General features: G+C 74.9%; 62 protein-coding genes, 1 tRNA gene and 3 pseudogenes (1 of these 66 running past the window's edge). 32 read left to right on the forward strand and 34 right to left on the reverse strand.

Going from position 1 to position 54,002, the window contains the following annotated elements:
• A partial coding sequence (locus tag PGN05_RS19820) for an ATP-dependent helicase C-terminal domain-containing protein (protein WP_419754292.1) occupies positions 1-1,036 on the forward strand: 1,036 nt, incomplete at its 5' end.
• Between the two features lie 14 nt (positions 1,037-1,050).
• On the forward strand, positions 1,051-1,257 hold the full coding sequence (locus tag PGN05_RS19825; protein ID WP_419754293.1) for a hypothetical protein: 207 nt from the start codon (positions 1,051-1,053) through the stop codon (positions 1,255-1,257).
• Here PGN05_RS19825 and PGN05_RS19830 read toward each other — a convergent pair.
• Positions 1,161-1,445: pseudogene (locus PGN05_RS19830) on the reverse strand (FtsX-like permease family protein); the annotation flags it as partial. The gene PGN05_RS19825 and the pseudogene PGN05_RS19830 overlap by 97 nt on opposite strands.
• On the opposite strand from PGN05_RS19830, the gene PGN05_RS19835 reads away from it, so the two are divergent.
• Entirely contained in the window at positions 1,345-2,016 is a 672-nt protein-coding gene (locus tag PGN05_RS19835; RefSeq protein ID WP_419754294.1) for a hypothetical protein, read from the forward strand. The pseudogene PGN05_RS19830 and the gene PGN05_RS19835 overlap by 101 nt on opposite strands.
• 467 nt (positions 2,017-2,483) lie before the next feature.
• Here the strand turns inward: PGN05_RS19835 and PGN05_RS19840 are convergent.
• The 5 genes and pseudogenes from PGN05_RS19840 to PGN05_RS19860 form a co-directional block, all read right to left on the reverse strand.
• Positions 2,484-2,822 (reverse strand): annotated as a pseudogene (locus PGN05_RS19840) (ABC transporter permease); the annotation flags it as partial.
• 724 nt (positions 2,823-3,546) lie between these two features.
• Complete coding sequence (locus PGN05_RS19845; protein WP_419754295.1) at positions 3,547-4,299, reverse strand: ABC transporter ATP-binding protein; 753 nt, start codon at positions 4,297-4,299, stop codon at positions 3,547-3,549.
• Positions 4,300-4,564: 265 nt separating this feature from the next.
• A complete protein-coding gene (locus PGN05_RS19850; protein WP_419754296.1) occupies positions 4,565-5,299 on the reverse strand; it encodes a response regulator in 735 nt (244 codons plus the stop codon).
• A complete protein-coding gene (locus PGN05_RS19855; RefSeq protein WP_419754297.1) occupies positions 5,296-6,483 on the reverse strand; it encodes a sensor histidine kinase in 1,188 nt (395 codons plus the stop codon). The genes PGN05_RS19850 and PGN05_RS19855 overlap by 4 nt, the downstream gene beginning before the upstream one ends.
• An 87-nt stretch (positions 6,484-6,570) precedes the next feature.
• Positions 6,571-7,080, reverse strand: a complete 510-nt coding sequence (locus PGN05_RS19860; protein WP_419754298.1) for a MarR family winged helix-turn-helix transcriptional regulator — start codon at positions 7,078-7,080, stop codon at positions 6,571-6,573.
• Between the two features lie 87 nt (positions 7,081-7,167).
• Here PGN05_RS19860 and PGN05_RS19865 point away from each other — a divergent pair, with 87 nt between their 5' ends.
• From PGN05_RS19865 to PGN05_RS19890, 6 genes are all read left to right on the forward strand, one after another.
• The gene (locus tag PGN05_RS19865) at positions 7,168-7,728 is read left to right on the forward strand and encodes a YceI family protein (protein WP_419754299.1); all 561 of its coding nucleotides are present in this window, start codon (positions 7,168-7,170) and stop codon (positions 7,726-7,728) included.
• A gap of 114 nt (positions 7,729-7,842) precedes the next feature.
• Positions 7,843-9,195 (forward strand): DUF4232 domain-containing protein, encoded by a 1,353-nt coding sequence (locus tag PGN05_RS19870; protein ID WP_419754300.1) that lies wholly within the window; start codon positions 7,843-7,845, stop codon positions 9,193-9,195.
• 31 nt (positions 9,196-9,226) lie between these two features.
• Positions 9,227-9,580, forward strand: coding sequence for a hypothetical protein (locus tag PGN05_RS19875; RefSeq protein WP_419754301.1), 354 nt, complete (start codon positions 9,227-9,229; stop codon positions 9,578-9,580).
• A gap of 97 nt (positions 9,581-9,677) precedes the next feature.
• Positions 9,678-11,567 carry a translational GTPase TypA gene (gene typA / locus PGN05_RS19880; protein ID WP_419754302.1) on the forward strand — a complete coding sequence of 630 codons (1,890 nt, stop codon included), beginning with the start codon at positions 9,678-9,680 and terminating at the stop codon, positions 11,565-11,567.
• Positions 11,568-11,830: 263 nt separating this feature from the next.
• A complete protein-coding gene (locus PGN05_RS19885) occupies positions 11,831-13,057 on the forward strand; it encodes an aldose epimerase family protein (RefSeq protein ID WP_419754303.1) in 1,227 nt (408 codons plus the stop codon).
• 177 nt (positions 13,058-13,234) lie between these two features.
• Positions 13,235-13,732, forward strand: coding sequence for a DUF5994 family protein (locus tag PGN05_RS19890; RefSeq protein WP_419754304.1), 498 nt, complete (start codon positions 13,235-13,237; stop codon positions 13,730-13,732).
• 105 nt (positions 13,733-13,837) lie between these two features.
• Here PGN05_RS19890 and PGN05_RS19895 read toward each other — a convergent pair whose 3' ends face one another.
• The 5 genes from PGN05_RS19895 to PGN05_RS19915 all read right to left on the reverse strand — a co-directional run bounded on the left by PGN05_RS19895 (position 13,838) and on the right by PGN05_RS19915 (position 18,714).
• Entirely contained in the window at positions 13,838-14,776 is a 939-nt protein-coding gene (locus PGN05_RS19895) for a sulfite exporter TauE/SafE family protein (protein ID WP_419754305.1), read from the reverse strand.
• A gap of 240 nt (positions 14,777-15,016) precedes the next feature.
• On the reverse strand, positions 15,017-16,432 hold the full coding sequence (locus tag PGN05_RS19900) for a DHA2 family efflux MFS transporter permease subunit (protein ID WP_419754306.1): 1,416 nt from the start codon (positions 16,430-16,432) through the stop codon (positions 15,017-15,019).
• Positions 16,433-16,435: 3 nt separating this feature from the next.
• A complete protein-coding gene (locus PGN05_RS19905; protein WP_419754307.1) occupies positions 16,436-17,437 on the reverse strand; it encodes an anion permease in 1,002 nt (333 codons plus the stop codon).
• Between the two features lie 6 nt (positions 17,438-17,443).
• Positions 17,444-18,061, reverse strand: a complete 618-nt coding sequence (locus tag PGN05_RS19910) for a DUF47 domain-containing protein (protein WP_419754308.1) — start codon at positions 18,059-18,061, stop codon at positions 17,444-17,446.
• Between the two features lie 104 nt (positions 18,062-18,165).
• Positions 18,166-18,714, reverse strand: coding sequence for a sigma-70 family RNA polymerase sigma factor (locus tag PGN05_RS19915; protein ID WP_419754309.1), 549 nt, complete (start codon positions 18,712-18,714; stop codon positions 18,166-18,168).
• Positions 18,715-18,819: 105 nt separating this feature from the next.
• On the opposite strand from PGN05_RS19915, the gene PGN05_RS19920 reads away from it, so the two are divergent.
• From PGN05_RS19920 to PGN05_RS19940, 5 genes are read left to right on the forward strand one after another with little or no spacing between them, the layout of a single operon-like run.
• Positions 18,820-19,464 (forward strand): zf-HC2 domain-containing protein, encoded by a 645-nt coding sequence (locus tag PGN05_RS19920; RefSeq protein ID WP_419754310.1) that lies wholly within the window; start codon positions 18,820-18,822, stop codon positions 19,462-19,464.
• Complete coding sequence (locus PGN05_RS19925) at positions 19,461-21,263, forward strand: copper resistance protein CopC (RefSeq protein ID WP_419754311.1); 1,803 nt, start codon at positions 19,461-19,463, stop codon at positions 21,261-21,263. Before PGN05_RS19920 ends, PGN05_RS19925 begins: the two co-directional genes overlap by 4 nt.
• A 32-nt stretch (positions 21,264-21,295) precedes the next feature.
• The gene (locus tag PGN05_RS19930; RefSeq protein ID WP_419754312.1) at positions 21,296-22,078 is read left to right on the forward strand and encodes a YcnI family protein; all 783 of its coding nucleotides are present in this window, start codon (positions 21,296-21,298) and stop codon (positions 22,076-22,078) included.
• On the forward strand, positions 22,075-22,731 hold the full coding sequence (locus PGN05_RS19935; RefSeq protein ID WP_419754313.1) for an SCO family protein: 657 nt from the start codon (positions 22,075-22,077) through the stop codon (positions 22,729-22,731). Before PGN05_RS19930 ends, PGN05_RS19935 begins: the two co-directional genes overlap by 4 nt.
• Complete coding sequence (locus PGN05_RS19940; protein ID WP_419754314.1) at positions 22,728-23,804, forward strand: hypothetical protein; 1,077 nt, start codon at positions 22,728-22,730, stop codon at positions 23,802-23,804. Before PGN05_RS19935 ends, PGN05_RS19940 begins: the two co-directional genes overlap by 4 nt.
• Positions 23,805-23,849: 45 nt before the next feature.
• Here PGN05_RS19940 and PGN05_RS19945 read toward each other — a convergent pair whose 3' ends face one another.
• The 4 genes from PGN05_RS19945 to PGN05_RS19960 are packed head-to-tail and all read right to left on the reverse strand — an operon-like array spanning position 23,850 to position 28,189.
• Entirely contained in the window at positions 23,850-24,659 is an 810-nt protein-coding gene (locus PGN05_RS19945; RefSeq protein ID WP_419754315.1) for an NTP transferase domain-containing protein, read from the reverse strand.
• Positions 24,649-25,773 (reverse strand): CDP-glycerol glycerophosphotransferase family protein, encoded by a 1,125-nt coding sequence (locus tag PGN05_RS19950; protein WP_419754316.1) that lies wholly within the window; start codon positions 25,771-25,773, stop codon positions 24,649-24,651. The genes PGN05_RS19945 and PGN05_RS19950 overlap by 11 nt, the downstream gene beginning before the upstream one ends.
• The gene (locus PGN05_RS19955; RefSeq protein WP_419754317.1) at positions 25,770-26,552 is read right to left on the reverse strand and encodes an HAD family hydrolase; all 783 of its coding nucleotides are present in this window, start codon (positions 26,550-26,552) and stop codon (positions 25,770-25,772) included. The genes PGN05_RS19950 and PGN05_RS19955 overlap by 4 nt, the downstream gene beginning before the upstream one ends.
• 29 nt (positions 26,553-26,581) lie before the next feature.
• Entirely contained in the window at positions 26,582-28,189 is a 1,608-nt protein-coding gene (locus PGN05_RS19960; RefSeq protein WP_419754318.1) for a mannitol dehydrogenase family protein, read from the reverse strand.
• Positions 28,190-28,767: 578 nt separating this feature from the next.
• On the opposite strand from PGN05_RS19960, the gene PGN05_RS19965 reads away from it, so the two are divergent.
• From PGN05_RS19965 to PGN05_RS20005, 9 genes are all read left to right on the forward strand, one after another.
• A complete protein-coding gene (locus PGN05_RS19965) occupies positions 28,768-29,427 on the forward strand; it encodes a M23 family metallopeptidase (RefSeq protein WP_419754319.1) in 660 nt (219 codons plus the stop codon).
• A 22-nt stretch (positions 29,428-29,449) separates the two neighbouring features.
• The gene (locus PGN05_RS19970; RefSeq protein WP_419754320.1) at positions 29,450-29,863 is read left to right on the forward strand and encodes a helix-turn-helix domain-containing protein; all 414 of its coding nucleotides are present in this window, start codon (positions 29,450-29,452) and stop codon (positions 29,861-29,863) included.
• Between the two features lie 20 nt (positions 29,864-29,883).
• Complete coding sequence (locus PGN05_RS19975; RefSeq protein ID WP_419754321.1) at positions 29,884-30,297, forward strand: VOC family protein; 414 nt, start codon at positions 29,884-29,886, stop codon at positions 30,295-30,297.
• 87 nt (positions 30,298-30,384) lie between these two features.
• Positions 30,385-30,457 (forward strand) — tRNA-Ala (locus tag PGN05_RS19980).
• Positions 30,458-30,534: 77 nt separating this feature from the next.
• Complete coding sequence (locus PGN05_RS19985; protein ID WP_419754322.1) at positions 30,535-30,987, forward strand: hypothetical protein; 453 nt, start codon at positions 30,535-30,537, stop codon at positions 30,985-30,987.
• Between the two features lie 159 nt (positions 30,988-31,146).
• Complete coding sequence (locus tag PGN05_RS19990; RefSeq protein ID WP_419754323.1) at positions 31,147-31,446, forward strand: ArsR/SmtB family transcription factor; 300 nt, start codon at positions 31,147-31,149, stop codon at positions 31,444-31,446.
• On the forward strand, positions 31,443-31,952 hold the full coding sequence (locus tag PGN05_RS19995) for an SRPBCC domain-containing protein (RefSeq protein WP_419754324.1): 510 nt from the start codon (positions 31,443-31,445) through the stop codon (positions 31,950-31,952). The genes PGN05_RS19990 and PGN05_RS19995 overlap by 4 nt, the downstream gene beginning before the upstream one ends.
• A 109-nt stretch (positions 31,953-32,061) precedes the next feature.
• Positions 32,062-32,472, forward strand: coding sequence for a YciI family protein (locus PGN05_RS20000; protein WP_419754325.1), 411 nt, complete (start codon positions 32,062-32,064; stop codon positions 32,470-32,472).
• Positions 32,473-32,481: 9 nt separating this feature from the next.
• Positions 32,482-33,690 carry an RNA polymerase sigma factor gene (locus tag PGN05_RS20005; protein ID WP_419754326.1) on the forward strand — a complete coding sequence of 403 codons (1,209 nt, stop codon included), beginning with the start codon at positions 32,482-32,484 and terminating at the stop codon, positions 33,688-33,690.
• Positions 33,691-33,696: 6 nt separating this feature from the next.
• Here PGN05_RS20005 and PGN05_RS20010 read toward each other — a convergent pair whose 3' ends face one another.
• The gene (locus tag PGN05_RS20010; protein ID WP_419754327.1) at positions 33,697-34,053 is read right to left on the reverse strand and encodes a hypothetical protein; all 357 of its coding nucleotides are present in this window, start codon (positions 34,051-34,053) and stop codon (positions 33,697-33,699) included.
• A 381-nt stretch (positions 34,054-34,434) separates the two neighbouring features.
• On the opposite strand from PGN05_RS20010, the gene PGN05_RS20015 reads away from it, so the two are divergent.
• Together PGN05_RS20015 and PGN05_RS20020 are read left to right on the forward strand one after the other, a co-directional pair.
• Positions 34,435-35,049 (forward strand): hypothetical protein, encoded by a 615-nt coding sequence (locus PGN05_RS20015; protein ID WP_419754328.1) that lies wholly within the window; start codon positions 34,435-34,437, stop codon positions 35,047-35,049.
• Complete coding sequence (locus PGN05_RS20020; RefSeq protein WP_419754329.1) at positions 35,030-35,284, forward strand: hypothetical protein; 255 nt, start codon at positions 35,030-35,032, stop codon at positions 35,282-35,284. The genes PGN05_RS20015 and PGN05_RS20020 overlap by 20 nt, the downstream gene beginning before the upstream one ends.
• 57 nt (positions 35,285-35,341) lie before the next feature.
• Here the strand turns inward: PGN05_RS20020 and PGN05_RS20025 are convergent, their stop codons facing one another.
• Entirely contained in the window at positions 35,342-35,563 is a 222-nt protein-coding gene (locus PGN05_RS20025) for a flagellar FlbD family protein (RefSeq protein ID WP_419754330.1), read from the reverse strand.
• 169 nt (positions 35,564-35,732) lie between these two features.
• Here PGN05_RS20025 and PGN05_RS20030 point away from each other — a divergent pair, with 169 nt between their 5' ends.
• From PGN05_RS20030 to PGN05_RS20040, 3 genes are all read left to right on the forward strand, one after another.
• Positions 35,733-36,515: an isocitrate lyase/PEP mutase family protein gene (locus PGN05_RS20030; protein ID WP_419754331.1), complete on the forward strand. Its 783-nt coding sequence runs from the start codon at positions 35,733-35,735 to the stop codon at positions 36,513-36,515.
• Between the two features lie 4 nt (positions 36,516-36,519).
• The gene (locus PGN05_RS20035) at positions 36,520-37,044 is read left to right on the forward strand and encodes a class I SAM-dependent methyltransferase (RefSeq protein ID WP_419754332.1); all 525 of its coding nucleotides are present in this window, start codon (positions 36,520-36,522) and stop codon (positions 37,042-37,044) included.
• 133 nt (positions 37,045-37,177) lie between these two features.
• Positions 37,178-37,876 (forward strand): response regulator, encoded by a 699-nt coding sequence (locus tag PGN05_RS20040; RefSeq protein ID WP_419754333.1) that lies wholly within the window; start codon positions 37,178-37,180, stop codon positions 37,874-37,876.
• Positions 37,877-37,939: 63 nt separating this feature from the next.
• Here PGN05_RS20040 and PGN05_RS20045 read toward each other — a convergent pair whose 3' ends face one another.
• The 11 genes from PGN05_RS20045 to PGN05_RS20095 form a co-directional block, all read right to left on the reverse strand.
• On the reverse strand, positions 37,940-38,539 hold the full coding sequence (locus tag PGN05_RS20045) for a hypothetical protein (RefSeq protein WP_419754334.1): 600 nt from the start codon (positions 38,537-38,539) through the stop codon (positions 37,940-37,942).
• A gap of 172 nt (positions 38,540-38,711) precedes the next feature.
• Complete coding sequence (locus PGN05_RS20050) at positions 38,712-39,335, reverse strand: signal peptidase I (RefSeq protein WP_419754335.1); 624 nt, start codon at positions 39,333-39,335, stop codon at positions 38,712-38,714.
• 38 nt (positions 39,336-39,373) lie between these two features.
• A complete protein-coding gene (locus PGN05_RS20055; RefSeq protein ID WP_419754336.1) occupies positions 39,374-39,982 on the reverse strand; it encodes a TasA family protein in 609 nt (202 codons plus the stop codon).
• A gap of 155 nt (positions 39,983-40,137) precedes the next feature.
• A complete protein-coding gene (locus PGN05_RS20060) occupies positions 40,138-40,908 on the reverse strand; it encodes a response regulator (RefSeq protein WP_419754337.1) in 771 nt (256 codons plus the stop codon).
• Positions 40,905-41,540, reverse strand: coding sequence for a signal peptidase I (locus tag PGN05_RS20065; protein WP_419754338.1), 636 nt, complete (start codon positions 41,538-41,540; stop codon positions 40,905-40,907). Before PGN05_RS20065 ends, PGN05_RS20060 begins: the two co-directional genes overlap by 4 nt.
• Positions 41,541-41,578: 38 nt before the next feature.
• Entirely contained in the window at positions 41,579-42,187 is a 609-nt protein-coding gene (locus PGN05_RS20070) for a TasA family protein (protein ID WP_419754336.1), read from the reverse strand.
• A 155-nt stretch (positions 42,188-42,342) separates the two neighbouring features.
• Positions 42,343-43,587, reverse strand: a complete 1,245-nt coding sequence (locus PGN05_RS20075; RefSeq protein ID WP_419754339.1) for a sensor histidine kinase — start codon at positions 43,585-43,587, stop codon at positions 42,343-42,345.
• A complete protein-coding gene (locus PGN05_RS20080; protein WP_419754340.1) occupies positions 43,584-43,973 on the reverse strand; it encodes a response regulator transcription factor in 390 nt (129 codons plus the stop codon). Before PGN05_RS20080 ends, PGN05_RS20075 begins: the two co-directional genes overlap by 4 nt.
• Before the next feature lie 209 nt (positions 43,974-44,182).
• The gene (locus PGN05_RS20085; RefSeq protein ID WP_419754341.1) at positions 44,183-44,881 is read right to left on the reverse strand and encodes a DUF3618 domain-containing protein; all 699 of its coding nucleotides are present in this window, start codon (positions 44,879-44,881) and stop codon (positions 44,183-44,185) included.
• Positions 44,882-44,915: 34 nt separating this feature from the next.
• A complete protein-coding gene (locus PGN05_RS20090) occupies positions 44,916-45,446 on the reverse strand; it encodes a phage holin family protein (protein ID WP_419754342.1) in 531 nt (176 codons plus the stop codon).
• 3 nt (positions 45,447-45,449) lie between these two features.
• Complete coding sequence (locus PGN05_RS20095) at positions 45,450-46,310, reverse strand: hypothetical protein (RefSeq protein ID WP_419754343.1); 861 nt, start codon at positions 46,308-46,310, stop codon at positions 45,450-45,452.
• A 307-nt stretch (positions 46,311-46,617) separates the two neighbouring features.
• Between PGN05_RS20095 and PGN05_RS20100 the strand changes: the two genes are divergently transcribed.
• A complete protein-coding gene (locus PGN05_RS20100) occupies positions 46,618-47,463 on the forward strand; it encodes a siderophore-interacting protein (protein ID WP_419754344.1) in 846 nt (281 codons plus the stop codon).
• A 102-nt stretch (positions 47,464-47,565) separates the two neighbouring features.
• Here the strand turns inward: PGN05_RS20100 and PGN05_RS20105 are convergent, their stop codons facing one another.
• The 3 genes from PGN05_RS20105 to PGN05_RS20115 are packed head-to-tail and all read right to left on the reverse strand — an operon-like array spanning position 47,566 to position 50,005.
• Entirely contained in the window at positions 47,566-48,483 is a 918-nt protein-coding gene (locus PGN05_RS20105; RefSeq protein ID WP_419754345.1) for a neutral zinc metallopeptidase, read from the reverse strand.
• Positions 48,480-49,136: an SIMPL domain-containing protein gene (locus PGN05_RS20110; RefSeq protein ID WP_419754346.1), complete on the reverse strand. Its 657-nt coding sequence runs from the start codon at positions 49,134-49,136 to the stop codon at positions 48,480-48,482. The genes PGN05_RS20105 and PGN05_RS20110 overlap by 4 nt, the downstream gene beginning before the upstream one ends.
• A complete protein-coding gene (locus tag PGN05_RS20115) occupies positions 49,133-50,005 on the reverse strand; it encodes a formate/nitrite transporter family protein (RefSeq protein ID WP_419754347.1) in 873 nt (290 codons plus the stop codon). Before PGN05_RS20115 ends, PGN05_RS20110 begins: the two co-directional genes overlap by 4 nt.
• 140 nt (positions 50,006-50,145) lie before the next feature.
• Between PGN05_RS20115 and PGN05_RS20120 the strand changes: the two genes are divergently transcribed.
• Genes PGN05_RS20120 through PGN05_RS20130 form a run of 3 tightly spaced genes read left to right on the forward strand, consistent with a single transcriptional unit; the run spans position 50,146 to position 52,247 of the window.
• Positions 50,146-50,541 (forward strand): hypothetical protein, encoded by a 396-nt coding sequence (locus PGN05_RS20120; RefSeq protein ID WP_419754348.1) that lies wholly within the window; start codon positions 50,146-50,148, stop codon positions 50,539-50,541.
• Positions 50,538-51,782: a glutathionylspermidine synthase family protein gene (locus PGN05_RS20125; RefSeq protein WP_419754349.1), complete on the forward strand. Its 1,245-nt coding sequence runs from the start codon at positions 50,538-50,540 to the stop codon at positions 51,780-51,782. Before PGN05_RS20120 ends, PGN05_RS20125 begins: the two co-directional genes overlap by 4 nt.
• An 18-nt stretch (positions 51,783-51,800) precedes the next feature.
• Entirely contained in the window at positions 51,801-52,247 is a 447-nt protein-coding gene (locus PGN05_RS20130) for a nitroreductase family deazaflavin-dependent oxidoreductase (RefSeq protein WP_419754350.1), read from the forward strand.
• Between the two features lie 19 nt (positions 52,248-52,266).
• Here the strand turns inward: PGN05_RS20130 and PGN05_RS20135 are convergent.
• The 3 genes and pseudogenes from PGN05_RS20135 to PGN05_RS20145 form a co-directional block, all read right to left on the reverse strand.
• Positions 52,267-52,548: pseudogene (locus PGN05_RS20135) on the reverse strand (DUF222 domain-containing protein); the annotation flags it as partial.
• Between the two features lie 10 nt (positions 52,549-52,558).
• Positions 52,559-53,530, reverse strand: coding sequence for an aldo/keto reductase (locus PGN05_RS20140; protein ID WP_419754351.1), 972 nt, complete (start codon positions 53,528-53,530; stop codon positions 52,559-52,561).
• Positions 53,531-53,577: 47 nt separating this feature from the next.
• Positions 53,578-54,002 carry the final stretch of a winged helix DNA-binding domain-containing protein gene (locus tag PGN05_RS20145; RefSeq protein ID WP_419754352.1) on the reverse strand. 637 nt of this gene lie beyond the right edge of the window, so 425 of the gene's 1,062 nt are visible here — the last part of the coding sequence; its start codon lies off the right edge, out of view — the gene reads right to left on this strand; it ends in the stop codon at positions 53,578-53,580.

A 54,002-nucleotide genomic window follows, 5' to 3' on the forward strand; every position in this document is an offset into this window, starting at 1 on the left:
GGCGGCCGCGCGCTGGCGCGAGGAGGCGGCCCGGCTGGCCCGCGCCGTGCCGCGCGCCGCCGACCCCGGCCCGCCCGACGACGTCGCCGCCGGCCTGGTCGTCGCCCTGGCCCACCCCGAGTGGCTGGCCCGCCGCCGTCCCGGCACCGAGCGCACCTACCTGCTGGCGGCCGGCACCGGCGCGGAACTGCCGCCGGGCACCGCGCTGGGCGGTGCGGCGTGGCTGGCGGTGGCCGCCGCGGACCGGCAGCCGGGCCGGCGCGACGCGCGGGTGCGCGCGGCGGTGGCGGTCGACGAGGCCACCGCCCGGGAGGTCGGTGCCGTGGCCGAGGGGCCGGAGGTGGCCTGGCGGGACGGCGACGTGGTCGCGGCCCGCGTCGAGCGGCTGGGCGCGATCGTGCTCGCCGAGCGCCCGCTGCCGGACCCCGATCCCAGCGCGGTCGCCGCCGCCGTCGGCGAGGGGCTGCGCCGCGAGGGGCTCGCGCTGCTGCGCTGGACGCCGGCCGCGACGGCGCTGCGCGAACGGCTGGCCGCCGCGCACGCCGGTCTCGGGGAGCCCTGGCCCGCGGTGGACGACGACGCGCTGCGCACCGCGCTCGCCGCCACCCCGGCTCTCTCCGCCGCCCGCAGCCGCGCCGACCTGACCCGGATCGACGTCGTCGCGGCGCTGCGGGCGCTCGTGCCGTGGCAGCTGGCCGGGCGGCTCGACGAGCTGGTGCCCGAGCGGGTGGAGGTCCCGACCGGCTCGCGGGTGAGGGTGGACTACACCGACCCGGCGGTGCCGACGCTCTCGGTGCGGGTGCAGGAGGTGTTCGGCTGGGCGGCCGCGCCGGTGGTGGCCGGTCGCCCGCTGCGGCTGCAGCTGCTCTCCCCGGCGAACCGGGTGGTGGCGACCACCGCTGACCTGGCCGGGTTCTGGACCACCGGCTACCCCGCCGTCCGCGCCGAGCTGCGCGGGCGGTACCCGCGGCACCCCTGGCCGGAGGACCCCGCCACCGCCGCGCCCACCCGCCGGGCCGCTCCCCGCACCCGCTGAGTGGAGTCGCAGGGGTGCGGTTCCCGCACTCCAGCGACCCCGCTCCGCCGGCGAGCGCGGCGGCGGGGGAGGTGCGGACGGCGCGGCGCGCGGGCAGCACCGAGGCCAGCAGCCCCGCCACGGTCGCGACCGCGACGATCGCGGCCACCTGCAGCCACGGCACGTCCACCACGACCTCGCCGGCCATCCCGAACACCGAGGCGGTCCCGGTGACGCCGTAGACCCCGCCGAGGACGACGCCCAGCACCGCGGCCACGCCGGAGACGAGCACCGCCTCCCACGCCAGCAGCCCGCGCAGCTGCCGCCGGGTGAGACCCATCGCGCGCAGCAGCCCGTTCTCCTGCCGCCGCTCCACCACCGAGAGCGCCAGCGTGTTGCCGACGCCGATCAGCGCGATGACCACGGCCACGCCGAGCAGGCCGGTGACCACCAGCAGCAGCACGTCGAGCACCTCGTTCATCTGCTGGCGGAGGTCGACCACCCCGGTGACCTGCGCGTCGGCGACCGCGGTGCCCACCGAGTCGGTCACCGCGTCGACCACCGCGGCCTCGTCGGCGCCGTCGGCCACCCGCAGCCACAGCTGCCCGATCGCGGCGTCCGGGACCAGCCGCGCGAGGTCCCCGGCGTCCACCAGCAGCGGCGAGTCGGCGCCGGCCACCTGCGCCCGCAGCGGGAGCGTCCCGCCGCCGGCGGTGAGGTCCACCGGCGACCCGTCGGTCACCGCCCACGACTCGGCCAGCGCCTCGGGGACGACGACCTCGCCCGGGTCCGGCAGCGGGGTGTCGGCGGTCGAGCGCAGCACCGGGACGGCGCCGGCCGCGTCCACGCCGTACACCGACCAGTCCCCGCCGTCCGGGCCGGTGACCGTGGCGCTGCGCAGCGCGGTGCCGAGGGTGACGCCGTCGACGCCCTCGAGCCGGTCCAGCAGCGTCCCCGGCAGCTCCCCGGAGAGCCCCTCGACGACGACGTCGGCGGGGTAGGCGGCGGCGAGGCTCGCGTCGGCGCTCGCCCGGGTCGAGGCGGTGCCCACGACCATCGCGGTGGTGAGGGTGACGCCGATGAGCAGGGCGGTCGCCGTCGCCGCCGTCCGCCGCGGGTTGCGGGTGGCGTTGCCCGCCGCCAGCCGCGCCGGGACGCCGCCGACCCGGGTGACCAGGCCGCCGGCCGCGCGCACCACCGGCGGCACGCCCCGCTGGGCCAGCAGCACGACGCCGAGGAAGCTGGCCACGCCGCCGGGCAGCGCGACGAACACGCTGGACACGACGACGCCCAGGGCCAGCAGCGCGGCCCCGGGCAGCAGCAGCACCAGGCCCAGCGCCAGCCGCAGCACCCCCGGCCGCGAGCGCAGCGGCGCCGCGTCCACGGGCCGCATCGCCGCCAGCGGCGCCACCCGGGTGGCGGCCCGGGCGGGGGCCAGCGCCGCCAGGAGGGTGGTGAGGACGCCGACGGCGAGGCCCGCGACGACGGCGGTCCACGGCACGGACAGCCCCGACAGCGGCACCGGGGACTCGACGCTCCGGGCCAGCGCGGACACGGCGCCGGCCAGCCCGATGCCCGCGCCCACCCCGAGCAGGGAGGCGGCCAGGCCGGTCAGCGCCGCCTCGCCGAGCACGCTGCGGCGCACCTGGGCGCCGGTGGCCCCGACGCAGCGCAGCAGCGCCAGGTCGCGGGTCCGCTGGGCGAGCAGGACGGCGAAGGTGTTGGCGATGACCAGCCCGGCGACGACCACCGCGACGGTGCCGAAGACCAGGAGGACGGCGGCCAGCGCGGTGGCGTTGCCGAGCATGCTCGCCGCCCGGACCTCCGCCTGCTCGGGGCCGGTGCGGACGGTCACCGCCTGCCCGTCGAGCGCGGCGGCGACGGCGGTGGCCAGCGCCGCCTCGTCGGTGCCCGGTCCGCCGGCCACCCGCAGCTCGGTGGGGTCGACCGCGCCCCACGCCCGCGCCTGGGCCGGGGTGGTCCAGGCCCGGCCGTAGAGCCCGGCCTCGGGGTCGCCGCCCAGGTCGACGACGGCGGTCACGGTGGCCGGCGCGGTCGTCTCCGTGCCGTCGGCGGCCGTGCTCACCACCCGCAGCTGGTCACCGACCCGGGCGCCGACCCGTTCGCTCACCGCGAGCTCGCCGTCCCGGTCTGGGAGGGAGCCGGCCGTCAGGCGCTGCCAGCGCAGCGCGGGGTCGTCCGCGACGGTGTCGACCACCACGAACTGCGGGCCGGCGCGGCCGGGCACCAGGGCCTGGACCGACGTCTGCCACCCAGGAGCGACGGCCTGCACGCCGTCGAGCGCGGCCAGCGCCGCCGCGTCGCCGGCCAGCGACCGCCCGTCGTCGGAGGTGACCACGACGTCGGTGCCCACGTACTGGGCGCCGGCGGCGGTGAGCACGGTGGTCCGGGTGGTCTCGTTGAGCACGAGCGTGGCGACGACGAACGCCACCGCCAGCACGATCGCCAGGCAGGAGGCGACCAGCCGCGCGGCGTGCGCGCGGACCGAGGCGAGGGTCACCGAGCGCACGTCAGGCCCCCAGGCCGCGGAGCGCGGAGACGACGGAGTCGGCGGTCGGCCGCTCGATCTCCCCGGCCAGGCGGCCGTCGGCGAGCAGCACCACGCGGTCGGCGTAGGCGGCGGCGATCGGGTCGTGGGTGACCATCACGACGGTCTGTCCCGTCTCCCGGACGCTGCTGCGCAGCAGGTCGAGCACCTCGGCGCCGGCGCGGGAGTCCAGGTTGCCGGTGGGCTCGTCGGCGAAGACGACGTCGGCGCGGGGGAGCAGTGCCCGGGCGACGGCGACCCGCTGCTGCTGGCCGCCGGACAGCTCCGACGGACGGTGCCGCAGCCGCTCGCGCAGCCCGAGCCGGGAGACGACCGCGTCGAACCAGGCCGGGTCGGGACGGCGGCCGGCCAGCTGCAGGGGCAGCAGGATGTTCTCGCGGGCGTCGAGCACGGGCAGCAGGTTGAACGCCTGGAACACGAAGCCGATCCGCTCGCGGCGCAGCCGGGTCAGCTGGTCGTCGCGCAGGCTGGTGATCTCGGTGTCGCCCAGCCACACCCGCCCGCTGGTGGCGGTGTCCAGGCCGGCGAGGCAGTGCATCAGGGTCGACTTGCCCGAGCCGGACGGGCCCATGATCGCGGTGAAGGCGCCGCGGTCGAAGTCGACGTCCACCCCGGCGAGGGCGTGCACGGCGGTCTCGCCGGAGCCGTGGGTCTTCGTCAGTCCGGCCGCGCGGACGGCGGCGGCCGAGGACGGGGGCTCTCCGGGGACGGTCATGACGGGGACGGGAGCGGACAAGGCACAACCTCCGGGCAGTGGTCGGGGAACGTCGACCACGCTGCCGGTCGGGAGCGGCCCTCCGCGTCGGAGCGCGGGGTGATCCCGGGGTCGGTCCCGGGTCCGACCCGCCGTCCGCCCCCGGTCGGACCGCGGGGTCCGTCGGTTCCCGCGAGAACCGACCACCGGGGTCCGTCGGTTAACGCGAAAACCGACCACCGGGGTCCGTCGGTTTCCGCGAAAACCGACACAGGGGGCCGGGTGGTCAGGAGGGGGCGTTGCGGAGGAGGTCGCTGGGCTGCACCAGGCCGGTGCGGTAGGCCAGGACGACGGCCTGCACCCGGTCGCGCGAGCCGGTCTTGGCCAGCACCCGCCCGACGTGGGTCTTCACCGTCGCCTCGCTGACGACGAACTGCGCGGCGATCTCGGTGTTCGTCGCCCCGTAGGCCATCTGCACCAGCACCTCCCGCTCCCGGGGGGTCAGGTCGGCGAGCCCGTCGGCGGCCGCTGTCGCCGGCAGCCCCCCGCGCAGCATCGGTGCGACGTGCTGCAGCAGCCGCCGGGTGGAGCTGGCGGCGATCACCGAGTCCCCGGCGTGCACGGTGCGGACCGCGGCCAGCATCTCCTCCGGCGGCGCGTCCTTGAGCAGGAAACCGCTGGCCCCCGCGCCGATGGCGGCCACGACGTACTCGTCGAGGTCGAAGGTGGTCAGCACCACCACCCGCGGCGGCGCCGGCAGCGCGGTCACCCGCCGGGTGGCCTCGATCCCGTCCATCCCCGGCATCCGGACGTCCATGAGCACGACGTCGGCCGGTGTGGACGCCACGAGCGCCACCGCGTCCGCTCCGGTGCCCGCCTCACCGACGACGGTCAGGTCGGGCTGGGAGTCGATGACCATGCGGAAGCCCGCCCGGACCATCTGCTGGTCGTCGACGAGGACGACGCGGATCGGCTCGGTCGTCGCCGCGGACCCGAGACCGCGCTCGCTCGCCGTCGTCATCGCGGCGCAGGGTAGGGGAGGACGGCGTGCACCCCGAAACCGCCGCCCGGGCGGGGGGCGGCGTCCAGGCGGCCGCCGTGCAGCCGGGCGCGCTCGTGCATGCCCAGCAGCCCCTGGCCGGCGCCGTCGCCCTCCACCATCGCCGCCGACGCCCCGCGGCCGTCGTCGAGCACCGACAGCTCCAGCGCGTCGGGCCGCCAGTGCAGCCGCACCCAGGCGCGGCCGGCGGGGCCGGCGTGCTTGAGCACGTTGGTCAGCGACTCCTGGACGATCCGGTAGGCGGCCAGCTGCGGGCCGGCCGGCAGGTCCCGGGCGGCGCCCTCCACCAGCAGGTCGACGTCCAGGCCGCTGGTCCGCACGTCGTCGACCAGGCCGGGGATCGCGGCGACGTCCGGCTGCGGGGCGTACTCCTCACCGCCGTCCTGCCGGAGCACCCCCAGCAGGCCGCGCATGTCGGCGAGCGCCTGGCGGCCGGTGGCGGCGATCGCCTCGAGCGCCTCGGTGGCGGCGGCGGGGTCGGCGCGCCCGGCGTAGCGGCCGCCGTCGGCCTGCGCGATCACCACCGAGAGGGAGTGGGCGACGACGTCGTGCATCTCCCGGGCGATGCGGGCACGCTCGGCGGTGGCGGCCAGCCGCATCTCCTGCTCGCGCTCGAGCTCCAGCAGCCGGGCGCGCTCCTGCAGGTCGGCCAGCCGGCGCACGCGGGCGCGGCGCAGGTCGCCCAGCGCCCAGGCGGCGACCACCGCGACGGCGATCGACGCGGTGCTGGGGAGCAGCGCGTCGCTGGCGCCGGAGGAGAAGTAGCGCAGCCCGGCGAGCAGCGCGCCCAGCAGCCCGAGCGCCAGCCCGGCGCGGCCGGCCCAGCGGGGGGCGTAGGCGGCGAGGGCGTGCACCATCACCAGCGCCGCGACGTTGGCCACCAAGAAGGTCTCGACGACCGCGAGCTCCAGCAGCCCGGCGGCCACGACCACCGCGGCCGCCCGCACCGGCCGCCGGCGACGCCAGGCCAGCGGGGCGGTGAGCAGCACGCCGATGACGAACGCCGTGGCCGCGCCCGGCCAGTAGGTCTCGAACGGGAGCAGGACGGTCAGCAGGAACAGGACCGCCGCGATCCCGGCGTCCACGCCCAGCGGGTGCTCGCGCAGCCGCGTCTCCAGGCGCACGAGGGGTGGGCGGCCGTCCATCGCGACGACCCTAGGCAGCGGTGCGCGCGGCGTCGTCCACCCGGGGGACGATCCGCGCGTCCGACCCGGGTCGGAGCGCGGCGGCGCTCAGTGCGGGTCGAGGTGGCGCAGCAGCGTCTCGCCGAGGTCGCGCATCGCCTCCACCTGCTCGGGGGAGAGCTGGTCGAACAGGTGGGTGCGCACGCTCTCCACGTGTACCGGCGCTGCGGCCTCCAGCGCGGCGAAGCCCTCGTCGGTCAGGACGGCGAGCTGTCCGCGGCCGTCGTCGGGACACACCTGCCGGCGCACCCAGCCCCGCTCCTCCAGCCGGGAGACCGCGTGCGACAGCCGGCTGCGCGAGGACAGGCACCGGTCGGCGAGCTCGCTCATCCGCAGTCGGCGTTCGGGGACCTCGGAGAGGTTCACCAGGATCTCGTAGTAGGCGTGGGAGATGCCGGTGGCGTGGGTGAGCTCGCGGTCCAGCCGGTCCTGGAGGAGCAGTGTGCTGTAGAGCCACGCCCGCCAGGCCTGCTGCTCGTCGGCGCAGAGCCAGCGCGGCTCACCGACCGGGCCGACCGGCTGCCCGGCATCCGACCCGGGGGACACGTGCGTGCTCATGCCGCCAGAGTACTAGCGGAATAGATGAGCCCTCAACTATGCTGTGGTCGAGCAGAAGATCAAACGCTCAATCACTTGGAGATGAACATGACCAGCACCGTCACGCAGATCCCCGGGTACGTCGTCGGCACCTGGGACATCGACGCCAGCCACTCGACGGTCGGGTTCTCCGTCCGCCACATGATGGTCAGCAAGGTCCGCGGCTACTTCCGCGACTTCTCCGGCGAGATCGTCACCGCCGAGGACCCGGCCCGGTCGACCGTCACCGCCACCATCGACCTCGGTTCGATCGACACCCGGCAGGAGCAGCGCGACGCGCACATCCGCTCCGCCGACTTCTTCGACGTCGACAACCACCCGCAGATGACCTTCCGCTCCACCTCGGTCCGCACCGACGGCGCCGACTGGTTCGTCGAGGGCGACCTGAGCATCAAGGGCCGCAGCAAGCCGGTCACCCTGGCCCTCGAGCTGAACGGCTTCGGCCCCGACGCCTACGGCGGCACCCGCGCCGGCTTCTCGGCCCGCACCGAGATCAACCGCAACGACTTCGGCGTCGACATCAAGATGCCCATGGACGGCGGCGGCGTCGTCGTCGGCGACAAGATCACCGTCGAGCTCGAGATCGAGGCCGTGCTCCGCACCGCCTGATCCGACTCGGCCGAGGGCCCCGGGCGATCCGCCCGGGGCCCTCGTCGTGTCCGCGGTCCGCCGTCGGCGCGCGTCCGGCAGTATCCGGCCCGGTCGGGTACCGGAGGAGGTGGCGTGGCGGGTCGCGAGCGGGTCCTGCGGCGCTGCGCCAGGATCGCCGGCGTCCTCGGCTGGATCCTCCTCGCGGGCGCCACGTGGCGCAGCGCCTGGTACCGGCCCGGTTGGTTCGACCCGGACGACGGCCCGCCCTGCTCGCGCCGGCTGTCCGGCGCCTGCTCGCCGGCCGACGCCGAGGCCGCGCTGGCCCACCTGTGGGTCTGGGTCGCGGTCGGCGGCGGCCTGGTCCTCGCCGCGACCGCGCTCACCGTGGTGCTGCTGCCGGCGGTGCGCGCCACCGCGCCGGTCCGCTCGCTGCCCGTGCCGCTGCACGCGGCCGCCGCCGGCGCGGCCGCGGCGCTGCTGTGCCTCGGCGGCAGCCTGCCCGCGCTGTTCGCGCTGCTCCTCGGCGCGCACGCGGCGCCGGCCGTGGTGCTCGGCGCCTGGCTGGCGCAGGCCGGCCTGCTCGCGCTCCTCGACACCCGGCTCGGTGCGCCGGCGACGTCACCGCGCCGCGCCGCGCTCACCGGGCTGCTGGTCGGCGCCGCGACCACGGGCCTCGTGCTGGCCGCCCTCGGCGCGGGCCGGGTGCAGCTCGGGGACTGGTCGACCCTCGCGGCCGGCGTCGGCGTGCTGGTCGCGCTCGGGGTCGCGGTCGCCCGCTGGATGCCCGCCGGACCGGGCGGCGCCTCGAGGAGGGGTGCCCCGGCCCGCCGCGGCGCCGCCGTCGCCGCCCTCGCCCTGTGTGCGTTCCTCGTCCTCGGCGGCGGGGGAGTCCTGCTGCGGCTCGGCGTCGGGGTGCTGGGGGCGGACGACCCACCCCTGCCGGAGGACCCGGTGGCCGGCGCCCCGCCGACGACGCCCGCGCCCCTGCCGTCCCCCGTTCCGCTGCCGCCCGCGCCGGAGACGCCCGCCCCGCCGTCGGTCGAGGCCGACGTCCGGTGCGCGCAGGATCAGCTCGACTACACGGTGGTCGGCTTCGACGCCGCGCTGGGTGCCCGGGCCGCGAGCGTGCAGGCGCGCAACACCGGCGACGTCCCGTGCTGGGTCCAGGGCGTGCCCGTGGTGACGCTGCTGCAGGGCGGGCGGCCGCTGTCGCTGACCGTCGAGCCGGGCCGGAGCCCGACCGGGGGGCCGCCGAGCACCGAGCGGGTCGGCATCGCCCCCGGCGGCACGGCGCTGGCGTTGCTGACCTGGCGGACGTACGCGGGCTGGGCGGACGCTGCGACGCCTCAGTCGGTGACCGTGGCCCTCGACCCGTCGGCCGAGCCGGGGACGGCGGGGGTGGTCGGCGGCCCGCCCGGGGCGCCGTTCGACATCGCCGACGGCGGCGCGTGGGGCATCGCGCCGTGGGCGCCGCCCGGGAACTGAGCGGCCGGGCAGGCGAGGGGACACTCGGGGCATGACGACGTCCGCGCTGCCCCGTGTCCGCACCCACGTCCCGTCCGCCCTCCTCGTCGCCGTCGGGCTCGCGGCCGGCTTCGGGATCGCGCAGGGCACCGGCGTCCGGGCGCTGGGCGGCGCCGTCTTCGCCCTCGGCGGGCTGGCGGCGGCCTGGTTGTGGGTGCAGCGGCGCGGCTGGGCGGTGGCCCTGGGCCTCGGCGCGCTCTACGTCGGCGCGTTCGTGCTGGCCCACGTGCTCGCCCTCGGGGTGGGCATGGCGGCCTGGCTGGCGGTGAGTCTGGTCACGATCGCCGCCGCCGGGGGAACGTTCGCGGTGGCCGACCGCCCGCGGGCCGACCTCGCGGAGCGCTGAGCGCTTAGGCTGGGAAGGTCGCCGGGCCGGCGGCCGTTACACCTGACACCGCGAGCGCAGCCGCCGCGGGTCCCCGAACTCCTGAGGTGCCTCTCGCATGCCCACCCGTGACGACCTGCGCAACGTGGCCATCATCGCCCACGTCGACCACGGCAAGACCACCCTGGTCGACGCCCTCCTCCGCCAGGCCGGCGCACTCGGTCGGGCCAAGGGTGAGGGCACCGACAACGACTCCACGCAGGACCGCGTCATGGACTCGATGGACCTCGAGCGCGAGCGCGGCATCACCATCCTCGCCAAGAACACCGCCATCCACCTGGCCGACGAGAACGGCAACCCCGTCGTCGTCAACATCGTCGACACCCCCGGCCACGCCGACTTCGGTGGCGAGGTCGAGCGCGGCCTGTCGATGGTGGACGGCGTCGTCCTGCTGGTGGACGCCTCCGAGGGTCCGCTGCCGCAGACCCGCTTCGTGCTGCGCAAGGCGCTGGGCAAGGGGATGCCGGTCATCCTCGTGGTCAACAAGACCGACCGCTCCGACGCCCGCATCGGCGAGGTCGTCGACGAGACCTACGAGCTCTTCATGGAGCTGCTCGAGGACTCCGGCATGGACGTCGACAACCTCGACTTCCCGATCGTCTACAGCAACGGCAAGACCGGGCAGGCCTCGCTCACCCGGCCGGCCGACGGCACCAGCCCCGACAGCCCCGACCTGTCACCGCTGGTGAAGACGCTGCTCGACACCATCCCGGCGCCGGTCTACGACGCCGAGGAGCCGCTGCGGGCGCAGGTCACCAACCTCGACGCCTCGCCCTACCTCGGCCGGCTGGCGCTGCTGCGCATCCACTCCGGGACGATGAAGAGCGGCCAGCAGGTCGCCTGGTGCCGGACCGACGGCACCATCAAGAACGTCAAGATCACCGAGCTGCTGGTCACCGAGGGGCTCACCCGGACCCCGGCCGAGAGCGCCGGCCCCGGCGAGCTCGTCGCCATCGCCGGCATCGAGGACATCATGATCGGCGACACCCTCGCCGACCCGAACGACCCGCGCCCGCTGCCGCCGCTGACCGTCGACGAGCCGTCGATCTCCATCACCATCGGGATCAACACCTCGCCGCTGTCGGGCAAGTCGGGCAAGAAGCTCACCGCCCGGCTGATCAAGAACCGGCTCGACCAGGAGCTGGTCGGCAACGTCTCGGTGCGGATGCTGCCCACCGAGCGCCCCGACACCTGGGAGATGCAGGGCCGCGGCGAGCTCGCGCTGGCGATCCTCGTCGAGCAGCTCCGGCGGGAGGAGTTCGAGCTCACCGTCGGTCGCCCGACCGTCGTCACCAAGACCATCGACGGCAAGCTGCACGAGCCGGTCGAGCGGGTCACCATCGACACGCCCGGCGACTACGTCGGCACCCTCACCCAGGCCCTGGCGGTCCGCCGCGGGCGCCTGGAGAACCTGGTGCACCACGACACCGGCTGGGCGCGGATGGAGTACATCGTCCCCTCTCGCGGCCTCATCGGGTTCCGCACCGAGTTCCTCACCGAGACCCGCGGCACCGGCGTCCTCAACCACAACCTCGAGGGCTACGAGCCGTGGCTGGGCGACATGCGCGCCCGGCCCACCGGCTCGCTGGTCGCCGACCGCCAGGGCGTGGCGACGACGTACTCGATGTTCTCGCTGCAGGAGCGCGGCCAGCTCATGGTCCAGCCGGGCACCGACGTCTACGAGGGCATGATCGTCGGTGAGAACTCCCGTCCGGACGACATGGACGTGAACATCACCAAGGAAAAGAAGCTCACCAACATGCGCAAGTCCACCTCCGAGGAGCTGGAGCGGCTGATCCCGCCGCGCATCCTCAACCTGGAGCAGGCGCTGGAGTTCTGCGCCGAGGACGAGTGCGTCGAGGTCACCCCGGCGACGGTGCGCATCCGCAAGGTCGTCCTCGACCAGACCGAGCGCGGCAAGGCCAAGAACCGCAAGCCCAAGGTGTGAGAGAGGACCCCGTCCTCCCCACCGCTCGCACGCTCGCGGCGGTGCCCTGGACGGGGCCGTCGGGCCGACGAGGGCCCCGTCCGGACGTCCGGACGGGGCCCTCCGGCGTTCCCGGGCTCCGGTTGACACCCGTCGGGCCGCCTCCCTAGGTTGCTGGTCGTCCTAGGACCGCTTCTCGGGGCATCCGCCCGTTCCCCGTTCCCGCTGGTGCCCCCGCCACCGCGCGACGACGCCGGTGGACCGCCACGGACATCGGAGCCCCCATGCCTGGACGCCCGGATCCCCGCCCCGCCACCACGCCGCCCCGAGGACGGCGCCGCCGCCGCGCGCTGATCGCCGTCGCCGGCGCCGGCCTGCTCGCCGGCGCGCTCGCGTCCCCGGCGGGCGCGGCCAGCGAGGACGTGGCGAGCACGACCGTCGAGCCCTTCGGGACCACGCCCGGCGGCACCGCGGTCGAGCGGTGGACGCTGGCCAACGGCGACGTCACCGTCCGCGTGCTCACCTACGGCGGGGTCATCCAGACGCTGGAGGTACCCGACGCCCGCGGCGAGGTGGAGAACGTCGTCCTCGGGTTCGCGGACCTGGCCGGTTACGTCAGCGACGACGACCCCTACTTCGGCTCGCTGATCGGCCGCTACGGCAACCGCATCGCCGGCGGCACCTTCGCCATCGACGGGAACACCTACCAGTTGCCGCTCAACGACGGTCCGAACACCCTGCACGGCGGCCCCGAGGGCTTCGACGACCGCGTGTGGGAGGCCGCGCCGGTGGGGGACGACGACGTCGCCGCCCTGCGGCTGCGGCTGGTCAGCCCCGACGGGGACCAGGGCTTCCCCGGCACCCTGACCACGACCGTCACCTACAGCCTCGACGACGAGGGCCGGCTGACCGTCCACTACGAGGCCACGACCGACGCGCCCACCGTCGTCAACCTCACCCAGCACACCTACTGGAACCTGGCCGGTGAGGGCTCGGGCGACGTCTACGACCACGAGCTGCAACTGAACGCGAGCGGGTTCACCCCGGTCGGCGAGACGCTGATCCCCACGGGCGAGATCGCGCCGGTGGAGGGGACGCCGTTCGACTTCCGCGAGCCCACCGCGATCGGCGCCCGCATCCGCGTCGCCGACCAGCAGATCCTGTTCGGGCAGGGCTACGACCACAACTGGGTCCTCGACCGCGAGGACGACGGGGCGCGGGAGGGCTCCGACAGCGAGGACGCGCTCGAGGAGGCGGCCGTGCTGCACGACCCGTCCAGCGGCCGGACGCTGACCATCTCGACGACCGAGCCCGGCATCCAGTTCTACTCGGGCAACTTCCTCGACGGCACCCTCGTCGGCACCGGCGGCGGGGTCTACCGGCAGGGCGACGGCCTGGCGCTGGAGACCCAGCACTTCCCCGACTCCCCGAACCAGCCGGAGTTCCCGTCCACGGTGCTGCGCCCGGGCGAGGTCTACGACAGCACCACGGTGTTCGAGCTCTCCTCCTGAGCGACCCGGGACCGGCCGGCGGTCGTCGTGATCGTCGGGTGACCAGTGGTGACGACCGGCCGGAGGACGGCGACCCGCCCGTCGGCCGGTCCCGGGGACGCGCCCGGGCCGCCTCGTACGTTCTCCTCGGGCGAGTGTGTGACGGCCCAGGGGCTGACGAGGAGAGGCGCGACGCTGATGAGGACCACCCTGCAGACGCTGGCGGCCGAGGGACACCGGGGCGGGATCGACGTCCGGCTGAGCCTGCACAGCGACGCGGGGTCCGGTGAGCAGGCCTTCGACGGTGCCTGGTTCCCGCGCGGCCGGGACCTCGCGGTGGAGCTGCCCGAGCTGGTGGCGGCGCTGGACAAGCGCGGCCTGCGGGTCGAGCGGTTCACCTATCCGCTGGACGCGTGGTCGCCGGCGCCCCGCAAGGTGGTCGTCGGCGGCCGCGTGGTGCGCACCGGCGGGTTCCGCAGCATGGACCCGGGCGTCGTCTGCCTGACGTGGGACGGCGGCACCCGGCGGGCGGACCTGCTCGTCGTCCCGCCCGAGACCGACGTCATCACCGGCGCCCGGGCGCTGCGCCTGTGCACCCGCCGCGGCCTGCCCCGGTCGCCGCAGATGGTGATGGCGGCGGCCCGCTCCATGCCCCTGCCCCAGGTGCCCGGGCTGCCCTATACCCGGGCGGTCTAGGGACGGGGCGGACCCTGCAGGGGGCCAGGAGCCGAGGCGGGACCACCCTTCCCGTTCCGTGGTCGCGGCAGACCTGGAGAAGTCGCTGCTCGCCGCCCGGTGACCTCAGCCGGCCGCGGGGACGTCGGCGCGGCGGCGCTCCCGGGTCTCCGCGGCGAGGGCGTCGGCGGACTCCAGGGCGCGGTCCTTGCGGTACTCGCGGAACGAGTGCACGACGGCCGTGACCCAGATCGCGGTGAGCGCGGCGTACACCCCGTAGCGGACGGGGTCGGCGGCGTCGATCCAGTCGCTGCGCAGCAGGGTCCGGGTGTTGGTCAGCACGATCATCCCGCCGACCAGCGAGCCGAGCATCCGCGGCGGCACGTGCCGGACCAGCCAGGCGGCGATGGGTGCGGCGATCAGGCCACCGACGAGCAGGGCGAGCACCCAGGCGGCGTCGATGCCCTGGGAGCCGAGCGCGAGCAGGAAGCCGAGGCTGGCGGCCAGCGCGACGAGGAACTCGGAGGTGTCGATCGAGCCGATGACCTTGCGGGGCTCCATCCGGCCGCTGGCCAGGATCGCCGGGGTGCCCACCGGCCCCCAGCCGCCGCCGCCGGTGGCGTCGATGAAGCCGGCGACCAGGCCCAGCGGGCCCAGGAAGCGCTTGCGCATCGGCTTGCCCAGGTGGCGCCGGTCGACCCCGCGCAGGGTGAAGCGGACCAGCAGGTAGACGCCGAGCGCCAGCAGGATCAGCGACATGACCGGGGCGGCGACCTCGGTCGACAGGCTGGAGAGCACGGTCGCCCCGAGGAACGCGCCGATGGCGCCCGGGAGGCCGATCTTGGCGACGACCTTCCAGTCGACGTTGCCGAACTTCCAGTGCGAGAGGCCCGACGCCAGCGTCGTGCCGATCTCGGCGAGGTGCACGGTGGCCGAGGCGGCGGCCGGGTTGGTGCCGATGGCGAGCAGCAGGGTGGTCGACGTGACGCCGTAGGCCATGCCGAGGCTGCCGTCCACCAACTGGGCACCGAGGCCCACGAGGGCGAGCAGGGTGAGGGTCTTCACGGGACTGGGACTCCGGATCCGGGGAGTGGGGGCGGCGCGGCACGTGCGCGCACTGCACGGGAGGAACGGGGGGGGAGGGGCGCGCTCAGGCGCAGGGGTCAGCAGCCCGGACAGCAGGCGGTGCAGACGCGCAGCAGGTCGACGTGGATCCGCCCCACCAGGAGCACCGTCGTCGCCGCCACGACGGTATGTCTACCAGATCGATGCAGATAGACGTCAATGGGTTCCCACCCTCCGGGATCACGCCCGGAGGACGTCGCCACGGACCAGCGCCCAGGACGCCGCACCCCCGAGGACGAACAGCGCGGCGCAGACGGTCATCGCGACCGGGTACCCGGCGCCGAACACCTCCGGCCGGGCGTAGTCGGCGCCGGTGAGGCCGACGGCGACCGGCAGCGTCGCGACGGCGAGCAGCTGGGCGGCCCGGGCGACCGTGTTGTTCACGCCGCTGGCCACGCCCGTCAGCTCGTCGGGGGCCGCGGCGAGGACCGTGGCCGTCAGCGGCGCGACCGTCGTCGCCATGCCCAGCCCCTGCAGCAGGGATCCGGGCAGGATCCCGGCGAGGTAGGGGGTCCCGGCGTCCGCCCCGGCCAGGTACAGCGTGCCCGCCGCGGTGAGCAGTGGCCCGACCGTCATGGGCAGCCGCGGGCCGACCCGCGTGGCCAGCGCCCCGGCGGTCGGGGAGAGCAGCGTGACCAGCGCGATCGACGGCAGCAGAGCGGCGCCGGCGGCGGTCGCGTCGTAGCCGAGGACGGTCTGCAGCTGCAGGACCAGGAACAGCGACGAGCCGCCGAGACCGGCGTAGACGGCGAACGTCGCCAGGTTCGCCCCGGTGAACGCCCGCCGGGCGAACAGGCCCGGGGGCAGCAGCGGGTGGGACGTCCGCCGCTCGTGCAGCACGAAGCCCACGCCGGCCAGCAGACCCGCGACGGCGGCGGCGAGGACGTCGGCCCGCACCGGGTCCTCGCCGGCGGTGATGAGCGCGTAGGTGACGGCTCCGAGGGCGAGCGCGCCCAGAACCGCACCCAGGACGTCGAACCGGCCCGCGGGCCCGCCCGCGCGGCTCTCCGGCACCTGCCGCCCGGCCACTGCGAGCACCAGCACCGCCAAAGGGACGTTGAGCAGGAACACCAGCCGCCACGAGCCCGCGTCGACCAGGACGCCCCCGAGGAAGGGCCCCACCAGGCCGGCGATGCCGGCGAAGGCCGACCACAGCCCGATCGCCCGTCCCCGGTCGGCCGGGCGGAACGAGGCCTGGATGAGCGACAGGCTGCCCGGGGTCAGGAGGGCGGCGCCGACCCCCTGCAGCACCCGCGCCGCCACGAGCTGGCCCGGCGTCGCGGCGATCCCGCAGACGAGGGAGGCGGCGGCGAACCAGCCGACGCCCAGCAGGAAGACGCGGCGCCGTCCGTGCCGGTCGCCGAGCGAGCCTCCCAGCAGCACCAGCGCCGCGAGCGCCAGCGTGTACCCCGTGACGGTCCACTGCAGCGCCGCGAGGGAGGCGTCGAGGTCCGCCCCGATGGCCGGCAGCGCGACGTTGACCGCCGTGGCGTCGAGGAAGGCCATCCCCGAGGCGAGCACGGTGGCCAGCAGCAGCCACCGGCTGCGCGCCGTCCCCAGGGCGACCGGCGGCGCGGGCGGACTGCCGGTCGTCACCGCTCAGCCGATGGTGACGTGGGTGAGGAAGTAGATGGCGGCGGCGACCGCCGCGGCCGCCGGCAGGGTGACCACCCAGGCCATGACGATGTTCCCTGCGACGCCCCAGCGCACCGCGGACAGCCGGCGGGTGGAGCCCACGCCCATGATCGACGTGGTCGTGATGTGCGTCGTCGACACGGGGACGGCGAAGACGGTCGCCGTGGTCACCATGACGCTGGAGGCCACCGTCTGGGCCGCGAAGCCGCCGGCCGGGGTGAGCTGGATGATCCGGCGGCCCAACGTGCGCATGATGCGGAAGCCGCCGGCGTAGGTCCCGGCGCTCAGGGCGAGGGCGGCGGCGAGGACGACCCACAGCGGGACGGTGAAGTCGTCGATCTCCCCGGCGGTGAACAGGGCCAGGGTGATGACGCCCATGGTCTTCTGGGCGTCCTGCAGGCCGTGGCCCAGCGCCATCGTCGCGGAGCTCACGATCTGCGCGTAGCGGAAGCCGCGGTTGGCGCGGGAGACGTTGGCGCCGCGGAAGGTCCACAGGATCGCCAGCATGAACAGGTACCCCAGGCCGAACCCGACCAGCGGGGAGACGACCATCGGCACGATGACCTTCTCGAACACGCCCGTCCACTGGACCGTGTGGGAGGCGGCGACCGCGGCGCCGACCAGGCCGCCGATGAGCGCGTGCGACGACGACGAGGGCAGCCCGAACCACCAGGTGATGAGGTTCCAGGCGATGGCGCCGATGAGGGCGGCGAACACGATCTCGAGCCCGCCGGACCCCTGGGGCGGGTCGATGATCCCCGCGCCGACCGTCTTGGCCACCTCGGTGGACAGCAGGGCACCCACGAGGTTCATGACGGCGGCCAGGGCGAGGGCCACCCGCGGGGTGAGCGCCTTGGTGGAGACCGCCACGGCGATCGCGTTGGCCGCGTCGTGGAAACCGTTGGTGTAGTCGAAGGCGAGGGCGACCAGGACGATGACGATCAGGGCGACGAAAGCCGCGTCCATGCCGGGTCAGGACTCCTTGACGGTGATCGTCTCGACGACGTTGGCGACGTGCTCGAAGGCGTCGGCGGCCTCCTCGAGCTGGTCGGCCACCTCCTTGAGCTTGAGGATCTCCAGCGCGTCGAACTCGCCGCTGTAGAGCCGGGACAGCAGCCGCCGGTAGAGCTTGTCGGCCTCGTTCTCGATGCGGTTGACCTCGATCCAGTAGTCGGAGAGGTCCTTGAGCGTGCGCAGCCGCGGCATCGCCTCGGCGGTGGTCTGCGCGGCCCGCTGGAGCAGGGCCGCCTGCTGGCTCATCTCGGCCGGCAGGGTGCCCAGGCCGGTGAGGATCACCAGGTCCGCGGCCGCCTCCACGAAGTCCATGACGTCGTCGAGGTCGCTGGCCAGGTTGTAGATGTCCTCGCGGTCGAACGGCGTCACGAAGCTGGAGTTCAGCTGCCGGAAGATCGCGTGGGTGGACTGGTCACCGACGTGCTCCAGCTCGCGGAGCTTCTCGGCCAGCTCGGCGCGCCGGGCGTGGTCGTGGATGAACTCGCCGAGCACGTCCGTGGCCGCCACCAGGTTCTGCGCCGAGGCGGTGAACAGCGGGTAGAAGCTCGAGTCCTTGGGCGTCAGGCTGAAGGGCACGCGTGGCTCCGGTTCGGGTGGTGGGCTCCGGTCGCCCGCCGCCTCAGCGGTCGTACGGCCGTCGGGCAGCTTAGGTGCCCGTTCACCGGCCCTTCACCCCGGCGTCACCCGTTCGCTGCGTCGGCTCCCTCGTCCGCCAGGGCGTCCACGAGGTCGGCGCGGGCCCGGGCCACCCGGGAGCGGATCGTGCCGACCGGGCAGCCGGCGACCTCCGCGGCCTCCGCGTAGGGCAGGCCGAGCAGCTGGGTCAGCACGAAGGCCTCGCGCCGGTCGGGTGCCAGGCGGTCGAGCAGGTCGGTGACGACCGCACCCTCGCCGACCCGGTCGGCGACGTCGGAGCGGTCGAGGGACTCCAGGTCGGCGTCGTCCCGCACCAGGGTCAGCCGCCGGCGCTTCCGGGAGCGGACGGCGTCGGCGCACACCCGCCGCGCGATGGACAGCAGCCAGGTGCGCAGCGAGGACCGGCCCTCGAAGCGGTGCAGGGCGCCGAAGGCCCGCAGGTAGGTCTCCTGGGTGAGGTCGTCGGCGGACTGGCGGTCACCGAGCGCGGCGCACAGCCGCCACACGTCGGTCTGCGTGGCACGCACGAGGGCCGCCGCGGCGAGCGGGTCGCCGTCGACGGCGACCGCGGCCAGCCGCTCGAGTTCCTCCACGCGCCCATCCTCCCGGCATCCACCGCCCGCGCCGATACCGAATGTGGGGGACCTCACCGAAGAGGGGGAGGGAACCAGACGGGCCTGCGCGACGACTACCCCATCATGCAGTGCACCCCTTACCGCGAGGCGTTGTCCGCGCGACTCGACGGTGAGTCGCCCGGGATGCCCGCCGCCGACCTCGACGAGCACCTGGCCACCTGCGCCGCGTGCGCGTCCTGGGAGCGGGCGGCGGCGCTGGTCACCCGGCGCGCCCGTCTCGCCCCGGCCCCGGCGGTGCCCGACCTCACCGCCGCCGTCCTGGGCGCGCTGCCGCGGGAGCTGCCCGGTGCCGCCGTGGCTGCGCGAGCCCGGCTGACCGCCTCGGCGCTGCGGCTGGCCCTGCTGGCCGTGGCGGTGGCGCAGGCCGGGTTCGCCTGGCCCGCGCTGAGCACCGGCGCGGCCGCCATGAGCGCGCCGGTGCACATGGCCCACGAGACCGGTGCGTGGAGCCTCGGCGTCGCGGCCGCGTTCCTCGCCGTCGCGGCGGCGCCCCGCCTGGCCGCCGGCGCGATGCCGTTCCTCGGCACGTTCGCCGTCCTGCTGACCGTGACCACGGTCACCGACCTGCAGGCCGGGCACGTGCACGCCGACCGCGCGGTCACCCACCTGCTGCTGCTGGCGGGAGTGAGCCTGGTGGGCACCGTGGCGTGGCGCCGCCGCCGGCGGCGGACCGTGCCCGCCGTCGCGCGCGAGCGGGTGCCGGCATGACGCGCCGCCGTCCGGCGTGGCTGGTGGTGCTGGTCCTGCTCGGCGCCTGGCTCGTCGCCGGCGTGGGCACGGCCTCGCCCGCCGCCGCCCACGCCGAGCTGGTCAGCACCGACCCGGGGGAGGGGGCGCGGCTGGAGCAGGCCCCCGAGCAGGTGACGCTCACCTTCACCGAGGGCGTCTCGCTCGGTGCCGGCTACGCCCGCGTGCTGGACGCCGCCGGGGAGCGGGTGGACGCCGGGACCGCGACCGTCGAGGGCGACGACGTGGTCATCCCGCTGCGCGGTGACCTCGGGGACGACGGCTACCTGGTGACCTACCGCGTCGTCTCGGCCGACTCGCACCCCATCTCGGGCGCCTTCTCCTTCGTCGTCGGGGACGGCGAGCTGGTCCCCGCGGGGGCCGTCGCCGGTGGCACCGACACCGACCCCGTCGTCGCCGCGCTGCTGCCGCTCGCCCGCTGGCTGGGCTACGCCGGCCTGGCCCTGGGTCTGGGCGTGCCGGTGCTGCTGCTGGCCGGCTGGCCGGCGGGCTGGCGCTCGCCGCGGCTGCACCGGCTGGTCACCCGGGGCCTGGCCGCGGTGGCCGCCGGGGCGCTGCTGAGCTTCCTGCTGCAGGGGCCGTACGCGGCCGGCAGTGACCTGCGCTCGGTGGCCGACCCCGCGCTCCTGGGCGCCACGGCCGGCTCGGGCAACGGCGCGACGCTGCTGGTCCGGGCGGTGCTCGCCGGTGCCCTCCTGCTGGTGCTGCGGCCGGTCTGGCGCCGGGGGGAGGCGCCGGCCCAGCACACGCTGGCGGTGGCCGGTGTCCTCGGTGGGCTGCTCACGCTGGCCACCGCAGCGGTCGGGCACCCCGTCGCCGGGCCGTGGCCCGCCCTGGCCGTCGCCGCCGCCACGGTGCACGTCGCGGCGATGGCCGTGTGGCTCGGCGGCCTGGCCGGGCTGCTGGCCGGCGTCCTGCGCGAGGACGCCCCGGCCGCCGAGCTGGCCGCCGCGCTGCCGCCCTTCTCCCGGCTGGCCGCCGGCTCGGTGACCGCGCTGGTGGTCACCGGCGTCGTCCAAGCCGTGCGGGAGGTGGGCTCGCCGACCGCCCTGGTGACGACGACCTACGGCTGGGTCCTGGTGGCCAAGCTCGGCCTGGTGCTGCTGCTGCTCGCCGCGGCCGGGATCTCGCGGGTGTGGGTCCAGCAGCACCTCGGGGTGACCCGTCCGCGCCCGGCCGGTCGCCGCGTCACCGCGCACGCCTTCGCCGCCGGTTCTGGTGCCGACGACGATCCCGCGGCGCAGGCCCACCCGGTCGTCGCGTCGGCGGCCGGGGCGCGCGCCGAGGTCCAGGCCGAGGCCGCCGGTGCCGAGCGGTCCGCGCTGCGCCGCTCGGTGCTGGTCGAGTCCGCCATCGCGCTCGTCGTCCTCGCGCTGTCCGCGGTGCTGGTCGGCACGCCGCCGGCACGGGCCGAGGTGTCCCAGCCGGTCGACGTCACCGTGCCGCTGGAGACCACCGCCGGCGCCCGGGGCAGCGTGCAGATCTCGGTCGACCCCGCCACCGCCGGGCCCAACACGCTGCACGTCTACCTCTTCGACGACGCCGGCCAGCTCACCCAGCCGGCCGACATCGGGGTCTCCCTCACCGAACCGGCGCAGGAGATCGGCCCGATCGACGTCGACCTCGAACCCGCCGGACCCGGTCACTACGTCGGTGACGGCATGGCCATCCCCGGCGCCGGCACCTGGACCCTCGCGGTCACCGTGCGCCTCGACGAGTTCACCGCCAGCACCGCCAGCACCACCTTCCCCGTCCGCTGAACCGCCAGCACCGCCCGACCGACAGGAGAACCGTGTCCTCGACCCTGCCCCGCCCCCTCGCCCGGCTGGGCGTCCTCGTGCTGGCGCTGCTCACGGCGCTGGCCGCCGCGGTGGCGCTGGCGTCCTCGGCGTCCGCCCACGTGACGGTGTCCTCCGGGGACGCCGCGCCCGGGGGGTTCGGCAAGCTCACCTTCCGGGTGCCCAACGAGAGCGACACCGCCAGCACCGTGGCCCTGCGCGTCTCCATCCCCGAGGAGGCCGCGATGGCCTCGCTGCGCTACGAGGCCGAGCCCGGCTGGACGGTGACGATGACCACCACCGACCTGCAGACGCCGCTGGAGAACCACGGCGAGCAGGTGACCTCCTACGTGTCGGTCGTGGAGTTCCGCGCGGCTGACGGCGGCGGCATCCGGCCGGGCGAGTTCGCCGAGTTCGCCCTCTCCGGTGGCCCGTTCCCGGAGGTCGACCAGGTGACCTTCCCGACCGTGCAGACCTACAGCGACGGCACCGAGGCGGCCTGGATCGAGCCCACCGTCGAGGGCCAGGCCGAGCCGGAGCGGCCCGCCCCGGTGCTGACGCTGGGCGGCGGGACGTCGGGCAGCGACGGTGCCGCCGAGCCCGCCGACGGCGCGTCCGGGGACACCGTCTCCAGCGACACCACGCAGACCGACACCGCGGCGTCGGCGACCGAGTCCGCCGACGCGGGGTCGTCCACCGGCACCGTCGCACTGGTCCTGTCGATCGTCGCGGTGCTGCTCGGGCTCGGTGGCGTCGCCCTCGGCTGGCGGGCGGGCCGTCGTACCGTGGGCACGTGAGTTCGCACCGCCGCAGCCGGCTGGCCGCCCTGGTCGTCACGACCGGGCTCGTCCTGACCGGCTGCGGCGGTGGCGCCGCCGCCGAGGAGCCCGAGGGGCACGACCACGGCTCGGCCCCGGCCACGGTGGAGGGCCCCGAGGACCGCTACGCCGGGATCGACCTGGTCGATCCCTACCAGCGCCCGGCGTTCACGCTCGCCGACACCGCCGGGCAGCCCTACGACTTCCGGGCCGCGACGGCCGGCACGCCCACGCTGCTGTTCTTCGGCTACACGAACTGCCCCGACATCTGCCCGACGACGATGGCCGACGTCGCGGTCGCCCTCCGCGGCGTGGACCCGGCGCTCGCCGACTCGGTGCAGGTGGTCTTCGTCACGACCGACCCGGCGTTCGACACCCCCGCGGTGCTCGGCGAGTACCTCAGCCGGTTCGACGCCGACCTGCCCAACCGGTTCGTCGGGCTGACCGGCGACCAGGCCGCCATCGACCAGGCCCAGCTGGCCACCGGCGTGCCGCTGGCCGAGGACTCCGGGCGGCTGCACTCCTCGCTGCTCCTGCTGTACGGCGCCGACGACCGGGCGCACGTCGCCTTCGACGCGGGGAACACCAGCCGCGACATCGCCGGCGACCTCGCCCTGGTGGCCGGCGCGTGAGCCGCCGGCTCGCCCGGCTGCTCGTCGTCGCGCTGGGGGTGCTGGCCACCCTCCTGGTCGCCGGGCCGGCGTCGGCCCACGTCGGCGGCGGGGCCGCCGGCAGCGACTTCGGCGCCCGCGTGCTGGCCGTGGCGCCCGCGGCGCCGGGCGTCGCGGTCCGGGTCCTCTCCTTCGGCGACGAGCTCGAGGTGGTCAACGCCTCCGCGACCGACGTCGAGGTGCCCGGCTACTCCGACGAGCCGTACCTGCGGATCGGTCCGGACGGCGTCTGGCGCAACGCGAACAGCCCGGCGACCTACATCAACCTGGACCGCTACGGCCGGACGGCGCTGCCCGCGCACGCCGAGCCGACCGCCGAGCCGGACTGGGTGCAGGTCTCCACCGAAGCGCAGTACGCCTGGCACGACCACCGCACCCACTGGATGACCGAGGGCGTGCTGCCCCCGGCCGTGGCGGCCGCCCCCGACCGCGACCACGTCGTCTCGGAGTGGATCGTGCCGATGACGCACGGCGGCACCGAGGTCGAGGTGCGCGGCGAGCTCACCTGGAGCCCGCCGCCCTCCCCGTGGCTGGTGTGGCCGGTCTACGCCGTCCTGGCGCTGACCGCGGTCGCGGCGGGGCTGCTCGCCCGCGGCCCGCGCCCGCTGGGGGGACTGCTGCTGGTGGGCGGCGCGGCCGCGCTGTGGCACGCGGCCGCCACGCCGGAGCCGGCGGCCAGCGTCTCCTCCCACGCCGGCGCGATCGTCTCCGCGCTGCTGCCCGCCCTGACCGCCGTGCTGGTCGCGGTCCTCGGGTTCCTCGCGTCCCGCCGTGGCCGGGGCGCGATGACCGGGCTGCTGGCCGTCGTCCTCGGCTGGCTCCTGCTGGTCCAGGGGCTGCCCGACGTCGACGTCCTGTGGACCGCGAACGTGCTGTCGAACGGCCCGGACCTGCTCGCGCGGGCAGCCGTGGCGGTGCTGGTGTCACTCGGCGCCGGCTGCGTGGTGGGCGGCGTCCTGGCGACCCGCCGGTTCCGCGAGGGGGAGGGCCGCCGCCGGCGGCACCCCGTGCGGGAGCCCCTGCCGGTCGGCTGAGGAAGGACCTCCTGCCCCCCACCGCTCGCGGGACCCGGCAGGGGTCTAGCCGAGGTCGCCTTGGATCGGGTGCAGGTGGCCGCGGGCGGCGAACATCTCGTTGGCCCGCTCCAGGTCGGCCTCGAAGTCGACCTCGACGGCGGGGAACCGCGAGATGTCCAGCGGCCGGAACCGCAGGCCCTCGGCGCCGATCGCCGTCTCCATGCCGCGCTCGAAGTAGTCCTGTGCGGCGCAGGCGGCCAGGTGGTCGATGAGCACCGGCTTGTCGGCGGCCGAGACGTAGTTGATGCCGACGGCCTCGCCCAGCCCGCCGACGACGGTCTTGGACAGCTCGGCGATGCAGCCGTCGGCGTCGAGGGTGTACTTGACCTCCTCGTCGGCCGTGGTGGAGGTGTCCACGCAGACGAAGCTCTGGTCGGCCATCAGCGCCGGCAGCGCCGCGTCGAGGACCGCCGGGTCGAACACCACGTCGCCGTTCAGCCACAGGACGCCGCCCTCGCGGGTGGCGCGCAGCCCGCGCAGGAGGCTCTGCGAGGTGTTGGTGACGGCGTAGTCCGGGTTGTAGGTGAACCGGACGTCCGGCACGGCCGACATGACCCGCTTGGCCTTGAAGCCGACGACGACGGTGACGTCGACCGCTGGGCCCAGCACCGAGCGCAGCCCGTCGAGCTGGCGCTGCATGATGCTGCGGCCGTCGTGCAGCGGCGTGAGGGGCTTGGGCCAGGGCCGGCCCAGGCGGGTGCCCATCCCCGCGGCGAGGATGATCACCTGGACCGGGAGGGTCTGGGCCCCGGCGGCCGGGGCGGCGGGCAGGGTGCGGGTCAGGCCTGCGGTCGTGGCACGGTCAGCGAGCACGGTGGTCCCCTCCTCGGGTCGTGGGAGTTCCCGGGGCGGGCGTGCCCGGCGGGAAGAGCAGGTCGAGGACGCGCTCGGTGGCGGCGCCGTCCTCGAGGTGGCAGAAGGTCTCGCGGAAGCGCGCGTAGCGCTCGGCGTGCTGGGCGGTGACGGCGTCCAGGTCGGCGATCGCCTCGACGAGCTCCTTGCTGGTCGACACCAGCGGCCCGGGGGCGACGTCCTCCAGGTCGAAGTAGAAGCCGCGCAGCTCGTCGCGGAAGTACGCCAGGTCGTAGGTGAAGAACAGCATCGGCTTGCCGGTGATGGCGAAGTCGAACATGGTCGAGGAGTAGTCGGTGACCAGGACGTCGGCACCCAGGTAGAGGTCGCGGATGTCCGGGTGGTTGCAGACGTCCCGGACCGGTGAGCCGTCGACGATCTCCAGCCGGTCCATGACCATGTTGTGCAGCCGCAGGAGGAGCACGTGGTCGGCGCCGAGGCGGGTGGTGAAGTCCTCGAGGTCGACGGGGAACTCGAAGTCCTGCGGCCCGGTCTTCTGGAACACCAGGTCGTCGCGCCAGGTGGGCGTGTAGAGCACGACGGTCTGGTCGTCGGAGACGCCGAGGTCGGCCCGGACGGCGGCCCGCACCTCGTCCCGGTGCGGACTGCTCAGCACGTCGTTGCGCGGGTAGCCGGTCTCGTGCACCGGCCCGCGGTAGCCGAAGGCCCCGCGCAGCCGCGGCGTGCTGGCGGCGTTGGGGGACAGCAGCAGGTCCCACCGGGCGATGTCGTGCTCGAGGTAGGCCAGCCGGCCCTCCGGCGCCCACCGGACGTCGTTGTGGATGCGCTTGAGCGGCGTGCCGTGCCAGGTCTGCAGGTAGGTGGTCCCCGGCCGCTTCTCCCAGTCCAGGGGGATGTGGTCGTTGGAGATCACCACGTCGGCGTCCTCCAGCGCGGCGATCGACTCCGGGCTGCCGAAGGTCACGGTGGCGACGTCGTCGGGGAAGCCGGCCTGGGTGTGCGGAGCCGAGAGCCAGGTGTGCGTGGCGTCGGCGCCGCGCGCGACCAGGCCCTCGTAGAGGGCCCGGGGGCTGTCGGAGAAGTGGCCGCGGAAGGCCACGTAGACGATCTTCACTTCGCACCTCCCGTGGAGAGCAGGTCGCCGGTGGCCCGGCGGGTCAGGACCGGCAGCACCAGGTCGGCCAGCTGCTGCCAGGAGTCGACGACGACGAGCACGCCGGCGTCGGTGAGTGCGGCGGCCCGCTCCGCGCGCTCGGCCGCCGGCACGAACAGCAGGTTGCCGACGGTGGGGCACCCGGCCCGGACGGCGGAGAGCGCGCCGGGTATCGAGTCCTCGACGGCCAGGCCGGCCTCGGGCGCGATGCCCAGCTGCTCGCAGGCGTACAGGTAGACGGCGGGGTCGGGCTTGCTGGTGGGCACCGGGAGCGAGTCCTCGGCGCTGAACCGCACCGACGCCGGGATCAGCCCGGCCAGCCCGGTCGCGGTGAAGCAGGCGTCGAGCCGGGTCAGGGCGCTGGAGCTGACCGCGGCCGGCCGCAGGTGGGCGGCGAGCGCGGTGAGCGCGTCGGTCGTCGGCCCGTGGGGGGTGAGGGTCGCGCCCAGGTGGGCGGTGACCGCGCGCTTCTCCTCGGCGACCCACGGCTCGACGTCGGCGTCCGGGTGCCCCGCTTCGGCGGCCAGGCGGCTCGCCGTCGTCCGGAAGTTCATGCCGGTGGTGGCCAGCCGCAGCTCCTCGGCGGTGAACCGCCGATCCACCCCGAGGGAGGCGAGGAAGCGGTTGGTGACCTCGGCGGAGGCGACGAAGGCCGGCTCCTCGGAGGGGAACAGGTTGCCGTCGGCGTCGCAGAGCAGGGCCTCGAGGCGCGCCACGACGATCTCGGGGAGGGCGGGCATCGGGAGCGGTCCTCCGGGCGGTGGTGCGGTCATCGGGTGAGGGCGGCGGCCGGGGCCGACGGGGTCTCGGCGAGGGTCGCGGCGACGGCGACCCGTGCGCCGAGGCGGTCGATGCGCACGATCGCCCGCCGGAGGTCGTCGACGAAATCGGGCAGCTCGCCGAGGTCCCCGAACACCGCGTGCACCGACAGCAGCGGCCGCGGGTCGGTGCCGCCGGCGAGGGCGAGCTCCTGCAGCTCGGCGGCGCGGGGGTCCTCGAGGGGCAGCGGCCGGCCGCCGGCGTCGGTTCCCCGCAGGTAGCGGCACCAGCCCGCGACGGCGAGCGTGAGCAGCGTGGTCGGCCGCCCCTCGGCCAGCGCCTGGCGCAGCGAGGGCAGCAGGTGGTGCGGCAGCTTGGTGGAGCCTCGCCGGCACAGGCGGGAGAGCCGGTCGGCGATCGCCGGGTTGGCGAACCGCTGCAGCAGGATGCGCTTGTACTCGGTGAGGTCGACGCCGTCGGGCTGCGGCAGCAGGGGGGTCACCTCGTCGTCCATCAGCCGGGCGACGTACTCGGCGAAGACGGGGTCGGTCATCAGCACGTCCATCCGGCTGTGTCCGGCCAGCGAGCCGAGGTAACCCAGCGCGGAGTGACTGGCGTTGAGCAGCCGCGTCTTCATCAGCTCGTGGTCCCCGACGTCGCGGACGAACCGGACGCCGACCTCCTCCAGCGGCGGCCGGCCGTTGACGAAGGTGTCCTCGATGACCCACTGCGAGAACGGCTCGGTGATGACCGGCCAGCGGTCGTCCACCCCGTACCGCTCGGCGAGCGCGGCGCGCTCCTCGGGCGGGGTCTGGGGCGTGATCCGGTCGACCATGCTGCTGGGGAAGGCCACCCGGTCGGTGATCCAGCGGGCCAGCACCTCGTCGCGCATCCGCGCCAGGCCGACGACGGCCGCGCGGGTCACGTCGCCGTTGCGGTGCACGTTGTCGCAGGACACGACGGTCAGCCCGGGGAGGCCCGCGCGGCGGCGGCGGTCGAAGGCCTCGACGAGGAAGCCGAAGACGGTCGTGGGGGCGTGCGGCCGGGCGAGGTCCTGGAGGACGTCGGGGTCGGCGGGGTCGAACTCGCCGGTGGTCGGGTCGAGGCGGTAGCCGGCGCCGGTGATGGTCAGCGTGACCATCCGGGTGCGCGGGTCGGTGAGCCGGTCGAGCACCGCGTCGGGGGCGTCGGGAGCGAAGAGGTAGTCGACCATCACGCCGACGACGCGGGCGCGCTCACCGTCGGGGCTGCGCTCGATGACCGTGTAGAGGTGGTCCTGCGGGACCAGGGCCTCCTGCATGGTGCGCCGCCGCAGGCCGACGCCCACGACGCCCCAGTCGGCGGTGATGCGCCGCTCGGCGAGCTCGTCGAAGTAGAGCAGCTGGTGGGCGCGGGAGAAGCCGCCGACGCTGAGGTGCACGACGGCGGGCGTCAGGGCCCACCGGTCGTAGGTCGGCACGGAGAGCCGGGCGCCGTGGCTGCTCAGCGTCTCCTGGCTCAGCGGCCGGACCCGGTGGTACGGGCTCGGGATGGACGGCGGCGGGACGACCAGTGCGGTCGTTGACGTGGCCGGGCGGTGCAGTGCGCGGGCACCCGGGTAGCGCTCCGGCCTCGTCATGCAGCATCTGCCCTCTCTCGTGCGTGTGGTGCGGTCGCCCCCTCGCAGCGGTCCTGATCCGTCGCGGCACCACGGTCGGTGTGCGCGCAACGGGTGGTGCAGCGTCGTCATCACTACACGGGGAAGGCCGCTCGTGGCGAATCGGGACCCACCGTGTCTGGGGAACTGCAGAGGGTCACGCGGGTGGTGCAGCGCGAGCGGTTTCACGCCGGGGACACGGAGTAGCCGGAACCCGGGGGGCGCAAACCGGACGCCCGTCCCCCGACAGCGTGACGTGCGAAACGTGTGTGGCGCGTCACGCGGCGTGTCGAAACCGACGCGCCGAGCGGTGGGTCACGAACGGGTCACGGAGTGTTTCGATGGTCGCAACCCCATCGGGCCCGGCGACGGGCTTCCCCCTCGAGACGGGTAGGTGCATGGCCGGTCGGCGTCGCGCTCCCAGCACGGGAGCCCCCACCGCTCCCTCCGCTCTCCCGGCTCCGCGCACCCCCGCGCCGTCGGCCCGGCAGGCCGCCACCGGCGGGAGCCGTCGGCAGGAGCCGGAGGCGCCGGTCGGCCGCGGACCGCGGCGGGGCCCGATGCTGCTGGCCGCGGTCGTCGCCGGCGGGCTGCTCGCCGGGGTCACCGGCCTCACCGGCGCCCCGGACGCCGCGGCGGAGCCGACGTCGGTGCTTGCCGCCCAGCACGCCCTGGTGACCTCCGACGACGACGTCGAGCTGCTGCCCCAGGCCTCGATCACGGTGGCCGAGGCGGAGGCCCGCCTGGCCGAGGTCGCCGCCTCCCGGGCGGCCCGCGCGGAGGCGGAGGCGGCGGCCGCAGAGGCGGCGCGCGAGGCGGCCCGGCCCAAGGCGGTGCTGCCGGTCTCCGGCGCCCGGTTCACCAGCGGCTACGGCGGGCGCTGGGGCACCTTCCACTACGGGATCGACCTGGCCGCGCCGATGCGGACGCCCGAGTACGCGGCGATGGACGGCGTCGTCCTGCGGGCCGGTTCGGCCAGCGGGTTCGGCCTGGCGGTCTACCTCCTCCACGAGAACGGCGACGTGACCGTCTACGGCCACATGGACCAGATCCTGGTGGAGCCCGGGCAGTACGTGGAGGCGGGGGAGACGATCGCCCTGCTCGGCAACCGCGGCCAGTCGACCGGTCCGCACCTGCACTTCGAGGTGCACGAGGGCGGGATGAACGGCGAGCGGATCAACCCCCTGCCGTGGCTGGAGGAGCGCGGCGTCGACATCTGACCCGCGTGGTGGGATGGCCCCCGTGGGTGCCGGGACCGAGGACGCCAACCGGCGGCTGCTGAGGGCCCGGGACGCGATGGACCGCGCCTACGCCGAGCCGCTCGACGTCCCGACGCTGGCCCGCGTCGCGCACGTCTCCGAGGCGCACTTCATCCGGACCTTCCGGGCCACCTTCGGGGAGACGCCCAACCGCTACCTGCAGCGGCGGCGGGTGGAGCGGGCCATGTTCCTGCTGCGCTCGACCGACCGGAGCGTGACCGACATCTGCATGGACGTCGGCTTCGCGAGCCTGGGCACGTTCAGCCGGGTGTTCCGGGACGTCGTGGGCGAGCCGCCCTCGGTGTACCGGCGGCGGGGGCCGCTGCCGCCGGTGCCCTCCTGCTTCGCGATGGCGTGGCTGCGACCGAGCAGTTTCGGAGAAGCGCAGGTGGAGTGAGGGTCCCTAGCGTCCTCTCCATGCTCACCGCGATCACCATCACCCAGATCTACGTCCCCGACCAGGACCAGGCGCTCGACTTCTACGTCGGGAAGCTCGGGTTCGAGGTCCAGTCCGACATGGACTTCGGACCCATGCGCTGGCTCACCGTCAACCTGCCGGGCCAGCCCGACCGCGCCGTCCTCCTCGAGAAGCCCGGACCGCCCTCGATGAGCGACGAGACCGCCGCCCAGGTCCGCGAGGCGATCAGCAAGGGCGTGGCCGGCGGCCACCTCTTCTTCGCCTGCGACGACGCCTACAAGACCCACGCCGAGCTGAAGGCGAAGGGCGTCGAGATCACCGAGGAGCCGGTCGACCAGCCCTACGGCATCGACTTCGGCCTGCGCGACCCGTTCGGCAACCACATCCGCATCGCCCAGATGAAGCAGGGCTGACCCTCCGGCCAACACCCCCTGCGCCGGGTGGCGGTCGCTGCCCTGTACAGTTGCCAACGGCTCGGACGCACCAGACCGGGTCGTTCCGGGGCTGTGGCGCAGCTGGTAGCGCACCACACTGGCAGTGTGGGGGTCAGGGGTTCGAGTCCCCTCAGCTCCACCCCATCGGGCCAGGGTTCTCAGCCGAGAGCCCTGGCCCGAACTCGTTGTCGCGAGACGAGCCGGGAGCAGCCGCCGATGATCACGGACGAGACGCTCCTCCGGATCGGCCAGGCGGTGCAGCTGGGCCACTCCGGCGAGCGGGCGGCCGCCCGCGTGCTGTTCGCGGAGATCTGGGCCGAGATCGGCGGCGAGGCGGGGGATCCCCTGCACGTCTGCACGCTCGCGCACGCGATGGCCGACGTGCAGGACGACGTCCATCAGGAGCTGGTCTGGGACGAGCGAGCCCTAGCCGCTGCCGACCAGCTGAACGACGCACGGCTGGCGCGGGCCGGGGTGGCCCTCCCGGCGGCCGGCCTGTACCCGTCGCTGCACCTGAACCTGAGCGAGTGCCACCGCAAGCTGGGCGATCTCGACCGCGCCCGGGAGCACCTGCAGCAGGCGCAGGCGACCATCGGCGTCCTCGACGATGACGAGTACGGCCGGCTGGTGAGAGCAGGTCTGCAGCAGGTGGCCGAGGGGCTGCGCTGACCCGCGGGAGCGACGGCGTCCGCACGCCCTCTGCGAGATCACCACGCGTCGGCCGCCGCCATCCGGTCAGGGGAGGCGGCCGTCGACGCGTGTTGATCTCGGGCAGAGCGACGCGTCCCATCGCTTGCGAGTCATATGAATGGTCGGTAATGTGACGTCGTGAGCGCTTACGCCGCCCTCGCCGAGCCGCACCGCAGGCAGATCCTCGACCTGCTGCGCTCCGGCGAGCGGCCGGTCGCCGACCTGGTCACGCACCTCGGGCTCAGCCAGCCCGGGGTGTCGAAGCACCTGAGGGTGCTGCGCGAGGCCGGGCTCGTCGTGGCGCGCACGCAGGGGAAGCAGCGCATGTACGCGCTGCGGCCCGAGCCCCTGGCCGAGGTCGTGCAGTGGCTGGAGCCCTACCGGATGCTCTGGTCCAGCCGGCTCGACGCCCTGGAACGACACCTGGAGGACTCGTGAGTGACGGAACCCTGGAGACGGTCGACGGACGCCCCGCGCTGCGCTTCGAGCGTGTCCTCGCCCACCCGGTCGAGCGCGTCTGGCGGGCGGTCAGCGTGCCGGCGGAGCTCGAGCGCTGGTTCCCGGCGGCGGCTGACTGGACACCGGCGGTCGGCGAGGTCTTCGAGGCCGCCGGCATGAGCGGCGAGGTCACCGTCCTCGAGCCGCCGCACCGCCTGGCCTGGACCTTCGCCGGCGACCAGTACGCCTTCGACCTGACCGAGCACGAGGGCGGCTGCCGGCTCGTCTTCACCCATGTCTTCGACGACCGCTCCGCCGCCGCCCAGACCGCCGCCGGCTGGGACGCCTACCTCTCCCGTCTGGAGCCCCACCTCGCCGGCGGGCACGTGTCGGAGGAGGCGGCGCACGAGCCGTGGGGAGAGGTCCACGAGCGCTACGCCGAGCAGTTCGGCGTCGATCCGGAGCCGGGACGGCGCTTCCTGGCGCAGTTGCGCGCCGGTTCCTGAGGACGGTCGCGCGGAGCCGGGGAGTGGTCTCATGTCGAGAAGCCCTGACCGGCTCCGCTCACCAGGTGAGGGCCACGACGGACGCGGCCCACGACACCGGGAGACGACCATGCCGAAGTACCTGCTCCTCAAGCACTACCGCGGCGGCCCCGAGCAGCACCGTCCCTTCCCCCCGATGGACCAGTGGGCCCCCGAGGACGTGGAGGCGCACTTCGCCTTTCTCAAGCACGTCGGCGAGACGCTCGAGGAGCGCGGCGAGATCGTCGACGTCAAGGCGCTCACGCCGGCGCAGACCTGGGTCCGCTACGGCGGTCCGGACGCCGCGCCGGTCACCACCGACGGCCCACTGCCCGAGACCAGCGATCTGGTGGCCGGCTGGTACCTGGTCGACGTCGACTCGCGGGAGCGGGCCCTCGAGATCGCGGCCCTGATCTCCTCCGAGCCCGGCCCGGGCGGCGAGCCGCTGTGCGAGTGGATCGACGTCCGCGAGGTCATGTCCGGGGCGCCGTCGGACGACTGACCCGGCGTGATGGAGCCGACAGGACGGCTGGGCGAGGGCGCGCTGCGCGCCCTCGTCCCCCGGGTCCTCGCGGGCCTGGTCCGGCGGGGCGAGGACTTCGACGCCGCCGAGGACGCGCTGCAGGAGGCGCTGCTGGAAGCCCTGCGGGTGTGGCCCGAGCACCCGCCGCGCGACCCGCGCGCGTGGCTGACGACGGTCGCGATCCGGCGTCTCGTCGACGCCCGCCGCAGCGAGGCCGCCCGGTCCCGCCGCGAGGAGGTGACGTACGCCGAGCCCCGGCCAGGCGCGACCGAGGAGGGCGACGACACCCTCTTCCTGCTGTTCTGCTGCTGTTCCCCCGACCTCGCGCCCGCCTCTCAGGTGGCGCTGACCCTGCGCGCCGTCGCGGGCCTCTCCACCCGGGAGATCGCCGACGCCTTCTTCGTGCCGGAGGCGACGATGGCGCAGCGGATCAGCCGGGCCAAGCGCACCCTCCGGGGGCGCCGGCTGGACCAGCCCGGCGACCTCGCCGTCGTGCTGCGGGTGCTCTCCCTCGTCTACACGGCCGGGCACGCCGGCCGGGTGGACCTGGCCGCCGAGGCGATCCGGCTCGCCCGCCAGCTCACCCTCGCCACCGAGGAGCCGGAGGCACGCGGGCTGCTCGCGCTGATGCTGCTCAACCACGCCCGCCGCGCGGCGCGACTCGACGCGGCCGGCCGCATCGTCCCGCTCGACCGGCAGGACCGCGGGCTGTGGGACACCCGCGAGATCGCCGAGGGGGTGCGCGTGCTGCAGTCGGCGCTGGCCCTCCAGCGCCCCGGCCGCTATCAGGTCGAGGCCGCCATCGCCGCCCTGCACGACGACGCGGCGAGCGCCGAGGAGACCGACTGGCCGCAGATCCTCGCCTGGTACGACGACCTCGTCGCCCTCTCCGACGACCCGGTGCGCCAGGACCCTGCCGCGGTGCTCGGGCGCGCGGTCGCGGTCGGCTCCGTCCTCGGCGCCGCCGCCGGGCTGCGGGAGACCGACCGGCTGCGCGAGGTGCTGGGCGAGCGGCACCGGTGGCACGCCGTCCGCGGGTACCTGCACGAGCTGGGCGGCGACCTCGCCGCCGCCGCGGCGGCGTACGCGGAGGCCGCCCGCCGCGCGACGAACCTCGCCGAGCACGACCACCTGGTCCGTCAGGCCGCCCGCGCACGGGCCGGCACCGAGGACGGACGCCCGTCTCGACGGGGCTGAGGGCGGTCAGGCCCGTCGGGGGAGGGCCCGCCGCTCGGCCTGCCGGTGCGTCTGGTCGTGCACCCAGAGGACCAGGCAGCGCAGCGCGGCGTGTCCCTCGGCCGAGGCGAAGCCCTGCTCGAAGCGCGCCGCCTCGACGAGCTCGTCGCTGTCCACCGTCCCGCCGTCCGCGAAGCGGTCCAGCACCTGGCCGCTGAGCGTGGCGCTGCGGTACATGCGCGCGATCCCCAGGGCGACCGCGTCGGACACGGTCAGGCTGAAGGGCGGGTGCTTCATGGCGGCCCGGCGATCCAGCACCCGGGCGACCTCGCTCCAGATCTGGCCGTCGGTCGCCAGCCTCGTCGTCCGGACGGTGATGTTCACGTGGTGCTCCCTGTAGGTCGGCGGCTGCCGTACCGGCCATGATCAGTGCCCCGCGGGCGAACAGGAGGGTCGAGGGGGTCGTGCCTCATCCCCAGGGGTGGGGTGCGCCGCCCGGCTGGGGGCCGTGCAGCCGGAGGCACAGCAGGACGACGTCGTCCTCGAGTGGCCGGCCGCCGGTCAGCTCGGCCATGACGGTCTCCCCCTCACACCGCGGGGGCGGCGTCCCCGATCGTGGCGGCGACCGCCGCCCGCCGTCGACGGCCGTCGTCCCCCAGGTCTTGCGCGAGCCTTGCGGGAGCGCGGCGGGGTCCGTGCGGAAGCCGCCGCAGAGTCGGAGCTGCCGGCGGGGAGTCCGCCGGCTCCATCGACCGAGGAGACCCCGTGAGGACCACCTCCAGCGCTCCGCCGGCCCACCGGACCCGGCGGGTCATCGGCTCCATCGGCGTCCTGGCCGCGGCAGCGGCGGTCGCCGGCCTGGGCACCTACGGCACCTTCACCGACAGCACCACGCCGGTGGACACGGAGGTCGACACCGGCGTCGTGTCCATCGCCCTGTCGCCGGCGGCGAACCAGGCCACCGTCCCGTTCGTCAGCGGCGGCTGGGTCCCCGGGGACGACGCCCAGGTGGTCATCGACCTGGTCAACGACGGCGACGCCCCGCTGTCGGCGGTGACGCTCGCGCTGCGGGCTCCGTCGTCCAGCGTGCTGGACAGCGACAGCACCCACGGCCTGCAGATGGTGGTGGAGTCCTGCTCCCTGCCGTGGGAGGTCTCGGGCGCCGGGTACCGGTGCGCCGCGGACGTCGAGTCCTTCTACACGGGCCCGGTCGTGATGGACCGGGCACTGAGCGGCGCCCGGGCCCTCGCGCCCGGCGGCGTGGACCACCTGCGGGCCGCCGTGACCCTGCCTGCCACGGCCGGCAACGGCTTCCAGGACGCCTCGAGCGTGCTCGAGTTCGTGTTCACGGGGGTGCAGCGTGACGGCACCGACCGCTGACCGGACGGCGACGATGACCTGGCACTCCTCGGCCATCGCCCTGCCCTATCCCGACGTCCGCAGCGCCCTGGCGGGGCTGCGCGCGGAGATCGAGCACGAGGTCGGCCGCGCGGGCGCGGGGACGCCAGACTGGGACACGATGGTCCTCGTCGGCCCCGTGCCCCTGCCCGAGAGCGGCGGCCGGCGCTGGTTCGACTACATCCTCTCGGTCGCCTGCCGGCCCGCGGCCGCCTGAGCCTCGGGGAGGCGGCGGTGCGGTCGGCGGGACCGGCCGGCGCGCCGGGACGAGGTCTTAGCGGGCCTGCCGCTCGCCCAGGTCGAGGACCCAGCAGGCGGTGATGGACGCGGCGCGGGCGTCGCGCACCCGGGCCACGATCTCGTCGACGGTCTCGAGCACGCAGTAGTGCGCACCGTCGACCAGGAAGACGACGGTGTCGGGGTGGGCCTCGATCCGCTCGATGGCGTCGGGGTCGATGCGGCAGTACTCGCCGTTGCGACGGGTCAGACCGATCATGGGTCGTTCTCCTGCTGGGCGGGGCATCGGGCCCCGGCGGCGCCCTGTACCCGGGCACCCTCACCTTCGACGCCGGAGCGTCCGGTCTTGAGCCGGCCGCCGGTGTCCCCTCCGTCCGGGTGACGTGCGTGCGGCCGGTGCGGCCCCCGCGTCCCCTACGTTCGGCGGCATGCCCGACCTCTCCGGCCGCGCCCGGACGCTGCTCGACCTGCACACCGCACCGGAGATCCTCGTGCTGGCCAACGTGTGGGACGTCGTCTCGGCGCGGGTGGTGGCCGCGACCGACGGGGTGCGGGCGCTCGCCACCGCCAGCCACTCCATCGCCGCGACGTTCGGGTACGAGGACGGGGAGCACATCCCGCTCGACCTGCACCTGGACATGGTCGAGCGGATCGCCGCCGCGGTGGACCTCCCGGTGACCATGGACATGGAGGCCGGCTACGGCGATCCCGGCGGGACGGCGCGGCGCGCGATCGCGGCCGGCGTCGTCGGCGGCAACCTGGAGGACGGCGGCCGGCCGCTCGACGAGGCGGTTGCCGCGGTCGAAGCGGTGCTGGCCGCCGGTCGCGACGCCGGCCTCGCCTTCGTGCTCAACGCCCGGACCGACGTCGTGCTGCACGCCGGCCCGGACACCGAGCGCGGACCGCTGCTCGCCGAGGCGGTCCGGCGCGGCCGCGCCTACCTCGACGCGGGAGCACCCGTGGTCTTCGTGCCCGGGGTGGTCGACCGCGACGAGATCGCCGCCCTGGTGGACGGCCTGGGCCGCGGCCGGCTGTCGGTGCTGGCGGTGCCCCGTGCGACCCCGCCGGTGCGCGACCTGCAGGAGCTCGGGGTCGCCCGCGTCTCCACCGGCCCCTTCCCGCAGCGGGTCGCGCTCACCGCCCTCCAGGACTGCACCGCCGAGCTGGTCGCCGGCGGGGTGCTCCCCGCGGACACGCGCCGGTTGAGCTGACGCCGTGCCGAGCGCCTCCGAACGGCTGGCCTGGACCGCCGACCTGGTCGCCCCGCGGGCGGGGGAGCGGGTGCTCGAGGTCGGCTGCGGCCACGGCGTCCTCGTCGCGCTGCTCGCCGAGCGGGCGGGCGAGGTCCTCGCCGTCGACCGGTCGCCGACCATGGTCGCCGCCGCCACCCGCCGCAACCGGGCCGCGGTCGACGCCGGCCGGGTGCGGCTGCACGCCGCGGCGCTGCGCGACGCCGACCTGGGCACCGAGCCGTTCGACGTCGTCGTGTCGTTCAACGTGCGCGCGTTCTGGGATGCCGACGAGGAGGCGACGTGGGACGTCGTCGCGCGGGTGCTCGCGCCGGGCGGGCGGGTCCTCGTCGCCTTCTCCGTCATGACCCCCGGCGCGGAGGGGCCGGTCGTCGAGGCGGTCGGCCGGCTGGCGGGCGCCCGCGGGCTGGTGCTCTCCGCGGTCCACCCCGGTCCGACGGCCCCGATCGTCTCCGCCGCGGTCGAGGTGCGGCGTCCCCCGGGCGGCTGACCCCGACGACGTCCTCCCTTGGGGGGAGAACCCCGGGTGGCGCTCAAGGCCGGCCGGGCGCGGGTCGATCCCTCGTCCAGGTGACGCCTCGATCGGCGTCGCCGGAGAACCCCGACCGGGAGGTGGAGACGTCGTGTCCGAGCAGTCCGTGCTCGTCGTGGAGGACACCGAGGAGATCAGGGAACTGGTCTGCACGGTGCTGCGCAGGGCCGGGATGGACGTCCGTGCCGTCGCGTCCGGCGCCGAGGCGCTGGCCGAGGTCCGGCGGGCGGTACCCGACGTCGTGGTGCTCGACCTGGGGCTGCCGGACGCCGACGGCACCGAGGTGTGCCGTCAGATCCGCGCCGAGAGCGAGTGCTACGTCCTCATGCTCACTGCGCGCGCCGAGGAGGTCGACCTGCTGATCGGCCTCGCCGTCGGCGCCGACGGGTACATGGCCAAGCCCTTCTCGCCGCGCGAGCTGGTCGCCCGCGTGCAGGCGATGCTCCGTCGTCCGCGCGTCCCGGCGCCGCGGCCGGTGCCGGAGGAGGAGTCGGTCCGCCGCCTCGCCGAGCTCGAGGTGGACGAGGACAGCCGCGAGGTCCGCGTGGACGGCGCCGTCGTCGACCTGACCCGCACCGAGTTCGACCTGCTGGCCGCGCTGGCCTCCCGGCCCGGCCGCGTGCTGCAGCGTGAGACCCTGCTGCGCGAGGTGTGGCAGACCGACTGGGAGGGCAGCGTCCGTCTGGTCGAGGCGCACATGTCCAACCTCCGCCGCAAGCTGCAGGCCGCCGGCCTCAGCTCGCCGGAGATCCGCACCGTCCGCGGCGTCGGCTACCGGCTCGTCGCGTAGCCCCTCCGCAGCACAGCGGGCCCGGACCTCGGTGAGGTCCGGGCCCGCTGTGTTGCGTTGCGGTCAGCAGCTGAGCGTCTTGGACAGCGCCGACTGGGCGGTCCACCCGTACCTGGTCACCGTGTCGATCGTCGCCTTGAGCGAGGTGGACAGGTAGTCGGCGTCCGCGTCGGCGCTCATGGAGGTCGTGTCCGCGCCGCTGAGCATCGTGAACACGTAGCCGTTCCCGAGGTGCGCGCTCATCTGGTAGCCGGTGACGTCGGCCGAGGTGCTGCGGTTCCAGGTGGCCGACACGTAGAGCTGGGTGTCCTTGTCGACCGTCGTGGTGGTCGTCTCGCCCACGCCCGGGCCGGGGGTCGTCGACGTGGTGGTGCTGTCCACGTTGGTCCGGCTGTTCTCGGAGGTCATGGTGTGGGTCGTGGACCGCGTCGTCTGGGCGCCGGTGACCGGGTCGGTGTAGACGACCCGCTTGGTCGTCCAGGTGGTGGTGACGCAGGAGCTGTTCACCTTCACCTGGGTCGGCGGCTGGACCTTCACCGTGGTCACCGACGCCTGGAAGGCGGTCGTGTTGTCGGTGAAGGCGGCGTTCGCGGGGATGACGGCGCCGAGGACGACGGCCACGGTCAGCGCCAGCAGGACCAGGGCGCGGCGGGTGGTGATCACTGGTGGTCCTCCGTCTCGGTGTCGGTGTCGCGGTTGATGTCGGTGTCGACTGTGCCGGGGCGGCCGCAGGCTTCCCGCCGCGGAACCGCAAGGCCTGCGCAAGGTCGGTCCAGTTGGTGCCCGCCGGTGCGGATCCCGGCCGGAGCCGTGGCCGGGGCCGTCCGGCCGGCGGTCACTCGCGTTCCTCGTCCTGGTCGTGGTCGGTGGTGGTGGGGCGCCAGATGGTGAGCAGGAGCCAGCCGGCGAGGAGGGTGGGGGCGCCGTAGACGAGCAGGTGGTTGATCCAGGGGGTGCGCAGGGCGGTGATGACCTGGCCGACCTCGGGGATGACGGCCTGGACCTGGTAGGCGGTGTCGCCTTCCAGGACGGCGGTCCAGGGGTCGGGGTGGTCGTTGGCGTCGCCGCGGGTCTGCACGGTGACGGTGCCGTCGGCGGCGTGGTCGACGTCGATGACGCGGTGGGTGACGACGCGGTGGTCGTCGATGGGGATGTGGTAGCTGATGATCATGCCCTCGGTGACGTCGGCGACGGCCAGGGGCGTGGTGATGACGACGTCGCCGGGGTCGATGACCGGGGCCATGGAGCCGGTGAGCATGGTCATGGTGCGGTAGCCGAAGGCGTGCGGGCCCAGGGCCAGGCCGGCGAAGGCCAGGACCGCGATGCCCACCAGGGCGCGGGTGGCCCAGCGGGCGGTGCCCGCGGCGACCCGGCGCAGGACGGGCGCGGTGGTGCGGCCGGGGACCGGGGGCAGCGCGCGGGCTGCCCCCGGGGCGGGCAGGGTGAGGATTGCGGTCATGGCGGGTTCTCCGGGGGAGTGGTCGGCGAGGGCGTCGGTCAGCGGGCCGCGGCGGCGCGCTGGGTGCCGGAGAAGACCAGGCTGAGGGTGGCGGACTTGTCCTGGAAGGTGTTGTCCGCGGTGCCGGGCAGGCTGATCGTGTAGACGAGGTGGTCGGTGCCGCCGGGGTTGAGGCTGGCGGCGCCCGCGACCGGGAAGTTGCTGACCGCCGGGCCGGTGGCGATGTCGGTGACCGTGCCCGTGCAGGTGTAGGTCGGGGCGGCGGCGGTGCCGCCGGCGGTCCAGGGCACCGTGCAGGACTTCAGGTTCAGCTGCAGGCCCTTGGCCGTGTCGCTGGTGAGCACGCTGCCGACGGTGGCGGAGACGTTCAGGTTGACCGAGGACAGCGGCGAGTTGCCGTCGTTGACCACGGTGACCGCGCGGCTCATCGAGTCGCCGGGCACGAAGGCGCTGGCCGGCGCGGCGATCGGGGTGGGCGTGGTCAGGTTGATCGAGACCGTGCCCGACTGCACCTGGGTGGAGATCGGGGTGGTCGAGTCGGTGAAGGTGCCGAAGGTGCCCAGCCCGGCCACCGCTGCGGCGGCGCCGATCACGCCGAGGGAGCCGACGATCTTGCGGGCGGTGCTGGTGCGGGCCGTGGTGCTCATGTCCGGTGCATCTCCTGTGACCGGCCAGGAACGGGGTGTTCCCGGCGACACAGACGACTCTGGACACCCAACCGCAGGCTCCCCGCCCGCCTCCCGCAAGAGAACCGCAAGATGCAGCGGCTCCGGGATCGGCCGGGCGGCCGGAGCCGGCGGGCTCAGGCCCCGGCGACCGCGCGCAGCTCGACGACGAGGTGGTGGGCCAGGATGCCGCGGCGGGCGTCGGAGGCGATCGCCTGGCAGACGGCCGCGACCTCGGGGTGGCCCAGCTGGGCACTGGTCCCGGCCAGCGTGGTGGAGGCGAAGGCCACGGCCGTGGTGTCGCCGGTCCGGGCACCGTCGGTGATGGCGGTCAGCCGGTCGGGCAGGGCGCTGGCGTAGAGCTCCTGCAACCGGTCCATCAGGTCGTCGTCCACGTCGTCCTCGGGCAGGTCGATGGGCAGGGGCCGCGGAGCCGGGCGGGCGGATCCGTCGGCCGGCGGGAGCGCCCGGTGGCGCAGCCGTTCCAGCAGCAGCTCGGTGCCGACCGGCTTGGGCAGGCAGGCCAGTGCACCGGCGGCCAGTGCGGCGTTCCGGTCCTCGGCGGTGGCGGCTTCGCCGGTGACCACGAGGAGGCGGGCCCGGCAGCCGACGAGCCGGAGGCGGCGGAGCAGGGCGGGGCCCTCCCCGGCCGGGGCGGGCAGGTCCGTGACGACCAGGTCGAGGGGCAGCCGGCGGGCCAGCGCCAGTGCAGCGTGGTGGTCGGCGGCCTCGTGCACCGCCCAGCCGGTCGCCTCCAGCAGGCCGGCGAGCCGGGCGCGGTCGGCGCGGTCGGCGTCGACGACGAGGGCCGTGCGATCTCCCCGACCCCCGGCGCCGGACGCGTCGTGCACCCGCAGCCGGTTCCCGCGACGCCGGGCGGAACGCTCGGGACGGCGGCTGACGCTCACGTGCGGGCCTCCTCGTCCTGGTCGTGGGTGGTGTCGTCGGTGGTGGTGGGGCGCCAGATGGTGAGCAGGAGCCAGCCGGCGAGGAGGGTGGGGGCGCCGTAGACGAGCAGGTGGTTGATCCAGGGGGTGCGCAGGGCGGTGATGACCTGGCCGACCTCGGGGATGACGGCCTGGACCTGGTAGGCGGTGTCGCCTTCCAGGACGGCGGTCCAGGGGTCGGGGTGGTCGTTGGCGTCGCCGCGGGTCTGCACGGTGACGGTGCCGTCGGCGGCGTGGTCGACGTCGATGACGCGGTGGGTGACGACGCGGTGGTCGTCGATGGGGATGTGGTAGCTGATGATCATGCCCTCGGTGACGTCGGCGACGGCCAGGGGCGTGGTGATGACGACGTCGCCGGGGTCGATGACCGGGGCCATGGAGCCGGTGAGCATGGTCATGGTGCGGTAGCCGAAGGCGTGCGGGCCCAGGGCCAGGCCGGCGAAGGCCAGGACCGCGATGCCCACCAGGGCGCGGGTGGCCCAGCGGGCGGTGCCCGCGGCGACCCGGCGCAGGACGGGCGCGGTGGTGCGGCCGGGGACCGGGGGCAGCGCGCGGGCTGCCCCCGGGGCGGGCAGGGTGAGGATTGCGGTCATGGCGGGTTCTCCGGGGGAGTGGTCGGCGAGGGCGTCGGTCAGCGGGCCGCGGCGGCGCGCTGGGTGCCGGAGAAGACCAGGCTGAGGGTGGCGGACTTGTCCTGGAAGGTGTTGTCCGCGGTGCCGGGCAGGCTGATCGTGTAGACGAGGTGGTCGGTGCCGCCGGGGTTGAGGCTGGCGGCGCCCGCGACCGGGAAGTTGCTGACCGCCGGGCCGGTGGCGATGTCGGTGACCGTGCCCGTGCAGGTGTAGGTCGGGGCGGCGGCGGTGCCGCCGGCGGTCCAGGGCACCGTGCAGGACTTCAGGTTCAGCTGCAGGCCCTTGGCCGTGTCGCTGGTGAGCACGCTGCCGACGGTGGCGGAGACGTTCAGGTTGACCGAGGACAGCGGCGAGTTGCCGTCGTTGACCACGGTGACCGCGCGGCTCATCGAGTCGCCGGGCACGAAGGCGCTGGCCGGCGCGGCGATCGGGGTGGGCGTGGTCAGGTTGATCGAGACCGTGCCCGACTGCACCTGGGTGGAGATCGGGGTGGTCGAGTCGGTGAAGGTGCCGAAGGTGCCCAGCCCGGCCACCGCTGCGGCGGCGCCGATCACGCCGAGGGAGCCGACGATCTTGCGGGCGGTGCTGGTGCGGGCCGTGGTGCTCATGTCCGGTGCATCTCCTGTGACCGGCCAGGAACGGGGTGTTCCCGGCGACACAGACGACTCTGGACACCCAACCGCAGGCTCCCCGCCCGCCTCCCGCAAGAGAACCGCAAGCCTCTACGGCCCCCTCCTCTGGAGGGGGTCCAGGGGGTCCTCTCTCAGCGGGGCAGCGTGAGGGTGAAGGTCGTGCCCTGGCCCTCGGTGCTGGTCAGCTCCAGCGTCCCGCCGTGCGCGGTGGTGATGGCCTTGGTGATGGCCAGCCCCAGGCCGACGCCGGGGACGGCGTGCCGCCGCGCGGTGGACGCCCGGAAGAACCGCGCGAACAGCTGGGCCTGCTCACCGGCGGGGATGCCGATGCCGGTGTCGCTGACCGCCAGCCGGGCCACTGGCACCGCGCCGGGGCACTCCTCGCCGCCGACGGTCCCGTCCGGCGCCCGCCAGGCTGTGGCCAGCGTCAGCGTGACCCGCCCGCCGCGCGGGGTGAACTTGACCGCGTTGGAGACGAGGTTGTCGCACGCCTGCCCGAGCCGGACGGCGTCCCCGTGCACGACGAGGCCGTCGCCGGGCACCGCGAGGACCACCTCGACACCCGCGGCGGTGGCGGTCACCCGGGCCGTCTCCTCGGCGGCGCGCACCACGGCGGCCAGGTCGACGTCCTCCGGCTGGAGATCGAACCGTCCGGCGTCCACCTGCGCGGTGAACAGCAGGTCGCCGACCAGCCGCAGCAGCCGCTGCGCGTTGCGCTCGACCGTGGCGAGGTACTGCCGCTGGTCGTCGGTCAGCGGCTGGTCGGGGTCGTCGAGCACCAGTTCCAGGTAGCCGAGGATCGAGCTCAGCGGGGTGCGCAGCTCGTGGCTGATGAGGCTCACGAACTGGTCCTTCATCCGCTCGGTGGCCCGGACCTCGGTCATGTCCGTGCCCACGAAGTTCCACCCGGCGTGCGCACCGCCGTCGTCGGTGCGCGGCGTGACGGCCACGGAGACGGTCAGCTCCTCGCCGCCCGCGGTGAGGTAGGTCCAGTCGCGCACGTCGCTGCCCTGCTCCTGCGCGGTGCGCACGAGCGCGGCGAGCCCGCCGCCGGCCTCCGCCAGCTCCTCCGGCAGGTGGAACTCGGTGATGGACCGCCGGCGGACGACGTCGGCCCGGGGCAGGCCGAGCATCCGCTCCGCTCCCGGGTTCCAGACCCGGATCACGCCGTCGACGTCGGTGCCGATGATCGACTGCTCGGTGACCGCGTCGATCACGCTGGTCATCGTCTGCGCCCGGGCCCGCAGCATCCGGGTCGCGACCTCGAGCTCGGCGTCGCGGTGGTGCATCTGGGCCACCAGCGCGGCGTTCTCGGCCCGCAACCGGTCCAGCTCGGCTTCCTGCGACGCCGCCGGCGCTGCCTCGGTGGTGGTCATGCGGTCGCTCCGGTGGTCAGCTCGCGCACACGGGCGGACAGGCCGGCGACCGAGAAGGGCTTGGGCAGGTAGGCGTCGGCTCCGGCGGCCAGCCCGCGGGCGACGTCGTCCGGGGAGGCGCCGGCGGACAGCAGCAGCACCGCCACCTCGGCGGTCGCGGCCTCGGCGCGCAGGGCCGTGCAGACCTCGAGCCCGGTGGCGCCGGGCATGGAGACGTCGAGGACGGCGAGGTCGGGTCGCTGCGCACGGGCAGCCGCGAGCGCCGCGGCGCCGTCGGCCACGTCTGCGACGACGGTGCCACCCGCGCGGCGCACCGCGAGGCAGACGAGGGCGCGGATGTCGTCCTCGTCGTCGGCGACCAGCACCCGCGGCGCGTCGGTGGGCACGGTGGCGGCTCCCTGGGCGGTGGCGCGGGCAGGGGGTGCCGCGCCGGTGGTCTGTGTCCACCTCCGACAACGGCGTCCGCCGACCGGGCCTGGAGCCGCCCTCGCCGCCGCTCACCCGCCGGGGTGAGCGGCCCCGGACAGCACCGCGCCCCGCCGGGGATCCCGACGGGGCGCAGTGCGAGGTGACCTCCCTGCGGGGAGGCCCGTGTTCAGCTACCGGACTGGCTCTGCACCGTCTGCCGGGACTGCTGGGCCTGGCCCTGCACGTCCTGCGCCGCGGACTGGCCCTCGTCCTTGACGGTCTGCGCGGCGTCCTGAGCGGTGGACTTGACCTCCTCGACGGCCTGCTGGGCGGCGGGCTTGAGCTGCTCGCCGATCTCCTGGGCGGCCTGCTTGGCCGGCGCCAGCAGCGCGTCCTTGTTCTCGCGCACCGCCGTCTCGGCCTGCTGGGCGAGCTGCCGCTCCTTGTCGGTGGCCGGCAGGAGGCTGGAGACCAGCCAGCCGACACCGAAGGCGATCAGGCCCGCGGCGAGCGGGTTGCCCTGGGTCTGGCGGACGACGGTGTCCGGTGCCTGCTGCACCGCGTGCGCGGCCGACTGCGCCGCGCCCTGCACCGACTCCGCGGCGCTCGAGGCCGCGTCCTGCACGGAGCCGGCGGCGTTCGACGCCAGCCCCTGCGTCGACGAGGTGGTGTGCTGGGCGGTGCCCATCACCGACTGCCGAGCGTTCTGAGCGCTGCCCATCACCTTCTCCTTCGCCTGGGTGATGCGGCCCTTGGCCGCGGTGACCCGCCGGTCCACGACCCGGGCGGGGTTCACCTTCTCGTTGAGTGCGTCGACGTCGTAGCTCAGCTCGCGCTGGGTCTGCTCGATCTGGCGCCGGATCACTTCCGGGTCACTGCTGGTCATGTCTGCAACTCCGATGTCTGGGGTGGGCCGGGGGTCAGTTGGGCTTCAGGGCGCCGGGCACCTGCTGCAGGGTGTCGACCGTGCGCTCCGGCTTCGGGTTGACCTTCTTGAGCTGGTTGCGGCCCAGGACGAAGGCCACCGCGCCGATGACGCCCCACAGGACGGCCACGATGAGAGCGGCCAGCCCGGCGTCCATGACGTTCTCCAGGGCCCACCACAGGGCGATGGAGAGGAAGAGCAGCACCATGTAGCCGGCGAACCCGGCGGCGCCCATCAGGCCCGCGCCCTTGCCCGCCTTGCTCGCCTCGGCCTTGACCTCGGCCTTGGCCAGCTCGAGCTCCTGGCGCATCAGGGTGGAGAGGTCCTTGGCGACCTCGCCCATCAGCTGGCCGACCGACGTGCCGTCGACGTCGGGGCGGCCCTGCTCGGTCATCGGCGTGCCGATGTCACCGCTGTGGGCGCCGTAGGCCTCGTCGGGCGCGACGGTGTAGTTGGGGGAGCCCGCCGGGTCCTGGTACCCCTGCGGTGACCCGACCGGCGTGGCGCCGGAGTAGGGCGAACTCATCGGTCAGACCCCCCGGCCCGGGGTGCGGGTGGGGTCGTCCCAGCCGGCCGGGGTGGTCGGCGGAACCGCCGAGCCCTCCGGCGGCACGGTGCCGTACGGGGACGGCGGAACGGGGGCCGTGCCCGTGGTGGCGGTGCCGCTGTACCCGGCCGTCTCGCCGTACCCGGTCGTGGTCTCGCCGTAGCCGGTGGTCGTCTCGCTGTAGCCGGAGTAGGCCGGCGTCGGGGCGGCGTAGTTGGTCTGCGTGTAGGTCGACGGCGCGTAGTGCTGGCCGGTCGTGCCCGACGTGCCGGTGCTGCTGTGCGCGGCCTTGACCCCGCTGGTCAGCCGTCCGGCGACGACACCGGCGAGCGCGGCGCTCAGCAGGAAGACGCCCGGCTTGCGGCGGGCGAAGGAGCGGACCTCCTCGAGCAGGTCGGCCGGCTCGCGGTTCTGCAGCCAGCCGGCGAACTCCTCGACCTTGGCCGTGCCCTGCTCGACCAGGTCGCGGGCCGGGCCGGGGGCCGGGGCGTTGCCCTCGACCATCGACCGCAGCTGGGAGGCGATGCCCTGCAGGCCCTCGGCCGCCTTGTGCTGGGAGGTGACGGCCTGCTGGCGGAGCTGGGTACGGCCCTGCTGGACGAGGTCCTGGGCCTGGGCCTTGGTCTCGGAAGCGACCTGCTTGGCCTGGTCGGCGGCGGTCGAGGCGACCTGGCTGCCGGCCTGGGCGGCGGTCTGGCCCACGTTGCGGGCCTCGTCCTTGGCGACGTCGGCGGTGGAGGGGGAGCTCGTGCCGGTGGTCGTGCCGGTGGTCGTCGTCCCGGCGGTCGCGCCGGTGCCGGTGGCCGGCGGCGGCGGGAACGGGGTGTCGATGGAGTGAGTCATCGGTCCTCCTGGCGTGGATCGTGGTCGGAGCAGGCGCTACCCGCGTAGCTGATCTTCCACACATGCATGATCGACGGCCGTCGATGAGCCTTGTGCGGGCATACCGGGGACCCGTTCGCCTCCGAGGCAGGACGGGTTCCTGGCGGCGGCCGGTGGCGCGGGGTCGCGGCCGGGCCGCATGGCGGGTGCACCGGGGTGCGAGGTCCTGGTACCCCCGGAGGGCGGTGGGCGAAACAGCGTCCTGACCGGGGACTGGTGAGGGCGTACTAAGGTGAGCCTTCCCTACGTCTCTGCGAGGAGCCCTGCCATGGCCGACCAGGCCCCGCGTCGTCCCCGCACCCCCCGGCTGGCCACGGTCCTGCGGACCTCCCGCCCGACTCCGCACCTGGTCCGGGTGGTCCTGGGCGGAGACGGCCTGGCCGGGTTCGCCCCCGAGCACAGCGACTCCTACGTCAAGATCCTCTTCGCGCCCGCCGGAGCGCCCTACGCGACCCCGTTCGACGTGGAGCAGGTCCGCAGCGAGCACCCGCAGGAGTTGTGGCCCACGACCCGCACCTACACGGTCCGCGAGTGGGACGCCGCGACGGGCGAGCTGACCATCGACTTCGTCGTCCACGGCGACGAGGGCGTGGCCGGGCCGTGGGCGCTGGCCGCCCGAGCGGGCGACGTCGTCCAGCTGCTGGGCCCCGGTGGCGCCTACACCCCGAGCCCGGACGTCGACTGGCACCTGCTGGTCGGCGACGACACCGCGCTGCCGGCCATCACCGCCGCCCTGGCCCGCCTGCCCGAGGGCGCCCACGCCCGGGTCTTCGTCGAGGTGGGCGACGCCGCCGACGAGCAGCCCCTGCCGGGTGGTCCCGGCGTCGAGGTGGAGTGGGTGCACCGCGCCGACGGCCACCCCGGCACCGCGCTGGTGGCGGCGGTGTGCGCCGCGGAGCTGCCCGCCGGCTCGGTGCAGGTCTTCGTGCACGGCGAGGCGGGGGCGGTGCGCGACGTCCGGCGCTTCCTGCGGGCGCACCACGACGTGCCGCGCGAGCTGCTCTCCATCTCGGGCTACTGGCGGGTCGGGCGCACCGAGGACCGCTGGCAGGCCGAGAAGCGGGAGTGGAACGCGGCGGTGGAGGCCGAGGAGCAGACCCTCACCGTCGGCTGACGCCGCCGGGAGCATCGCAGCGAGCGCCGGCGAGCGAGGAGCGGACCGGGGGCGGAAGCCGACCAGCGGGGCACCGTCGGCTGAGCGGCCCCGGGTCGCGGCCTAGCCGAGGTCGTCGGTGGCGAAGGTGTCGCACTGCCCCGGGTCGCCGGTCTGGTAGCCGGTGGTGAACCAGCGCTGTCGCTGCTCGGACGTGCCGTGGCTGAAGGCGTCCTGGTCCACGGTTCCGCCGCCGAGGTCGCGCTGGATGAAGTCGTCGCCGATCCGGCCGGCGGCGTCGAGGGCGCGGGCGATGTCGTCCTCGGTGATCTCGGCGATCAGGGGTGCGCCGGAGTCGTCGGGCACGGTCTCGGCGTGGTTCGCCCAGGCGCCGGCGTAGCAGTCGGCCTGCAGCTCGAGGCGCACGGTGCCGCTGAGCGGCCCGGTCACGCCCGGTGTCACCTGCTGGTTGGTGCCCAGCAGGTTCTGCACGTGGTGGGCGTACTCGTGGGCGATGACGTAGGCGTTGACGAACAGCCCGCCCTCCGCGCCGAACTGCGTCTGCAGCTGGTCGAAGAACGTCAGGTCGATGTAGACGCCCTGGTCGGCGGGGCAGTAGAAGGGGCCGGAGCCGCTGCTCGCGCCGCCGCAGCCGGTCTGCACCGAGTCCTGGAAGAACACGGTCTCCGTCGGCTGGTAGCGGCCGCGGAGGACCTGGCCCCAGTAGTCCTGGATCGACTCGATGTCGGCGACGACAGCACACTCCACCGACTCGTTGGCGTCGGCGCCGGTCCGGCACTGCTGCTCCAGCTGGGTGTTGTCCGCGGTCTCGCCCTGGCCGAGTCCCGAGAGCCCCCCGAGAGCCGCGCTGGTTCCGCCGTCCCCGCCGCCGAGGAGCTGGAACAGCACGAGGACGACGACGCCGACGAGGCCGAGCCCGCCGCCGCCGACGGCCAGCCCCCGCCCACCACCGAGCCCGCCCCGGCCGCGGCGGTCCTGCACGCTCGACGTGTCGAGGTCGGCGCTCTCGCGGTACCTCATCCTCCGAAGACCTCCCGGTCGGGCTCGGACATGGCGAACCGGACCTCGACCGCGCCCAGCACCTCCTGGGGCGCCGGGGTCAGGTCGAGCCGGAGCTCCTCCGCAGCGAACCGTGCCAACGCGGCGACGGGTGCGGCGAATCGGGGTCCCGCGGAGGACAGGCCGACGTCGCTGATCTCGAGCAGGGCGGTGAGCCGGGCGCCGACGGCGGCGGCGTACTGCCGGGCGCGGTGGACGGCGTCGCGGACGGCGGCCAGGCGCGCCTCCTCCACCACCCGGCTGTCCGGACGCAGCTGCCAGTGCGGCCCGGACACGGTGACGCCGTCGAGCCGGCCGAGGGCCACGACCAGCTCGCCGACGTCGTCGGTCCGACCCACCGTGACCTGGCTGCTCACCGTGGCCGCCGACCCCGCCGCGTGCCCGGGGCGCTCCTCGGGGTAGACCGCCAGCCCGGCGGTCTCCACCGCCTCGACCGACGCCCCGGCGGCGGCGAGCACCGCCGCGACGGCGTCCTGACCGGCGCGGCACCGCTCCAGGGCGGTCTGCCGGTCCCGGGCGCGGGTGGTGACGGTCACCGCGAGGGTGGCGATCTCCGGGTCGACCACCAGGCGGGCCTCGCCGCGCACGGCCACCTGCGGAGGCGGGCTGCTCATGCGCGCTCGGGGGTCTCCCCGCCCGCCCGCGTCCCGGTCCCCTCCGCGCTGGTCGGCCGCTCGGCCGGCTCGTCGCGGAGGAAGAGGTACCAGTACGAGGTGCCGACGAAGACGACGGCGCCGACCAGGTTGCCCGCGCCGGCGAGCAGCCAGTTGACCACCGTGTCGCCCCACCCCACGCCGGGGACGCCGGCGAAGACGGCCGCCGGCAGGAAGAACATGTTGGCCACCACGTGGTCGAAGCCCATCGCCACGAACGCCATGACCGGGAAGAAGACCGCCAGGATCTTGCCCGAGACGCTGCTGGCCGACAGCGACATCCACACGGCCAGGCAGACCAGCCAGTTGCAGCCGACGCCGCGCAGGAACGTCTCCCAGGCGGAGTGCCCGGAGGCCTTCCCCTCGGCGATCTCGGCCAGCCGCTCGAACGTGAGCGCGGCGCTGCCGGTGCTGTCGGCGTCGCCGATGACCCCTGTGGACACGGCCAGGAAGTAGGCGACGAACAGGGCACCGACCAGGTTGCTCAGCAGCACGAGGGTGAGGTTCTTGACGACGTCGCCGAGGCCGATCCGCCCCTGCATGGCCCCCAGCGGCACGAGCAGCATGTTGCCGGTCGCCAGGTCCGAGCCCGCGATCAGCACCAGGACCAGCCCGAGGGTGAAGGCGGCCCCCATGAACAGCGTCGGCAGGGTGCCCCACTGGCCGGTGTCCAGGCCGGAGGAGACGGTGATCGCGACCAGGGCCCCGAAGGCGATGTAGGCGCCGCCGAGGAAGCCGCTGACCAGCACCCGGTCCCAGGTCCGGTGGACCTTCTTGGCTCCGGTCTCGCTGGCCACCTGGGCCATCTCGGCCGGTTGACGTGCGCTCACTGGCACCTCCTCGGGGGTGGGCTCCGGAGGTCGAACGGTAGTGGCTGGCCCGGCGTCCGGCGCTCCGACGACGGGGTGCCGCCACGGTGGGCCGGCGGCGATCTAGGGTCGGCGGACACACCACCGAGCCGGGAGAGCACATGGCCGTCTCCAACCGCGTCCGCAGCGCACTCACCACGACGGTGCTGGCGACCGCGGCCACCGGGTTCCTCGCCGGCTGCGGAACGGACGACGACGACCAGGAGCAGGTCGCGTACTGCACCGACGAGGACGGCGAGATCGTCGACGAGGACCTCTGCGACGACGACTACCGCGGTCCCGGCGCCGGCCTGTTCTTCCTCTACCTGGGCGGCTTCCGCCCCGGCCTGCCGGTGGGCACGGTGCTGCCCGCCGGGGGGACCCGCATCAGCCCCACCGACACCGCCGCCCGGCAGCGCGCCGGCCTGCCCCCCAGCGGCAAGGTCAGCAGCGGCACCCGCGTCTCCGGTGGGCTCGGGTCCGGGACCGGCGCGCGGGTGGGCACCGCCGGCGGATGAGGAGGGTCGAGGGGGGTGTCGTCCGGCCGGGGTGGGAGGCCGAGATCGAGGCGCAGGGCCTGGTCTACAACCGGACCACGACGCCCGGGGGCGAGGTGCGCAGCTACTGGCGCGAGGGCCCCTTCTACGACTTCACGATGGGCGAGGTCGAGCGGCTGGAGGGGTGGGTCGCGCAGCTGTTCGAGATGTGCGTCGCCGCCGGGGACCACGTCGTCGAGCACGACCTGTTCGACCGGATGGGCATCCCGCCGATCGCCCGGCCGGAGATCCGCCGCACGTGGGACGCCGAGCCGCCCAGCGTGTACGGCCGGTTCGACCTGCGCTACGACGGCCAGGGCCCGCCGAAGCTGCTCGAGTTCAACGCCGACACCCCGACCGGCCTGGTCGAGTCCGCCGTCACCCAGTGGAACTGGCACCTGTTCACCGGTCAGGGCCGCGACCAGTGGAACGCCCTGCACGACAAGCTCGTGGCCGCGTGGCAGCGCAACCTGCTGCGGTGGGAGCGGCGGACCGGCGTCCGGCCCCGGGTCCACCTGGCCTGGACGTCGGAGGAGACCTCCGGCGAGGACCGCATGACCGTCGCCTACCTCATGGACACCGTCGTCCAGGCCGGTTACGAGGCGATCGAGATCGTCGTCGAGGACATCGCCCTCGACGACGGCGACGGGCGGTTCTACGACCAGCAGGGCCGCCACCTCGACGTCGCCTTCAAGCTCTACCCGTGGGAGTGGCTGATCGAGGACGAGTTCGGCGCGGCCGTCCTCGCCGACGCAGCCCGCCCGGGGGGCACCACCTGGGTGGAGCCGGCCTACAAGATGCTGTGGAGCACCAAGGCCCTGCTGCCGGTGCTCTGGCGGCTGTTCGGCGGCGACGCGGCACTGCGGGACCTGCTGCTCCCGGCCTACTTCGCCGACGAGCTGCCGTCGTCGTGGCGGGAGTACGTGCGCAAGCCGCTGTGGGGCCGGGAGGGCGCCAACGTGGCCATCGTCCGGGACGGCGCCGTCGTGGCCGAGCAGCCCGGCCGCTACGGCACCGAGGGCTTCGTCGTCCAGGAGTTCGCGCCGCTGCCGGACTTCCCCGGCGTCGACGGACCGCACCACCCCGTGATCGGCGCGTGGGTGGTGGACGGGGAGCCCGCCGGCCTGGGCATCCGCGAGAGCGACGGGCTCATCACCGACAACCTCAGCTGGTTCGTGCCGCACACGATCGACTTCACGGCTCCGGAGGCCGGTCGGCGGTGACCCACCTAGGTTCGGTCCATGCCGCTGGAAGGTGAGTACGAGCCGAGCACCGCAGCCTGGGTCCGCGAGCAGGTCGAGCGCTACGAGGCGACCGGGGGCCGCGAGGCCAACACGCTCCGCGACACCGGGATCCCGATCGCGATCTTCTGGACCCGGGGCGCCACGTCCGGGAAGGTCCGCAAGGGCGGTTTGATGCGGGTGGAGCACGACGGCGCCTACGCGATGGTCGGCTCGGTCGGCGGCGCCCCGAAGGACCCCGCGTGGGTGGCGAACCTGCGCCGGCACCCCGACCAGGTCACCGTCCAGGACGGCCCCGAGCCGTGGGACGGCGTCGCCCGCGAGGTGTTCGGCGAGGAGCGGGAGGAGTGGTGGCGGCGGGCGGTCGCCGTCTACCCGACCTACGAGGAGTACGCGCGCCGGACCGACCGGCAGATCCCCGTGTTCGTGGTCGAGCGGAAGGCCTGAGCTACCCCGAGAGGCGCGGTCAGGAGCCCAGCTCGTCGGCGAGCTGCACCAGTGCGTCCGCGAGCTGCTGTGCCCGGGTGCGGTCGTCACCGGCCGTCCGGCCGGCCTGCACCGTCGACTCCAGGGCGACGACGAGCTCCTCGCCGCCGACGGCGTCGAGGTCGAACCGGCCGGAGACGCTGCCGTCGGCGTGCCGCGCGACCACCAGCGACCGCTGCGCCGTCGGGTCCGGCTCCGGTCCGTCGGGGTCCAGACGCTGCAGGTGGTGGTGCACGACCTGGCCGAGGTGCTGGTACGCCCGATCGCAGCGCTCAGAAGCCCGCGACGGCGTGCGGCGTGTAGGGCTCCTCCAGCCGCGCGACCTCCTCGTCGGTCAGCTGCAGGTCCACCGCGGCGACGGCGTCGTCGAGGTGCGCGTCCTTGGTGACGCCGACGATCGGCGCGGTCACGACCGGCTTGGCCAGCACCCACGCCAACGCGACCTGGGCCCGGGGGACGCCGCGCTCCGCGGCCACCTCGGCGACCCGCTCGACGACGGCGCGGTCGGCGGCCTCGTCGTAGAGCCGGCGGCCGAAGTCGTCCTGCTCCGAACGGTTGGTCGCCTCGTCCCAGTCGCGGGTCAGCCGGCCGCGGGCCAGCGGGCTCCACGGGATGACGCCGATGCCCTGGTCGGCGCAGAGCGGGTGCATCTCCCGCTCCTCCTCGCGGTTGAGCAGGTTGTAGTGGTCCTGCATCGACACGAACCGGTGCCAGCCGTGCTCCCCGGCGAGGTGCAGGGCCTTGCTGAACTGCCACGCCCACATGGACGACGCCCCGAGGTAGCGCACCTTCCCCGACCGGACGGCGGAGTCCAGCGCCTCGAGGGTCTCCTCGATCGGGGTCTCCGGGTCCCAGCGGTGGATCTGGTACAGGTCCACGTAGTCGGTGCCGAGCCGGCGCAGGCTCTCCTCGAGCTCGCGCAGGATGGCCTTGCGGGACAGCCCGCTCCCGTTGGGGCCGGGGCGCATCCGCCCGTGCACCTTGGTCGCGAGGACGACGTCCTCCCGGTCGGTGAAGTCGCGGAGCGCCCGGCCGGTGATCTCCTCGCTGGACCCCGCCGAGTAGACGTTCGCGGTGTCGAAGAAGGTGATTCCCGCGGCGATCGCCTTCTCGATCAGCCGCCGGCTGTCCTCCTCCGGAAGGCTCCACGGGCTCGGCCCCCGCTCCGGCTCGCCGAAGCTCATCATCCCGAGACAGATCCGCGAGACCTGCAGGCCGGTGCTGCCCAGACGCGTGTACTCCATGCCCCGAGCCTTCTCCGCTCCCCGCGGCGCGGCCACCGGACCCCGCCTCAGGGCAGGGCGGCAGCGGCCTCCGGGAGGGCGGCCGACACGTCCTCCGGGAACGCGGTGAACGGCTCGGCGTCCAGCCGGCGGCGCGTGCCGGTGCCGGTCCACCGCCAGGTGCCGAGCACCCGGCCGCCCAGGACGACGGTGGGGCGGAAGACGCCGTTGTTGCCCGGCACGATGCGCCCGGCGAACTCCGGCGGCACGGTGCAGCTGCGGTCGGCGTAGCCCAGCACCAGCTCGTCGAACCCGGGCAGCAGGTGCAGCCGCTCGGCGTCGGCCCGGTGCTCGGCCAGCAGGTCCGGGGTCTCCGGTGCCATCAGGTGTTCCCGGCCGTCGACCTCCAGGGCGGTCAGGCAGGACCGCACGGAGGCCAGCCCCGCACGGACGTCGCGCACCGGCAGCCCCGCCCAGCGGGCGAGGTCGGCGA

The organism is Geodermatophilus sp. CPCC 206100 (assembly GCF_048569675.1).
In the GTDB taxonomy this organism is placed as follows: Bacteria; Actinomycetota; Actinomycetes; order Mycobacteriales; family Geodermatophilaceae; genus Geodermatophilus.

Excerpts from the sequence above, each read along its gene's own strand:
- PGN05_RS19860 (WP_419754298.1), bottom strand. The coding sequence starts at position 7,080 with ATGAGCACGCACGTGTCCCCCGGGTCGGATGCCGGGCAGCCGGTCGGC.
- PGN05_RS19905 (WP_419754307.1), bottom strand. The coding sequence starts at position 17,437 with ATGGACGCGGCTTTCGTCGCCCTGATCGTCATCGTCCTGGTCGCCCTC.
- PGN05_RS19985 (WP_419754322.1), top strand. The coding sequence starts at position 30,535 with ATGATCACGGACGAGACGCTCCTCCGGATCGGCCAGGCGGTGCAGCTG.
- PGN05_RS20030 (WP_419754331.1), top strand. The coding sequence starts at position 35,733 with ATGCCCGACCTCTCCGGCCGCGCCCGGACGCTGCTCGACCTGCACACC.
- PGN05_RS20005 (WP_419754326.1), top strand. The coding sequence starts at position 32,482 with ATGGAGCCGACAGGACGGCTGGGCGAGGGCGCGCTGCGCGCCCTCGTC.
- PGN05_RS20140 (WP_419754351.1), bottom strand. The coding sequence starts at position 53,530 with ATGGAGTACACGCGTCTGGGCAGCACCGGCCTGCAGGTCTCGCGGATC.
- PGN05_RS20100 (WP_419754344.1), top strand. The coding sequence starts at position 46,618 with ATGGCCGACCAGGCCCCGCGTCGTCCCCGCACCCCCCGGCTGGCCACG.
- PGN05_RS20120 (WP_419754348.1), top strand. The coding sequence starts at position 50,146 with ATGGCCGTCTCCAACCGCGTCCGCAGCGCACTCACCACGACGGTGCTG.
- PGN05_RS20065 (WP_419754338.1), bottom strand. The coding sequence starts at position 41,540 with ATGACCGCAATCCTCACCCTGCCCGCCCCGGGGGCAGCCCGCGCGCTG.
- PGN05_RS19960 (WP_419754318.1), bottom strand. The coding sequence starts at position 28,189 with ATGACGAGGCCGGAGCGCTACCCGGGTGCCCGCGCACTGCACCGCCCG.
- PGN05_RS20105 (WP_419754345.1), bottom strand. The coding sequence starts at position 48,483 with ATGAGGTACCGCGAGAGCGCCGACCTCGACACGTCGAGCGTGCAGGAC.
- PGN05_RS20050 (WP_419754335.1), bottom strand. The coding sequence starts at position 39,335 with ATGACCGCAATCCTCACCCTGCCCGCCCCGGGGGCAGCCCGCGCGCTG.
- PGN05_RS20110 (WP_419754346.1), bottom strand. The coding sequence starts at position 49,136 with ATGAGCAGCCCGCCTCCGCAGGTGGCCGTGCGCGGCGAGGCCCGCCTG.
- PGN05_RS19975 (WP_419754321.1), top strand. The coding sequence starts at position 29,884 with ATGCTCACCGCGATCACCATCACCCAGATCTACGTCCCCGACCAGGAC.
- PGN05_RS19965 (WP_419754319.1), top strand. The coding sequence starts at position 28,768 with ATGCTGCTGGCCGCGGTCGTCGCCGGCGGGCTGCTCGCCGGGGTCACC.
- PGN05_RS20085 (WP_419754341.1), bottom strand. The coding sequence starts at position 44,881 with ATGACCAGCAGTGACCCGGAAGTGATCCGGCGCCAGATCGAGCAGACC.
- PGN05_RS19845 (WP_419754295.1), bottom strand. The coding sequence starts at position 4,299 with ATGACCGTCCCCGGAGAGCCCCCGTCCTCGGCCGCCGCCGTCCGCGCG.
- PGN05_RS20025 (WP_419754330.1), bottom strand. The coding sequence starts at position 35,563 with ATGATCGGTCTGACCCGTCGCAACGGCGAGTACTGCCGCATCGACCCC.
- PGN05_RS20095 (WP_419754343.1), bottom strand. The coding sequence starts at position 46,310 with ATGACTCACTCCATCGACACCCCGTTCCCGCCGCCGCCGGCCACCGGC.
- PGN05_RS19865 (WP_419754299.1), top strand. The coding sequence starts at position 7,168 with ATGACCAGCACCGTCACGCAGATCCCCGGGTACGTCGTCGGCACCTGG.
- PGN05_RS20125 (WP_419754349.1), top strand. The coding sequence starts at position 50,538 with ATGAGGAGGGTCGAGGGGGGTGTCGTCCGGCCGGGGTGGGAGGCCGAG.
- PGN05_RS19925 (WP_419754311.1), top strand. The coding sequence starts at position 19,461 with ATGACGCGCCGCCGTCCGGCGTGGCTGGTGGTGCTGGTCCTGCTCGGC.
- PGN05_RS20070 (WP_419754336.1), bottom strand. The coding sequence starts at position 42,187 with ATGAGCACCACGGCCCGCACCAGCACCGCCCGCAAGATCGTCGGCTCC.
- PGN05_RS19890 (WP_419754304.1), top strand. The coding sequence starts at position 13,235 with ATGAGGACCACCCTGCAGACGCTGGCGGCCGAGGGACACCGGGGCGGG.
- PGN05_RS19920 (WP_419754310.1), top strand. The coding sequence starts at position 18,820 with ATGCAGTGCACCCCTTACCGCGAGGCGTTGTCCGCGCGACTCGACGGT.
- PGN05_RS20000 (WP_419754325.1), top strand. The coding sequence starts at position 32,062 with ATGCCGAAGTACCTGCTCCTCAAGCACTACCGCGGCGGCCCCGAGCAG.
- PGN05_RS20055 (WP_419754336.1), bottom strand. The coding sequence starts at position 39,982 with ATGAGCACCACGGCCCGCACCAGCACCGCCCGCAAGATCGTCGGCTCC.
- PGN05_RS19885 (WP_419754303.1), top strand. The coding sequence starts at position 11,831 with ATGCCTGGACGCCCGGATCCCCGCCCCGCCACCACGCCGCCCCGAGGA.
- PGN05_RS20130 (WP_419754350.1), top strand. The coding sequence starts at position 51,801 with ATGCCGCTGGAAGGTGAGTACGAGCCGAGCACCGCAGCCTGGGTCCGC.
- PGN05_RS19955 (WP_419754317.1), bottom strand. The coding sequence starts at position 26,552 with ATGCCCGCCCTCCCCGAGATCGTCGTGGCGCGCCTCGAGGCCCTGCTC.
- PGN05_RS20075 (WP_419754339.1), bottom strand. The coding sequence starts at position 43,587 with ATGACCACCACCGAGGCAGCGCCGGCGGCGTCGCAGGAAGCCGAGCTG.
- PGN05_RS20090 (WP_419754342.1), bottom strand. The coding sequence starts at position 45,446 with ATGAGTTCGCCCTACTCCGGCGCCACGCCGGTCGGGTCACCGCAGGGG.
- typA (WP_419754302.1), top strand. The coding sequence starts at position 9,678 with ATGCCCACCCGTGACGACCTGCGCAACGTGGCCATCATCGCCCACGTC.
- PGN05_RS19855 (WP_419754297.1), bottom strand. The coding sequence starts at position 6,483 with ATGGACGGCCGCCCACCCCTCGTGCGCCTGGAGACGCGGCTGCGCGAG.
- PGN05_RS19850 (WP_419754296.1), bottom strand. The coding sequence starts at position 5,299 with ATGACGACGGCGAGCGAGCGCGGTCTCGGGTCCGCGGCGACGACCGAG.
- PGN05_RS19875 (WP_419754301.1), top strand. The coding sequence starts at position 9,227 with ATGACGACGTCCGCGCTGCCCCGTGTCCGCACCCACGTCCCGTCCGCC.